A 56,215-nucleotide genomic window follows, 5' to 3' on the forward strand; every position below is an offset into this window, starting at 1 on the left:
ATAGGTGCTGCATGTGCTTCACTGGAAGACGGCACGGCGCTCGCTGCGCTTCCGTCTGTCTGCGATGAATCGTTCATCGATGGAAGCAGTGTAGTGTTTGCGGATTCCACAAAAAAGCCGAAATGGCACAATGGACTATTCCGGAACTGGCAACAATCATGGTCGCTTCTTGCCCGCACACGTGACAGGTCTCTCGTGGAAATTTGCTTGAGTAATGTCAAAGCAAAAGTAGTGGGCGCTGGTAGTGGCGGGCCTGTCTTTCAATACTGAGTAGGCTGGCTTTTGATATGCCGCACAAGCCTGCAAGGGGGCCGACACCCATTTCGCGGCGCAGGGTTGGGAAAGACCAATGCGTCACGTCGAAATGCGGTCCCGGCATCGGGATCAACAGCAAGTGCCGCCGTGCCCGTCGAACGTGACGCCTCCGGCGCGGGAGAACATCATGAACGTTTTCCGGTTTGGCAATCCGCTGCAAGCTTCATTCGCCGTGCTGTCCATGCTCGTCGCGCTCCCCGCGATTGGCGCCGATGCGGCCAATGAAACGGTCTTCGTGGATCCTGGCAGCATCAAGTGGCAGGACGCGCCGCCCAGCCTGCCCAAGGGCGCGAAGATCGCCGTGCTGTCCGGCGATCCCGGCAAGGAAGGACCGATGGTCATCCGCTTGCGGGCGCCAGCGGGATACCGCATTCCGCCGCACTGGCATACCCAATCCGAATACCTGACCATCATTTCCGGCGCATTGACCATCGGCGGCGGCGACAACGTGAAGAAGGACGGCGAGCATGTCATGAAGGCCGGCGCCTTCCACTACCTGCCCGGCAAGGCGCATCACTATGCCTACGCCAAGGAAGCGACGGTGGTGCAGGTCCAGGGTACCGGGCCATTCGACATCAACTACGTGAACGACGCCGACGATCCGCAAAAGGCGGCCAAGTCCAAGCAATAGGGGCAGCCCGGCAGCGAACGCGGTCCGCTCTGGGGTGGGGTGGTGCTTGAAGGAAAGGCAAGGCTTCTGCTATGGTGGAAGCATTTTCCTTTCCTCATCATTCATCCAGCGGAGGTCCCCATGACCGTCATCGTCATTGCCAATCCCAAGGGCGGCGTTGGCAAGAGCACCATCGCCACCAACCTGGCCGGCTACCTTGCGCGGCAAGGACACAAGGTCATGCTGGGCGACGCCGACGTGCAGCAATCCTCCCGCGCCTGGCTGGCGCTGCGCCCGGGCAGCCTGCCCGCTATCGCATCCTGGGAAATCAGCGATGGCCAGGTGGGCAAGCCGCCGAAGGGGACGACGCACATCGTGCTGGACACCCCGGCCGGGCTGTCGGGTGCGCGGCTGGAAGAGACGCTGCGCATCGCCGACCGGGTCATCGTTCCCTTGCAGCCCTCGATGTTCGACATCCTCGCCACCCAGGCCTTCCTTCAGGATCTCGCTTCACGGCGCGGCAAGGCGAAGGTGGGCGTGGTTGGCATGCGGGTCAACCAGCGGACGCGCTCCGCCGACCAGCTCGGACATTACATGGAGCAGCTCGGACTGCCTGTGCTGGGACACCTGCGCGATACGCAGAACTACGTCCAACTTGCCGCGCACGGGCTGACGCTGTGGGATGTGGCGCCGTCGCGGGTGGAGCGCGACCTGGAGCAATGGGCTTCCGTCGTGGCCTGGGCTACCGGCGCGGTCGTTGCTCCTGGAGTTGGTGTTGCCAAGGTTGCGCAAGGCATGCTCGCCGCGGTATAGAGGTTGGCATTGTCGTCTGACTTTGTCATTCCGATCGCGACCGTTTTTTTCACAACACTCGGTCATCTCCACAACGCTCTGTCTCTTCTACAACGCTCTGTCATCCCCGCGCAGGCGTGGATCCTATTTCGGTTGTCCGGAGAAGCGCACAATGGGATTCCCGCCTCCACGGCAATGACGGAGCGTTGTGTGGATGACGGAGGCAGGTGGGGACGGCGGAAATAAGTGGGGATGCCAGCGCTAAACGCGGACGACAAAGGCGGCGACCGCGCCCCTCGAGAAAAACCTGCGTCTATGCCTAGCGTTCGCCGCGCGCCGCATCCAGCTGGCGGCACAACACCTCGGCCCCATCCAGGATGCGCGGCCCGTCGCGGTTGAGCAGGTTGCCGTCGACATGCAGCAGGTGGCCGCGCGCCACCGCTTTCATCCGGGGGAAACGCTGCCACATCGCTAGCGGGTCATCGTGTTCCCCGGTGCTCGCGAGCAGCACGTCCGGGTCTTCCTGCAGCACCGCCTCGACGGTGACCGTCGGCGCGATCATGCGCAGGTTGCCGAAGACGTTGCGGGCGCCGCACAGCTTCAGCACGCTGGAAGGCGTGGCGGCGTCGTTGAGCGTCATGAGGGGAGAGCGCCAGACCTGGTAGAACACCCGCAGCACGCTGCGGCCGCGATAGGCGGCGGCGATCCGTTCGAGACGCGCGCGGAAGGCGTCGGCGGCGCGCTTTCCCACGGCATCGGTCCCCGCGAGATGGGCGAGGCGTTCCATGGACGAGGGAATGCTTTCCAGGTCGTGGGGTTCGCTTTTGAAGAGCGGAATGCCCAGGGCCTCGAAGCGCGCAAGCTGGGTGCCGGTATTGCCATTGTTCCAGCCGACGATGAGGTCCGGCTTGAGCGCCAGGATGCGTTCGAAATCGAGCGACACGCCGCTGCCGACCGAAGGCAGCTTGCGGGCTTCGGGCGGGTAGTCGCTGAATTCCGTGACGCCGACCACCTGCGCGCCCGCGCCGGCGGCGAACAGCATCTCGGTGGTGTGGGGTGCGAGGCTGACGATGCGCCGCGCCGGGCCCGGCAGGGTCACCTGGCGCTGGGCGTCGTCGGTGACGCTCACCGCCGCCCTCGACTCCGCCGCGCAGGCCAGCGCGGCAAGCAAGCCGAGCACGCCAAACGAAGGCAAGGCCATCCGGCGCAAGGCTCAGATTTCCAGGTTGTCGATCAGGCGCGTCGTGCCGAGCTTGGCGGCCGCGACCACCACGAGGGGCTCGTTGTTGGCGAGGTCGCCGCCGGTCGGCGGCTGCAGGTCGGAACGCTTGCGGATGGCGATGTAGTCCGGCTTCCAGCCGCGACCGGCGAGCCTGGCCATGGCTGTGCGCTCCAGCTCGAACATGTCGAGATGCCCGGAACGCACTTCGTCCGCCACTTCGTTGAGCAGCCTGTAGAGCTGGGGCGCTTCGGCGCGTTCCTCGGCCGACAGGTAGCCGTTGCGCGAGGACAGGGCGAGGCCGTCGTCGGCGCGCCAGGTTTCGGCGGCGATGATCTCGGTGGGCAGCGCGAACTGCTTGGACATGTTGCGCACGATCATGAGCTGCTGGTAGTCCTTCTTGCCGAAGACCGCCACGCGCGGCTGTACGCACGAGAACAGCTTGAGCACAATGGTGGTCACGCCGGTGAAGAAGCCGGGGCGGAACTCGCCTTCGAGGATGTTGCCGAGCGTGTTGGGCGGCTGTACGCGGTATTCCTGCGGCTCGGGGTACATATCCCGCTCGGTGGGCGCGAACAGCACATACACGCCTTCCTTCTCGAGCTTGTCGATGTCGGCCTGGAAGGTGCGCGGGTATTTGTCGAAGTCTTCGTTGGGACCGAACTGCAGGCGGTTGACGAAGATCGATGCCACCACCGGATCCCCATGCTTGCGCGCCAGGCGCATCAGCGACAGGTGGCCTTCATGCAGGTTGCCCATGGTCGGGACGAAGGCGGTGCGCAGCTGGCCGCGCAGTTGGTCGCGCAGCTCGTCGATGGAAGAGATGATTTTCATGGCAGAAGAAATGCGAAGGAAAAATGGGCCCCGGTCTATTGCTCGCTCGGCGCGTAGGCGAGGCGGACATAGATCGGCGCGAAGGCCTCGGCCTGCGTGATCTCGATCAGGGTCTCCTTGGCCAGCTCGAGCAGGGCGATGAAGTTGACGACCACCACCGGCACGCCGCGCGACGGGTCGAACAGGTCGGCGAATTCCACGAAGCGGGTCGATTGCAGGCGTCTCAGGATGCTCGTCATGTGCTCGCGCACCGACAGCTCCTCGCGGCTGATGGTGTGGTGCTGCGTCAGCTTGGCGCGCTTGAGGATGTCGCCCCACACGGCCTGCAGCTCGCTCAGGTTGACGTCCGGCCAGCGGGTCACCACGCTCTGCTCGATGTGGATCTGCGCGCGCACGTAGTCGCGGCCGAGCTGGGGCAGGGCGTCGATCTGCTGCGCCGCCAGCTTCATCTGTTCATACTCGAGCAGCCGGCGCACGAGTTCGGCGCGCGGATCCTCGGCTTCCTCGCCGGTGTCGGACTTCTTGACCGGCAGCAGCATGCGCGACTTGATCTCGATGAGCATGGCCGCCATCAGCAGGTATTCGGCGGCGAGTTCGAGGTTGCGCGAGCGGATCTGGTCGACGTATTCCAGGTACTGGTGCGTAACCTGGGCCATCGGGATGTCGAGGATGTTGAAGTTCTGCTTGCGGATGAGGTAGAGCAGCAGGTCGAGCGGTCCCTGGAAGGCTTCGAGGAAGATTTCCAGCGCGTCGGGCGGAATGTAGAGATCGTTCGGCAGCTTGAACAGCGGCTCGCCGTACAGCTTGGCGAAAGCCACGCCGTCGATCACGTCCGGCGTGGAATCGGGCTGTCCGTCGAGCAGCAGGTCCTGCGGCGTGTTCACGTCTTAATGCTTGGACTGGTAGACGTAGGGCAGCTGCTTGACGCGGGATTCGTCGGCGCGGCGGCGGGCATCGAGGTCGATCGGCGCCTTGTCCCACAAGATGGCGCGGCCGGCGCGCTGGCCTTCCTCGATCTTCGGATTCTTGTCCTTCATGTCGTTGAGGAAATTTTCGAATTCGGAGACGTAGGCGGTTTGTTTTTTGAACATGATGGCGAAAGTGGGTAACAAGCTGGCGCTATTTTACCTTGCCTTGACAGCTCTTCCAGCAAAGAAATCCGGCGGGGATGCTAAATGTGCCACAGGGGACGGCGTATGGTGAAATGGGACTCCCGCCTGCGCGGGAATGACAGCGGGTGCTTTGCCGGATGCAGACAAGACCGACTTCCGTCCTTTCATCCTTGTCATCCCCGCGCAGGCGGGGATCCCATTTCCGAATTTCAATACCCCAGCTTCCTGCGCATCACCATCGGCGCCGGCTCGGCGGGATTGGCGTGCGCGTACTCCAGTTCCGGCGCGAGCTCGAAGCCATAGGCGGCATACAGGTCGAGCAGGCGCGCCTGGTCCGACCTCACCGCCAGCCGGAGTTCGCTGACGTCGGCTGCCAGCGCATGGTGGATCACCGCCTCGAGCAGGTCCTTGGACAGGTGCTCCCCGCGGCAGCCCGGCAGCACGCCCATGCGCATGATGTCCCAGATGCTGGAATCGGTGTCGTGCGGCATCCAGCGTACCGATCCGACCGCTTCCTCGTCGCGCAGGAGCACGAAGCCGCCGCCATGCTGCAGGTGTTCAAGCACGCGTACCGCGGTTTCCCGGTGGCCGCTGGACGTCACCGCCACTTTCCCGGACCAGCACGCCCGCGTCAGGTCGGCGATCAGCTGGGCATCGTCCAGCGTCGCCTCCCGCACCCGGATGGCGTGGCCAGGCATGGTTAGCGCACCCTCATGCCCGGTTCGGCGCCGGGCCAGGGGGTGAGGATGTACAGGCCGGGGTTGGCCTTCTCGTCGGCGCCCGAGGCAGCCAGCACCATGCCCTCCGAGATGCCGAACTTCATCTTGCGCGGCGCGAGATTGGCCACCATGATCGTCAGCTTGCCGACCAGGTCTTCCGGCTTGTAGGCCGACTTGATGCCCGAGAACACGTTGCGCATGCGGCCTTCGCCGACGTCGAGGGTCAGGCGCAGCAGCTTGTCCGAGCCTTCGACGTGCTCGCAGTTGACGATCTTCGCGATGCGCAGGTCGACCTTGGAAAAGTCGTCGATCTTGATCTCGGCGTCGATGGGTTCGATGTTGGCGGCGGGCGCCGCTGCGGTTTCGGGTGCGGTTGCGGACACGGCCGGTGCCGGCGGCTCGAACAGCGCATCCAGCATCTTCGGATCGACGCGTTGCATGAGGTGCTCGAAGGTGCCGATGGACTCGGGCAGCGTCTTCAGGTCGGCCCAAACGAGGTCGCGTTCCAGCTTGAACAGCGCGGACACCTTGCGTGCCAGCGCCGGCAGGATGGGCGCGAGGTAGATGGTCAGGCAGTAGAAGGCGCGCAGCAGGTTGCTGCAGACGTCCTGCAGTTCCTGGTTGTTGTCGGGGTTCTTCGCCAGTTCCCAGGGCTTCTTCGTGTCGACGTACTGGTTGATCTCGTCGGCCAGCGCCATGATCTGCCGGATCGCCTTGCCGAATTCACGGGCCTCGAAGGCGTCGCGGATCGCGCCTTCGCTCTCGGCGAAACGCGCGCGCCAGCCGGCGTCGTTGCCGCCATCGCTCAGCTTGCCGTCGAAGCGCTTGGTGATGAAGCCGGCGGCGCGGCTGGCGATGTTGACGTACTTGCCGATCAGGTCGGCGTTGACGCGCGAGACGAAGTCGTCGGGGTTGAAGTCGACGTCTTCCACCTTGGCGTTGAGCTTGGCGGCGATGTAGTAGCGCAGCCATTCCGGATTCATGCCGATGTCGAGGTAGCGCAGCGGCGAGATGCCGGTACCGCGCGACTTGGACATCTTTTCACCGCTGACGGTGATGAAGCCGTGCACGAACACGTTGCTCGGCACCTTGAAGCCCGAGAACTTCAGCATCGCCGGCCAGAACAGCGTATGGAAGTAGATGATGTCCTTGCCGATGAAGTGGTACTGCTCGGTCGTCGGGTCGGCCATGAAGGCGTCGTAGTCGCGGCCGGTCTTGTCGAAGTAATTCTTCAGCGAGGCGAGGTAGCCCACCGGCGCGTCCAGCCAGACGTAGAAGTACTTGCCCGGCGCGTCGGGGATCTCGATGCCGAAGTAGGGCGCGTCGCGGCTTATGTCCCAGTCGCCGAGGCCCTCGTCGCCATGCAGCCATTCCGCCGCCTTGTTCATGACTTCCGGCTGCAGGCGGTCCGTCGCCTGCGTCCATTCCTTCAGGAAGGCCACGCACTTCGGATCGGACAGCTGGAAGAAATAATGGTCGGAGGTCTTGAGCACCGGCGTGGCGCCGCTCAGCGTGGAATAGGGGTTCTTCAGGTCGGTCGGCGCGTAGACCGCGCTGCAGACCTCGCAGGAATCGCCGTACTGGTCCTTGGCGCCGCACTTCGGACACTCGCCCTTGATGTAGCGGTCGGGCAGGAACATGGCCTTGACCGGATCGAAGAACTGTTCGATGGTCTTGGTCGTGATGAGCTTCGCCTCGTCGCGCAGGCGGCGGTAGATTTCCTGGGACAGCGTGTGGTTTTCCGGCGCGTCGGTGGAATGCCAATTGTCGAAGCTGATGTGGAAGCCGTCGAGGTACTGCTGGCGGCCGGCGGCGATCTTCGCCACGAAATCCTGGGGCGTGACGCCGGCCTTTTCGGCGGCGATCATGATGGGCGCGCCGTGGGCATCGTCCGCGCCGACGAAGTGCACCTCGTTGCCCTGCATGCGCTGGAAACGCACCCAGATGTCGGCCTGGATGTATTCCATGATGTGGCCGATATGGAAGGCGCCGTTGGCATAGGGCAGGGCCGTGGTGACGAACAGCTTGCGGGGCGTGGTGGTGCGCGTTGCGGTGCTCATGGGCGGTGCGTGTCTTTTCGGGAAAACTGCCATTCTAGCAGCCGGCGGGCCGGGAGTGCCGCGGGCGGCGGACTCATGCCGGGGAAAGCCGCGGTGCATGTAAAATAACGCTTTTCCTCCGCAAACGACGGCTTTGGCACCCCAAGGCCGTTTTTCTTTACCATGACCGTCCGCACCCGATTCGCCCCCAGCCCGACCGGCTACCTGCACCTCGGCGGCGCCCGCACCGCGCTGTTTTCCTGGGCCTTCGCCCGCCACCATGGCGGTACCTTCATCCTCCGCATCGAGGACACCGACCTTGAGCGCTCCACGCCCGAGGCTGTGGAAGCGATTCTGCAAGGCATGCAATGGCTGGGCCTGCAGCACGACGAGGGACCGTTCTACCAGATGAAGCGCATGGACCGCTATCGCGAGGTGGTGGCGCAGATGCTGGACGCCGGCACCGCCTATTACTGCTACTGCTCGCCGGAAGAAGTCGAGGCCATGCGCGAACGTTTCCGCGCCGCAGGCGAGAAGCCTCGCTACGACGGCACCTGGCGTCCCGAGCCGGGCAAGACCTTGCCGACGGTGCCGGAAGGCATCAAGCCGGTGGTGCGCTTCAAGAACCCGATCGACGGCGACGTCACCTGGAACGACATGGTCAAGGGCCCGATCACGATTTCCAACCGCGAACTCGACGACCTCGTGATCGCCCGTCCCGACGGCACGCCGACCTACAACTTCTGCGTCGCGGTCGACGACTGGGACATGCAGATGACCCACGTTATCCGCGGCGACGACCACGTCAACAACACGCCCCGCCAGATCAACATACTGCGCGCGCTCGGCGCCACGCTGCCCGAGTACGGGCATGTGCCGATGATCCTCGGCGCCGACGGCGAGAAGCTGTCCAAGCGCCACGGCGCGGTGAGCGTGATGGAATACCCCGCCCAGGGATTCCTGCCGGAAGCGATGCTCAATTATCTCGCGCGCCTCGGCTGGAGCCACGGCGACGACGAGATCTTTTCGATGGAGCAGTTCACCCAGTGGTTCGACGTCGACCACCTGTCGAAGTCGCCGGCGCAGTTCAATCCCGAAAAGCTCGCCTGGCTCAACAACCACTACATCAAGTTGGCCGACAATGCGCGGCTGGCAGATCTCGCACGCCCGGTGCTGGAGCGCGAGGGCGCGCAGTTCGGCGGAGCGCCCGATCTCGCGCCGGTGATCGGCCTGCTCAAGGAGCGCGCCAACACCATCAACGAACTCGCCGACGCGGCCATGCTGTTCTACCGCCAGCCCGCGCCCGATGCCGCCCTCGTCACCCAGCACGTGACCGACGCGGTCAAGCCCGCGCTGGCGCAGCTTGCCGGCGCGCTTCGCGACGTCGAGTGGAACAAAGCGGCGATTGCGGCGTCCATGAAGGAAGTGCTGGCGGCGCACAAGCTCAAGATGCCGCAGCTCGCCATGCCCTTGCGCCTCATCGTGACCGGCCAGCTGCAAACGCCGGCGATCGATGCAGTGCTGGAATTGTTCGGACGCGAGACCGTGCTGAGCCGCCTCGGAAAATTTATTCAGGAAAATTCCTGAGCAGGCTTTACATGGGAGAAAAGCGTTTGCTATACTCTCGTTTCTTCGCAAGGGGGTATAGCTCAGCTGGGAGAGCGCTTGCATGGCATGCAAGAGGTCAGCGGTTCGATCCCGCTTACCTCCACCAAGCGACCTGAGATGTAAGCAGGTAGCATTAGCGAAAAGCAAGAAGATACGGTATAATAGGTCGCAGTTCGACAGGTTTCTGTCCCCATCGTCTAGAGGCCTAGGACATCACCCTTTCACGGTGAGTACCGGGGTTCGAATCCCCGTGGGGACGCCAGATAAAAGCGCCGCGCAAGAAATTGCGTGGCGCTTTTGCTTTGTGGGTCGCTTTCGAAATGTCGTTCGTTCCCGGAAGAACCGCTTCACGTTTTGTCCAAGCTCAGATCCAGATTTCGATCCATCAACGCGCATGACGCCATGACCACACCGCGCACCATCGACCTGTTCTGCCGCGTCGTCGACAACTACGGCGACATCGGCGTGTGCTGGCGGCTTGCGCGCCAGTTCGCGCACGAACATGGCATCGCGGTCCGGCTCTGGGTCGATGAGCTGGCGAGCTTCGCACGCATCCAGCCCGGCCTCGATCCTCGCCTTGATCTCCAGCACGTTCAGGGCGTCGAGGTGAGGCGCTGGACCGATTCCTTCGCCACGCCCGAGCCGACGCAGGTCGCCGACCTCGTCATCGAGGCCTTCGCATGCGATCTTCCCCCGGCAATGATCGACGCAATGGCACGGCGCGCCGTGCCGCCGGCATGGATCAACCTCGAATACCTGAGCGCGGAAGCATGGGTGGAGGGCTGTCACAAGATGGTCTCGCGCCATCCCTCGCTGGGCCTGGTCAAGCACTTCTTTTTCCCTGGCTTCACCGCGGCCACCGGCGGCTTGCCCGTGGAACGCGATCTTGCGGCGCGGCGCGCGGCATTCCAGTCCCGGCCTGAAAACGGCAAGGCCTTTCTCGCCAGCCTCGGCGTGCAGGTGCCCGATGGCGCGCTCACGGTCTCTGTGTTCTGCTACCCGGGCGCACCGCTCGATGCCTTGTTGCAGAAGGTCGGCAGGGACAATAACGGCAAGGAGCCGCCCGTGCTCCTGCTGGTGCCGGAGGGTGTGGCGCGCGAGGCGGTGGAGCGCTTCCTCGGCCAGCCCGCGCATGCCGGCGCGTCGGGATGGCGCGGCGCCGCCGGCGTGCATGTGCTGCCCTTCGTCGAACAGGGCGACTATGACCGCCTGCTCTGGTCGTGTGACCTGAACCTCGTGCGGGGCGAGGATTCCTTCGTCCGCGCGCAATGGGCGGCGCGGCCGTTCGTGTGGCACATCTATCCCCAGGACGATGGCGCGCACTGGACCAAGCTCGACGCCTTCCTCTCGCGCTTCACCGCCGGCCTCGCGCCGGACGATGCGGCGATCCTGCGCGCCATGTGGTCCGCCTGGAACGGCGGGGGAGACCTCGAGCCCGCGTGGACATCCTTCCTGGCGGCACGGGAAAGATTGGCAATGCATGCCCTGCAATGGTCCGGAACGCTCGCAAAAAATGGCGATCTGGCGGCCAAGCTGATTCAGTTCGCGCAGGAAATCGGTTAAGATACAAGGCTTTACCAAGAAGACGCCGGTGTCGCGCGCGGCCAGGCGCTGAATCCAACCACGGGCTCTCTCCGAGCTTTACACTCTCAGTAGATTAGTAGATACCATATGAAAACCGCACAAGAAGTCCGCGTCGGCAACGTCGTCATGATCGGCACCGAGCCGATGGTCGTCCTCAAGGCTGAATACAACAAGTCCGGCCGCAACGCCGCCGTGGTCAAGATGAAGATGAAGAACCTGCTGACCAGCGCCGGCCAGGAAACCGTCTACAAGGCCGACGACAAGTTCGACGTCGTCATCCTTGAGAAGAAGGAAGTGACCTACTCCTACTTCGCCGATCCGCTGTATGTCTTCATGGACGCCGACTACAACCAGTACGAAGTCGAAGCCGAAAACATGGGCGACGCGCTGAATTACCTGCAGGACGCAATGGCTTGCGAAGTGGTGTTCTACAACGGCAAGGCCATCTCCGTCGAACTGCCCACCACCATCGTCCGCGAAATCACCTACACCGAGCCGGCCGTCAAGGGCGACACCTCGGGCAAGGTCCTGAAGCCCGCGAAGATTTCCACCGGCTATGAAATTCCGGTTCCGCTCTTCGTTGAAATCGGCGACAAGATCGAAATCGACACCCGCACCGGCGAATACCGCAGCCGCAGCAAGTAAGTACAAGGGTCGGGCCGGCTGGGCCGGCAAGCAGGAAGAAGGCGCCGCAGGAGCAATCCGCGGCGCTTTTTTGTTGGCCTTGCGCCGGATGACCGGCGCGCAATATTGCCCTGCGGTCACGACGCGTTATACACTGCCCGCTGTCATCCATCCTTTCAGTCAATCCAGGAATTCCCAGCCGATGAAGACCTTGTCACTGACCGCCGTCTCCCTCAGCATTGCCCTGCTGGCAGGTTGCGCCAATTTCAAGCTGCCCGGATTCGGCGACAGCGAACCGAAGGTCGAGGCGCCTGTACGCAAGGTGGCGCGCAACCCCGACCTGCCGCAGCAGACCATCGAGGTCGCGGACGCGGACGGCAAGGTAACGGTGCAAAAGGTGGAATTCCGTTCGGGCGTGTCGTCCGCCACGGTCGAGCGCCTTGCACAGCGCTTCGGCTGCACCGGCCGCGCCGGCGCCGGCCTCGTCACCGACAAGGGGCCGGTCGAGGTCTACCGGCTGCAGTGCGACAACGGCACGACCTTCATGGCGAAATGCGAATTGCGGCAGTGCCGCCCCCTGCGCTGACCGGCAGGGCAGGGCGGCACCTGGGGTGACTCAGGCTTCGTCGCCCACCTTCAGGATCAGCTTGCCGAAGTTTTTCCCTTCGAACAGCATAAGCAGGGCTTCCGGGAATTTCTCCAGGCCTTCGACGATGTCTTCGCGCGTCTTGAAGCTGCCTGCCTGCATCCACTTTGCCATTTCGGCCACCGCGACGGGATAGCGGTCGGCGTAGTCGAACACCACGATGCCTTCCATGCGGGCGCGGTTGACCAGCAGCGAGAGGTAGTTGGCGGGGCCCTTCACCGGCGTGGTGTTGTTGTACTGCGAGATCGCGCCGCAGATGATGATGCGCGCCTTCATGTTGATGCGGGTGAGCACATCGTCCAGGATCTCGCCGCCGACGTTGTCGAAGTACACATCCACGCCCTTCGGGCAATGCTGCTTCAAGCCCTCGCGCACCGAGCCGTTCTTGTAGTCGATGCAGGCGTCGAAGCCGAGTTCGTTGACCACGAAATCACATTTGTCCTTGCCGCCGGCGATGCCGACCACGCGGCAACCCTTCTGCCGCGCGACCTGGCCCACCGTCTGGCCCACCGCGCCGGCCGCGCCGGACACCACCACCGTCTCGCCGGCTTTGGGCTGGCCGACGTCGAGCAGGCCGAAATAGGCGGTCATGCCGGGCATGCCGAGCGCGTTCAGGTACTTGGGAAGGGGGGCCGCCTTCGGGTCGACCTTGTACAGGCCGGCCGTTTTGTCGTCCGCCGGGCCGACCCAGTAATTCTGCACGCCGATCGCGCCGGACACGTAGTCGCCCACCGCGAATTTCGGCGAACGCGAGGCGACGACCTTCCCGAGGCCACCCGCGCGCATCACTTCATCGATCATGACGGGGCGGATGTAGGACTTGCCTTCGTTCATCCAGCCGCGCATGGCCGGGTCCAGGGAGAGGTAGATTGCCTTGACGACGACTTCGCCTTCAGCAGGCTCGCGCAACGGCTCGGTGGTGAATTTCCAGTCGGTCGGTTTTGGCATGCCGACGGGGCGGGCGGCGAGGCGGAACTGCTGGTTCGTCAAGGTCGTTGTCATGTCGAGGTCTCCTGGTAGGCAAGGTGTTTCAGTGTGGTAGAGCGTGGGCTACTATACAATAAATTTGAACGGTCGTGCTTTTTTCAAAAAAGATGTAACCGAGTTGTTTTCCCTTGGAACTTTCCGTCGAGAACAAAGCCGAAGCAGGGCATGACGGCATTGCCGCGGTTCAAGAAGCGATTTTTGCGGCTTCAGCGTCAATGCCAGTCGATGGGCCCTCTTGAGAACACAAGATCAGGATGCATCGAGGGCTCATGCGGGATGCGGACGCGTCCCGGATTATCGCAATACCAGGTTGACCACTCACGTTACTCTCAGGAGATCACATGCTTCGTTCCGAAAACCTCTTTGGCAAAAAAGATTCCAACACCCCGAACTCCCCGCTCCAGACCAGCAGCGGCATCGTTCCGACTGGTTCCGCGACGGGCTTGCCGAAGTCGGTTGCGCCGATCACTGGCAACACCGGCGCCATGGGCGCCGCCGCTCCTGCCGCTGACACCAGCACGTCCAGCACCAACGAAGTCGGCAGCAAGCTGATCGTCGGCCCGAACATCAAGCTCAAGGGCGTCGAGATCACCGATTGCGACACGCTCGTGGTCGAAGGCCGTGTCGAAGCCACCATCGATTCCCGCGTGATCCAGATCGCCGACATCGGCGCCTTCAAGGGTTCCGCCGAAATCGACATCGCCGAGATCCGCGGCGAATTCGACGGCGACCTGACCGTCCGCCAAAAGCTGGTTATCTACTCCACCGGCAAGGTCACCGGCAAGGTCCGCTATGGCAAGCTCGTCATCGAAGAAGGCGGCCAGCTGTCCGGCGACATCCAGGTTGGCACCTCCGCCGCGGCCAACAAGGGCCTGACCGTCGCCAAGGTCGGCTGATCGGCCTGCGTTCGGTATCTGGCGGCGCCGCCCTTAAACCAGGCACGCCGCCCGCGATACGACACGAAACCCGGATGCGCCCGCATCCGGGTTTTTGTTTTCCCTTTCCCAGCCGTGCGACAATAGCGGTTTCTTCGCATTCGACATCGCAGCCCGGCGCCGGCAGACGGCACGGCATCGACCTTCCTCATCATGACGCACCCGGAATACATCCTGACCCTGTCTTGTCCCGATCACCGCGGCATCGTGCATCGCGTCTCGGGCTTCCTCGCCGAGAACGGCTGCAACATCATCGACTCCGCCCAGTTCGGCGATGCCCAGTCCCAGCTCTTTTTCATGCGCGTTCACTTCGCCTCGGAAGACGCGTCGATCAGCGACGAAACCCTCCGCGCACGCTTCGCCGAAGTCGCCCGCGAGCTGAAGATGAACGCCGAGCTGCATGATGCGCACAAGAAGCCGCGCATGATGATCATGGTGTCCAAGATCGGGCACTGCCTCAACGACCTGCTGTTCCGCTACCGCAGCGGCCTGCTGCACGTTGAAATTCCCGCGATCGTCTCCAACCACACCGAGTTCTACCAGCTCGCCGCCAGCTACAACATTCCCTTCCACCACCTGCCGCTCAAGGCCGGCGCCTCGCCGGAAGCCAAGCGCATCCAGGAGGAGCGGGTGCTGGAGATCGTGCGAGACAACGACATCGACCTCGTCGTCCTCGCACGCTACATGCAGATCCTCTCGCCCCAGCTCTGCGAAGCCTTGCGCGGCCGTGCGATCAACATCCACCATTCCTTCCTGCCCAGCTTCAAGGGCGCGAAGCCCTACTACCAGGCGCACGAACGCGGCGTGAAGCTCATCGGCGCCACCGCGCATTTCGTGACCAGCGACCTCGACGAGGGCCCGATCATCGAGCAGGACGTGGAACGGGTTGATCACGCGATGGAACCGGAAACCCTGACCGCCATCGGCCGCGACGTGGAATGCGTGGTGCTGGCGCGCGCGGTGAAGTGGTTCGTCGAGCAAAGGATTCTGCTCAACGGGCACAAGACGGTGGTGTTCAAGTAATAGAAGGCGGGAGTTCTTGAAGCCCGCGCTACGTGCTGTCATTCCCGCGAAGGCGGGAATCCCATTGCGGGTTTCTCCGGACGGCTGAAACGGGATTCCCGCCTTCGCGGGAATGACGGGGGCATTGGCAAATGAGCGCGACGAACGGAGCGTGTCCCTCCTAGTTCCCCAATACCCTCCGCAACCACCCGCTCACATCCCGCACTTCCTCCGCGCAAACCGAATGCGGCATCCCGTACGCATGCCACTCCACCTCATACCCCAACCCCACCAGCACATCCCGAGACTGTTCCGCCCGCGCGATCGGAATCACCGGATCATGCGTGCCATGGCAAAGAAAGATCGGCGTCCCCTGGTTGGCCGCATGCCGTTCCTGTGCCACGACGGCATGCAGCGGCAGATACCCTGACAGGCAGAGCAACCCTGCCAGTGCCTCCGGATGGCGCAAACCGGTCTGCAGTGTCATCGCGCAGCCTTGCGAGAAGCCGGCGAGCACGATGCGGTTCGCGGGAATGCCGCGCGCCTTTTCATGGGCGATGAATTCCTCGACCAGGGCCTGCGAGCTGCGCAGGCCGCCTTCGTCTTCCCGCCGCACCAGGTCCACGCCGAGAATGTCGTACCACGCCCGCATGACGTAGCCGTTGTTGACGGTGACCGGCATTGTGGGGGCGTGGGGGAAGATGAAGCGGATGTCCGGAAGACCGGTGCGATCGAGTTCATGCACGATGGGCACGAAGTCGCTGCCGTCCGCGCCCAGTCCGTGCAGCCAGATGACGGAGGCCGACGGAGCCGGGCCGGTGCTGAGTTCGATGAATTCGAGTTGGGGTGTGCTCATGCTGCTCCTTGAAAGTGTTGCCGGCCAACCGGAGCAGCGCGCGTGCGCCGGTTTATTTCTGCCGGATGGCGGACTTGGGCCGGAACGCCTTGCAGACGGCCTCGTGCGTCTCGATGTAGGGCCCGCCGATGAGGTCGATGCAGTAGGGTACGGCCGCGAAGATGCCGGGCACGAGTTGCTTTCCTTCCGCATCCTTCAGGCCTTCCAGCGTCTCCTTGATTGACTTCGGCTGGCCGGGAAGATTCATGATGAGCGCGGCGTGATCGGCGGTTTCGCGGATCACCGCCACCTGGCGGGAAAGGATGGCGGTCGGCACGAACCGCAGGCTGATCTGGCGCATCTGCTCGCCGAAGCCGGGCATTTCCTTGGTGGCCACCGCCAGCGTGGCTTCGGGCGTGACGTCGCGCCGCGCGGGGCCGGTGCCGCCGGTGGTCAGCACCAGGTCGCAGCCTGCCTCGTCGACGAGTTCGATCAGCGCCTGCTCGATGCGCGCGCGCTCGTCGGGAATGAGCCGGGTCGCCATCTGCCAGGGGCTGGCGAGGGCCGACGAGAACCAGTCGCGCAGCGCAGGGATGCCCTGGTCTTCATAGACGCCGCTGGAAGCGCGGTCGGAGATCGACACCAGGCCGATCAGCAACTCGTCGGGGTCATTCCTCGTCAGTCTGCTCATCGTCGTCCTGCGCATCGGTCGGGGTGGGATTGGCCTTGGCCGCGCCGGCGGCCAGGTCCTTGAGCACCTGGAAGATCTCGCGGTAAGCCTTGGGCGGCTTGCTCTCCGCCTGCTCCTTGCGGGCATTGCGGATGAGCGTGCGCAGCTTCTGCACGTCCACGTCGGGATATTGCTGCTTGAGGTCAGTCAGCGCGCCGTCGTCGGCCAGCAGCTTGTCGCGCCGGCGTTCAAGCGCATGCAGCGCGGCGGTTTCCGCCTTGGACGCGCCTTTCCAGCTGTCGATCACGCGCTGGATGGCGGCGATTTCTTCCTCTTCGAGCGTGCGCATCTTCTTGCCGACGTACTGCATCTGCCGGCGGCGCCCTTCGTGATCCTTGATCTTCTGGCATTCGAGGATGGCTTCGCGCACGTCCTCGGGCATCGGCACGCGCTTCACGCGGTCCTTGGGTTGCGAAACCAGTTCTTCGCCCAGCTCCTGGAGCGCGGTCATCTCGCGCTTGAGCTGGGACTTGGACGGGCGGTCGTACTTTTGCTCGAACTCGGCGGAGTTGAAGCCGACGGCGCCCCGGTTGGGATTGACCATGATAGAGAATAGAGTGAGAGAGCCGGGCGGCGCGGCAAGGCGCGTCGCGCATCAAGGGCTTTTTGGCAACGGCTGATATGATAACCGTTTTAAATCGAAACGAGAAAAACAAGCCCATGAGCAACTCCGTTTTTACCCAAACCCAGGACCAGTTGAGAGAGATTGCGCAGGACGTGCTTCGTTTCGCCCGGGAAATCGGAGCATCGGATGCCGGCGTGGAAATCAGCGAAGGCAACGGCCTCGCGGTCACGGTGCGCAAGGGCAGCATCGAGACGATAGAACAGAACAAGGACAAGGGCATCGGCGTGACGGTGTACCTGGGGGAGCAGGGGCACGTGCGGCGCGGCAATGCCAGCACCTCCGACTTCTCTCGGCGTTCGCTCAAGGACACGGTCGAGGCGGCCTACAACATCGCGCGCTTCACCGCCGAGGACGACTGCGCCGGCCTGCCCGACGCGGATACCCTCGAAATGTCGCCGCGCGACCTGGACCTCTTCTATCCCTGGACCATTTCCACGGAAGAAGCGGTGGAGATCGCCAAGCGCTGCGAAGGCGCGGCCTTCGCGGTGGACAAGCGTATCACCAACTCGGAGGGCGCCAGCGTCTATGCGCAGCAGTCGCATTTCGTGATGGCGAATTCGCGCGGCTTCATGGGCGGCTATCCCTTTTCCCGCCATACCGTCTCGGTGGCGCCGATCGCCGGCCGGGGCGGCAACATGCAGCGCGATGACTGGTATTCGTCGTCGCGCGACCCCGGCAAGCTTGCCAAGCCCGAAGACATCGGCCGCTACGCCGCGGAGCGCGCGCTGGCCCGCCTGCAGGCACGCAAGCTCGATACCCGCAAATGCCCGGTGCTGTTCGAGGCGCCGCTGGCGGCCGGCCTGCTCGGAGCCTTCGTGCAGGCCGTGTCGGGAGGCGCGTTGTACCGCAAGTCCACCTTCCTGCTCGATTCCCTTGGCAAGCCGGTGTTCGCGCCGCACATCCAGGTGGTGGAAGATCCGCACCTGCCGGGCGCGGTGGGTTCCTCGCCCTTCGACGAGGAAGGCGTGAAGACCGTGCAGCGCGAGGTGGTGAAGGACGGCGTCGTGCAGGGATATTTCCTGTCGAGCTATTCCGCGCGCAAGCTTGGCATGCGGACGACCGGCAATGCCGGCGGCTCGCACAACCTCAGGATCACGTCGGACCTTACCCGTCCCGAAGATGACTTCCGCGCCATGCTGCGCAAGCTCGGCACGGGCCTGCTGGTCACCGACCTGATGGGGCAGGGCGTGAACTACGTGACCGGCGACTATTCTCGCGGCGCATCGGGTTTCTGGGTGGAAAATGGCGAGATCCAGTACCCGGTGGAAGAGATCACGATCGCTGGCAACATGAAGGACATGTTCATGCAGATAGCGGGCATCGGCGCCGACACGCTGATCCGCGGTACGAAGGAGACCGGGTCGATTCTGATCGAGAGCATGACGGTGGCCGGAGGTTGAGGGCAGGGTGAGAGCCAGTTACAGGCTTGGCTCTGTCCATCCCCGCCAGCAGTTGTCATCCCCGCTTGCGCGGGAACGACAGCGTCAGGCGGGAATCCCAACGGAAGAACTCAACTCACCGGCACCGGCTCCAGGTCATCCGGCATGCTCGCCGGATTCGCATCCAGCGCCATCGGCTCCGCGCTGTCCGACGAGCTCGACACCAGCTGCGCCACGCTCTTCGTGTACACATCCATGGGCGCGTTCGCCGCGCCGCCGCTCGTTGCCGCGTCGGGCAGGCCCGTCGCCACGCTCGACGAACCGCCGCCGCATCCCGCCAGCGCCAGCCCCATGCCGGCGGCCATCACCGCCATCCACTGCTTGCTTGTCATGATCATCTCCTAGTCGATGGCGTTAGCTCAATGCTTGACCGAACCGGCCAGCGGTGCCTTCACGTACGGGAAGGCATTATCGAACATGCTGCTGTCGACGTAAGCGCCATCGGTGAAGTCGATGTCGCCGGCGGGCGCATCGGCCGGCGCGCAGCCGATGTTGAGCTTGCACAGGCGTCCCATGACCACGCGCAGCGCGATGTCCACCACGTCGTCGCCCGGACGGCGGCCGTTGGGGAAGCCCGCGGCATCGCCGCCGATCACGCCGAGCCGGTTCTGGGTGGCTGCCACCGGCGTCGAGGTGTTCAGGCGCAGCATCTCGGACGCGACCACGTTGGCCGGCTGGTTGACGCCCTTCACGCCGGTGAGGAAGGCTGCCACCAGGTCATTGCGCGGATAATTCGTCGGCGCCTTCACGCCGGCGCTGCTGAACAGCGTCTGCACCAGCAGCGGCAGGGTGGGGTTGGTGACATAGTCGGCGAACTGGCCGTCGCCGCTGGGCTTGCTGGCGTTGAACTGGTCCTTGTCCTTCAGGCCGATCACGACTTCATTCACCAGCGGCATGCCGAGGCGCGACACCTGGGTCCATGCGCCGCCTTCCTTCGAGGCGCCGCCGTTCGAGGGCGACGGATTCAGCAGCCGGCCCTGGCGCAGGCTGGCGGTGGTCCATCCGCCGATCACCGGCTCGGTGCTGGTCGCAAGGCAGCTGACAGGCACCTCCATCGCGATCGAGGTGACGTTGTACTTGGCCAGGGAATCGGTGGCGGCGCGTTCCGCGTTCGGATCGAAGGCGGTGGCGGGAGCCTTGATGTTGATCAAATCGAAGGTCTCGCCAAGGTTGACCACGAAGGGATCCTTGCGCTGTCCGACGAAGACGCGTCCGGTGCCCTGGCAGCCGGGAATATTGACCTCGTAGATGTGCTTGTTCGCATATGAGGCGTAGTCGGAAATCGACTTGTTGCCGATGTTGTCGAGCGGCTTGTCGAAGCTGGTGCCGCCGCCGCTGGCGTTGGTCACCGGCTGGCGGCTGCCGGCGCGGCGGTCGCCGCGCACGACGTTGATGCTGTAGGTTTCGCGCACGTTGGCCGCGGCGGAATTCACCGAATTGATGTCGGACGCGCCGTTGATGATGAGCGGAATCGAGACCTGCTTGCCGTTGACGTTGAGCTTGGTGTCCTTGTTCTGGTAATTGAAGCGGAACTGGAAGGTGAGGTCTTCCTTGGCGTCGCCGTTGTTGTCGATGTGGATCTCGTAGAGCGCATCCGGATCCATCGCATAGTAGTTGGGCCCGCCGCCCGGTTCCTGCAGCGGGATGTAGTTGGCAATGAGGGTGACGTAACCCGAGCGGCCGCTCTCGTAGCTGCGGAACATGTAGAAGTCCGTGGCGTCGGTCTTGGGCTGGCGCGTGACGTAGGGTGCTTCGCGGTGGCTGGATGCCTGCGCGGGAAGGGTGAACGCGCCTGCGATCGCGCCGGCGATGAGGCTCAGGCCGAGGGCATGCTTGCTGATTGTCTTGTTCAACATGTCTGTGTCTCCTGCAAAAGGTTGGGCATGGGCGGTGCTGCCAACCGATATACGCAGGCCGCGCGGACGCGGATTCAAGATTTTCAAGCGGCGTCGCGCCGGACACGAAAAGCGTCCGGCCATGAAAAAAGCCCTCGCTCGGCGAGGGCTTCCTGGAAGGGCAGGGAAGGGCGGTCAGGCGACCCGCTTGACCGAGTCCATGTGCGCCTCGTTCTGGTCGAGCACCGCTTCGGGATCTTCCGCTTCGAGCGGGGTTTCGTTGTTGAGATGCTGGTGCAGGCGCTCCATGTCGACTTCGCGGTTCCATTTGCCGACCACGATCGTCGCCACGCCGTTGCCGATCAAGTTGGTCAGCGCCCGGGCTTCCGACATGAAGCGGTCGATGCCGAGGATGAGCGCCAGGCCGGCGACCGGCACGCCGCCCACGGCGGACAGGGTGGCGGCCAGCACGATGAAGCCGCTGCCGGTGACGCCGGCGGCGCCCTTGGACGTCAGCAGCAGCACCGCGAGCAGGGTCAGCTGCTGGGTGATGGTCATGGGCGTGTCGGTCGCCTGGGCGATGAAGACCGCGGCCATGGTCAGGTAGATCGAGGTGCCGTCGAGGTTGAAGGAATAGCCGGTCGGAATCACGAGACCGACGACGTTCTTCTTCACGCCGAGGTTCTCCATCTTCGCCATCATGCGCGGCAGCACGGATTCGGAAGACGAGGTGCCGAGAACGATGAGCAGTTCTTCCTTGATGTACTTCACGAACTTCCAGATGCTGAAGCCATGCACGCGGGCGATGATGCCGAGCACGACGAAGATGAAGACCAGGCAGGTCAGGTAGAAGGTGCCCATCAGCTTGCCGAGGGACAGGAGGCTGCCAACGCCGTACTTGCCGATGGTGAAGGCCATCGCGCCGAAGGCGCCGATCGGCGCGGCTTTCATGATGATGCCGACGATGCCGAACAGCACGTGCGACATTTTCTCGATGAAGTCGAACACCAGCGTGCCGCGGCCGCCGAACTTTTGCAGCGCAAAGCCGAACAGCACCGAGAACAGCAGCACCTGCAGGATGTCGCCCTTCGCGAAGGCGTCGATCGCGCTGCTCGGGATGATGTTCAGGATGAAATCGGTGGTCGATGCCATCTTGCCGGGGCCGGTGTAGGCGGCGATGCCCTTGGTATCGAGGGATGCAGGGTTGACGTGCATGCCGGTGCCGGGTTGCACCACGTTGACGATGACCAGGCCGACGATCAGGGCGATGGTGCTCACCACTTCGAAGTAGAGAAGCGCGAGGCCGCCGGTCTTGCCCACCTTCTTCATGTCTTCCATGCCGGCAATGCCGATGACCACTGTGCAGAAGATGATCGGCGCGATGATCATCTTGATGAGCTTGACGAAGCCATCGCCCAGCGGCTTCATGTCGGCGCCCACGCTGGGATAGAAGTGGCCCAGCAATACGCCGATCACGATCGCGGTGATCACCTGGAAGTACAGCGACTTGTATAAGGGTTTGCGTTCCATGACGGTTCCCGAGGAGAATATGATGATTGGACAATCTAAGCCTGGGCGCATTCTGGCCTTGCCGGCCCCGTGCTGCAATTGTGGACATCCACACGCCACGTCCAGGTCCCTTGCGGGCATCCGCCATCACCCCTGCCACGATCCGCCCCTGCGCGATGCATGGGAAGCATCGTGCAGGGGCCGGCGGCCAGCCCGTCATTCCTACGTGTTTCTACCTAAGCACTGCCACGGGAGCCCGGGTTTTATGTTGCCACCGATGCCATATGCCACCTAGAATTTTCGCATTGCCGGCGTCGTGCCCCATCCCGCTAAAAACAACGATGTCGTCATGTTTTCACCACAAAGCCATCCAAAAGGAGACTACATGGAACGTCGTTCGTTCTTGAAGAAAGCGGCCGCAGGCGCATCCGCCGGCGCGATCGCCGCACCCGCGCTTGCGCAGACCCAACCCACCATCAACTGGCGCCTCGCCTCGAGCTTCCCGAAGTCGCTCGACACCATCTACGGCGCCGCGGAGACCTTCTCCAAGCGCGTGTCGCAATTGACGAGCGGCAAGTTCAATATCCGCGTGTTCGCCGGCGGCGAGATCGTCCCGGCATTGCAGGTGATGGATGCGGTGCAGGCAGGCACGGTGGAAATGGGGCACAGCGCTTCCTACTACTACTTCGGCAAGGATCCGACCTTCGCCTTCGACGGCGTCGTTCCCTTCGGCCTCAACTCCCGCCAGCAGACCGCGTGGTGGGACCAGGGCGGCGGCAAGGCACTGACCCGCGAATTCTTCAAGGACTACGGCATCATCAACTTCATGGGCGGCAATACCGGCGCGCAGATGGGTGGCTGGTTCCGCAAGGAAGTGAAGACGGTGCAGGACCTGAACGGCCTGAAGATGCGCATCGGCGGCTTCGCAGGACGCGTGATGCAGAAGCTGGGCCTGGTGCCGCAGCAGATTGCCGGCGGCGACATTTATCCCGCGCTGGAAAAGGGCACCATCGACGCGGCGGAGTGGATCGGTCCGTATGACGACGAGAAGCTCGGTTTCAACAAGGTCGCGCCGTTCTACTACACCCCGGGCTGGTGGGAAGCCGGCCTGCAAGTGTCCTTCTACATCGGCATCAAGGAATGGGAAAAGCTGCCCAAGGAATACCAGGCCGCGATCGAGGCTGCCTCGTATGAATCCCACGTGGTGATGCAGGCCGAGTACGATGCCCGCAACCCCGCGGCGCTGGCCCGCCTCTTGAAGAACGGCGTCAAGCTGCGTTCCTTCTCCAAGGAAATCATGGAAGCCTGCTACAAGGCGGCCAATGAAGTTATGGATGAGGAAGCGGCGAAGAACGCCAAGTTCAAGAAGATCTATGAACCCTGGAAGCGCTTCCGCCAGGACCAGAACCAGTGGTTCTCGGTTGCCGAGGTGCCGCTGCAAAACTTCATGGTCACCCACAAGTAATCTTTCGAAGCCCGCGGCCTTTCATCCGCGGGCTTTTTTTACGAGGGATCTGCGAATGTTGACGATGTTTACGATGCGGCGTGCACAAGTCGCCAGTTCTTGTCATAATTCTCGCGCATCAGTTTGCCTCTCGACAAAGCTTCCGCAGAGACGACTAGAACATCGGCACGGCAGGGCCTTTCCTTGCCGCGCAGGATAGACCGGATGCCCAAGTGGCTTGCCCCTCAACAACGACTGGAGACAACATGGAACGTCGTTCCTTCCTAAAGAAAGCCGCTGCCGGCGCAACCGTCGGCGCAGTGGCCGCGCCCGCGCTGGCGCAATCACAGCCCACCATCAACTGGCGCCTCGCCTCTAGCTTCCCCAAATCGCTCGACACCATCTTCGGCGCGGCTGAAACCTTCACCAAGCGCGTGTCGCAGCTGACCGGCGGCAAGTTCAACATCCGCGTTTTTGCCGGCGGCGAGATCGTTCCCGCGCTGCAGGTGATGGACGCGGTGCAGGCCGGCACCGTCGAGATGGGCCACAGCGCTGCCTACTACTACTTCGGCAAGGACCCGACCTTCGCCTTCGATTGCGCCGTTCCCTTCGGCCTCAATTCCCGCCAGCAGACGGCATGGTTCGACCAGGGCGGCGGCCGCGACCTGCTGCGTGCGTTCTACAAGGACTACGGCATCATCAACTTCCTCGGCGGGAACACCGGCACGCAGATGGGCGGCTGGTTCCGCAAGGAGATCAATACCGTCAAGGACCTGCAGGGCCTGAAGATGCGCATCAGCGCCTTCGCGGGCAAGGTCCTTCAGCCCCTGGGCGTGGTGCCTCAGCAGCTGGCCGGCGGCGACGTGTACCCCGCGCTGGAAAAGGGTACCATCGACGCGGCGGAGTGGGTCGGTCCGTATGACGACGAAAAGCTCGGCTTCTTCAAGGTTGCTCCCTACTATTATTCGCCGGGCTGGTGGGAAGCCGGTCCGCAGCTGTCGTTCTACGTCGGCATCAAGGAATGGGAAAAACTTCCCAAGGAATACCAGGCTGCGGTCGAGGCGGCTTCTTACGAGGCGCACGTCGTGATGCAGGCCGAGTACGATGCCCGCAATCCCGCCGCGCTGGCCCGCCTGATCAAGAACGGCGTCAAGCTGCGTTTCTTCTCCAAGGAAATTATGGAGGCGAGCCACAAGTCCGCCGTGACCACCATGGACGAAGAAGCGTCGAAGAACGCCAAGTTCAAGAAGATCTATGATCCCTGGAAGCGCTTCCTGCAAGACCAGAACCAGTGGTTCTCGGTGGCAGAGGCGCCGCTGCAGAACTTCATGGTGACGCACAAGTAAGACCTCTCGCGCCGTCCCGGGCCAACTCGCCCGGGACGGCGCGCTCGCTACGTCGTTTTTCTTACACCTTCCTTTCGCGCGACGAAATTCTTCCGGATTTCGCGTCGGGCTTCCTTTTCTGCAACGCATCATGTGAATGTGTTGCCTGTTTTCCATTTGCTCTCCTACAATCAGCGACACCTTGCGACGCCAGTATTCCGGCGCACAAGCCCGGGTCTATGAGCCGTATAACAGGGAGACAACATGGAACGCCGTTCCTTCATCAAGAAAGCAGCCGCGGGTGCTTCAGCGGGCGCAATCGCCGCACCCGCTTTCGCGCAATCCCAACCCACCATCAACTGGCGCCTTGCCTCGAGCTTCCCCAAGTCGCTCGACACCATCTTCGGCGCCGCGGAGACCTTCTCCAAGGCCGTGTCGCAGATGACAGGCGGCAAGTTCAACATCCGCGTTTTCGCCGGAGGCGAGATCGTCCCGGCATTGCAGGTGATGGATGCGGTGCAGGCAGGTACGGTGGAAATGGGCCATAGCGCTTCCTACTATTACTTCGGCAAGGACCCGACCTTTGCCTTCGATTGTGCCGTTCCTTTCGGCCTCAACTCCCGCCAGCAGACCGCGTGGTGGGACCAGGGCGGCGGCCGCGACCTGCTGCGTTCCTTTTTCAAGGACTACGGCATCGTCAACTTCCTCGGCGGGAATACCGGAACCCAGATGGGCGGCTGGTTCCGCAAGGAAGTGAAGACGGTGCAGGACCTGAACGGCCTGAAGATGCGCATCGGCGGCTTCGCAGGACGCGTGATGCAGAAGCTGGGCCTGGTGCCGCAGCAGATTGCCGGCGGCGACATTTATCCCGCGCTGGAAAAGGGCACCATCGATGCGGCGGAGTGGGTCGGTCCGTATGACGACGAGAAGCTCGGATTCTTCAAGGTTGCTCCTTACTACTACACCCCGGGCTGGTGGGAAGCCGGTCCGCAGTTGTCGTTCTATGTCGGCGTCAAGGAATGGGAAAAGCTGCCCAAGGAATACCAGGCCGCGGTGGAAGCGGCTTCCTACCAGGCGCATGTGGTGATGCAGGCCGAGTACGATGCCCGCAATCCCGCTGCGCTGGCGCGCCTCTTGAAGAACGGCGTCAAGCTGCAGTCCTTCTCTCGGGAGATCATGGAAGCCTGCTACAAGGCGGCTAACGAGGTCATGGACGAAGAAGCATCGAAGAACGCCAAGTTCAAGAAGATCTACGAGCCCTGGAAGCGTTTCCGCCAGGATGAGAACCAGTGGTTCTCGGTTGCCGAGGCGCCCCTGCAGAACTTCATGATCACGCATAAATGATCTGACGCGCCCAGCCACGAACGCTGTCCATCCAACCCCGCTCGCTCCGGCCAGCGGGGTTTTTTTCGTCCGTTCGCTTCAGACCGCCTTGATCACTGCAGACAAGAAAAAACCCCGCTGGCCGGAGCGAGCGGGGTTGGTGAACCTTGCCTTGCTTACTTCTTGTCCGTATCGGTCGAGAAGTTCAGTTGCGGTGCGGCGTTGTCTTCCTTCTTGTCGCCGTCGGTCGAGAAGTTGAGCTGCGGGGACTCGTTGCTGCTGCCCTGGTCCGTCGGCACGTCGATCTTCAGCTCGATCTGTTCCTTCATGTCCGTCTTTTCGGCAACCGTCACGATGCTTGGGAAGAGGATGATCATGGCGACCATGATTACCTGGATCAGCACGAAAGGCACTGCGCCCCAGTAGATGTCCGAGGTCTTGACTTCCTTCGGCGCCACCGAGCGCAGGTAAAACAGCGCGAAGCCGAAGGGTGGGTGCATGAAGGAGGTCTGCATGTTCACGCCGAGCAGCACGCCGAACCAGATCAGGTCAATGCCCAGCTTTTCCGCCACCGGGCCGACCAGCGGCACCAGGATGAAGGCCAGTTCGAAGAAGTCGAGGAAGAAGGCCAGGCCGAAGAACAGCAGGTTCACCACGATCAGGAAGCCGGTGGTGCCGCCGGGCAGCGAGGTCAGCAGGTGCTCGACCCACAGGTCGCCGTTCACGCCGCGGAACACCAGGCCGAACACGCTCGAGCCGATCAGGATGAACACCACGAAGCAGGAGAGGCGGGTGGTGGAATCCATCGCCTGCTTGAGCAGCGAGAACGACAGGCGGCGATTCATCAGGGCCAGCACCAGCGCGCCGAACGCGCCCATGCCGCCGCCTTCGGTCGGCGTGGCGATGCCGACGAAGATCGTGCCCAGCACCAGGAAGATCAGCGCCAGCGGCGGAATCAGCACGAACACCACTTTTTCTGCCATGCGGGAAAGCAGGCCGAGTTTCAGCTTGCGGTTGATCACTGCGGCGATGAACGCGCCCACGATGGCGACGCCAGCGGAGTAGATGCCGACTTCATCCTCGGCAGCCTTCGGATGCCCTGCGCTGTACCAGGATGCAAACGCAAAAGCGACGCCCGTTGCCGCAACGACCAGTGCGAGCAGCGAAACGACGCCGCTGCGACCATTCGGCTCACGCAGGTTACGTGCCTCGGGCGGCAGGGCGGGAACGTGGGCAGGGCGGAAAATCGAGATGGCCAGCACATAGGCCGCGTACATCGCGGTCAGCAGCAGGCCGGGAGTGAAGGCTGCCTTGTACATGTCGCCGACGGAGCGGCCGAGCTGGTCGGCCATCACGATCAGCACCAGCGACGGCGGGATGATCTGAGCCAGCGTTCCGGAAGCGGCGATTACGCCGGATGCCAGTTTCTTGTCATAGCCGTAGCGCAGCATGACGGGCAGGGAGATCAGGCCCATGGAAATCACCGAGGCCGCGACGACGCCGGTGGTGGCAGCCAGCAGCGCGCCGACGAAGATCACCGCGTAGGCGACGCCGCCCCGGACCGGGCCGAACAGCTGGCCGATGGTGTCGAGCAGGTCCTCCGCCATCCCCGACCTTTCCAGGATGAGACCCATGAAGGTGAAGAAGGGAATGGCCAGCAGCGTATCGTTGGCCATGATGCCGAACAGGCGGTTGGGCAGCGCCTGCAGCAGCTCGGGCTTCAGCAGGCCGAGCTCGATCCCGAGGAAGCCGAAGAACAGGCCGTTGGCGGCCAGGGCGAAGGCGACCGGAAAGCCCGATAGCAGGAACAGGATGAGGGCGCCGAACATGACTGGCGCCATGTTGGCAATGAGGAATTGGTCCATGTAAAGGTCTCCCGGCGATCAGTTGATCTTGTTGGCGGCTTTGATCGCCTCGATTTCTTCTTCTGGCGTGGTACTGTGCTTCTCGAAGGCGCTTGCGTCGACCACGCCCTTGAGGTAGCCGATGCGCTTGATGAATTCAGAGATTCCCTGCAGCGTCAGCAGGAAGAAGCCGACCGGAATCAGCAGTTTCGCGGGCCAGACGATCAGGCCGCCGGCGTTGCTCGACATTTCCTGGTTCTGGATCGACAGCAGGGCGTAGGGAACGGAGTAGTACAGGATGATCAGCGCCATCGGCAGCAGGAAGACGAGGAAGCCGAGGACGTCGATGATGACCTGGGTGCGCTTGGAGAAGCGGCCGGCGATCACGTCGATGCGGACGTGCTCGTTGCGCCGCAGGGTGTAGGAAGTCGCGAGAAGGAAAATTGCGGAGAAGAGGTACCACTGGATCTCGAGCCAGGCATTCGAGCTGGTGTTGAAGGTATAGCGGACAAGCGCGTTGCCGGTACAGATGAATACCGAGAGCAGCAGGGCCCAGCTGACGGCATTGCCGACTTTCTCATTGAGCAGGTCAATGAGCCTCGATAACGAGAGCAGAAAAGACATGGTGTGTCTCCATTAACAAAAATCCTCGAATCCGGCTGCACTGGTAGTGCAAGCGGTCCGGCGCGATACGTGGCCGCGCCTTGAATACCATTTTCTTGCGTGTTTCGACAAGCGTCTGCCCGGTTGGTCCACCGGTCCGGGGCAGTATATGTCATTTAATCTTGCCGACGAACAAATTGCCGTGCAATGTCGGCAATTTCCATCATGTGCGGCATCGTACGATTTTTTTCGGGCAGTGCGAAGAGGTAAGAGCGCGTACGTGAAACTACGCAAGAGGCATGGCGCCGGAGCGAACTCGCCGGGCGCTGGGATGAAATGAAGAATGCCCGGCGATCATAACCGATCGGCGGGCATTCGGCCGGCGTTGCGATGGCGGCCGCGCCAGATGCAGGCGCGGCAGGATGTGCTTCAGCCAAGCAGGGCGCGCACCCGGGCAATGGCGGCGCGGACCTGTTGCGGCGCCGTGCCGCCGACATGGTTGCGCGCCGCGACCGAGCCTTCCAGGGTCAGCACGTCGAACACGTCGGCGTCGATCAGCGCCGAGAAGACCTTCAGTTCCCCGAGCGACAGGTCGCTCAGGTCGCACTGGCGGTCGACGCAGGTGCGTACCGCATGCGCCACGGCTTCATGCGCATCGCGGAACGGCAGGCCCTTCTTGACGAGGTAGTCCGCCAGGTCGGTCGCGGTGGCATAGCCCTGCAGCGCGGCCGCCCGCATGGATTCCGGCTTGACCGAGATGCCGCGCGCCATGTCGGCGAAGATGCGCAGGGTGTCGGTCACGGTGTCGACGGTGTCGAACAGCGGTTCCTTGTCTTCCTGGTTGTCCTTGTTATAGGCCAGCGGCTGGCCTTTCATCAGGGTCAGCAGGCCGATCAGGTGGCCGTTCACGCGGCCCGTCTTGCCGCGCGCAAGCTCGGGCACGTCCGGATTCTTCTTCTGCGGCATGATCGACGAGCCGGTGCAGAAGCGGTCGGCGATGTCGATGAAGCCGACGCGCGGGCTCATCCAGATGACGAGTTCCTCGGACATGCGCGACACGTGCGTCATGACGAGGGCGGCGGCGGCGCAGAATTCGATGGCGAAGTCGCGGTCGGACACGGCGTCCAGGGAATTGTGGCAGACGTCCTCGAAGCCGAGCGTGCGCGCCACGCGCTCGCGGTCGATCGGGAAGGTGGTGCCGGCCAGCGCGGCGGCGCCCAGCGGCAGGCGGTTGACGCGGCGCCGGCAGTCCGCCATGCGCTCGGCGTCGCGACCGAACATTTCGACGTAGGCCAGCATGTGGTGGCCGAAGGTGATGGGCTGCGCCACCTGCATGTGGGTGAATCCGGGGAGGATGGTGTCGGCATGCTGTTCCGCCAGGTCCACCAGCGCCAGGCGGAGTTCGCGCAGCAGGCCGAGGATGTCGTCGATGGCGGCGCGCATGTAGAGGCGGATGTCGGTCGCCACCTGGTCGTTGCGCGAGCGGCCGGTATGCAGGCGCTTGCCGGCGTCGCCGACGAGCTCGGTGAGCCGCTTCTCGATGTTCAGGTGGACGTCTTCCAGGTCGAGCAGCCATTCGAACTTGCCGGCGGCGATCTCGGACTGGATCTGCGCCATGCCGCGCTGGATGTCGGCATGGTCCTGGGCGGGAATGATGCCCTGGTGGGCAAGCATCTCGGCGTGGGCGAGCGAGCCTTGTATGTCGGCGTCGGCGAGGCGCTTGTCGAAAAAGACCGATGCGGTGTAGCGCTTCACCAGATCGGAAACGGGTTCGGAGAAACGGGCCGACCAGGCCTCGCTTTTTTTGGAAAGTTGTGCTGTCATAATTGTGTTCCGGGAATTTTGTTCCGGCGAATCCCCGATTATAAAACAAGCCACTTCCCTCATGCCGCTTTCCAGCACGTCCCGCGTCGTTCCGGCTCCGCTCGTGATCCCCGACTGTTGCAATATCGGCGTGGTGCTGCGCACGGTGATCGCCTTGAATGCCGCGTCGCTCGTCGCCAGCCTCGTGCAGGCGCCGGACCTGCGGGCGGGCTGCCTGGCCTTCTTCGACTCCTCGCTGCTGATCGAACTGGCCTGCCTGTGGTCGCTGTTCCTGCTGTGCGCCCTGCGCCGCGGCCTGCAGCGGCGGCCGGTGCCGCCTGCCTTCCCGGTCCAGCGTGCCTTGTGCGTGATCGTTCCCGCCGCCGTGACCGCGGCGCTGGCCGCCGGCCTGGCCGGCACCTCGTGGCTGTACAGCAACGATCGCTGGCATACGGTCTTGGGCGCCACCCTGGCCGCCGCGCTTGCCGGCATGGCCGCCCAGCATTACTTCGAACTCCGCGCACGGGCCTATTCCCCGACCCTGGTTGAAGCCCGGCTCCAGGCGCTCCAGGCCCGCATCCGTCCGCATTTCCTGTTCAACAGCCTGAACGCGGTGCTGTCGCTGATCCGCAACGAACCGAGGCGGGCCGAAAGCGCCCTCGAGGATCTCGCCGAGCTGTTCCGCGTCCTGATGAGCGATCCGCGCTCGATGACCACGCTGGACGAAGAACTGCGCCTGTGCCGCCAGTATCTGTCGATCGAGCAGATCCGCCTCGGCGCCCGCATGCGCGTCGAATGGGACATGGGCGAGGCCGACGACGCATTCCTGAGCCAGGTCAGGGTGCCGGTGCTGCTGATCCAGCCCTTGCTCGAGAACGCGGTGCATTACGGCGTGGAGCCGGCGGTCGAGCCGGTCACGGTGCGCATCCAGGTCGGCCGCGCCGGCGACCGCTTGCAGGTGCTGGTGCTCAATCCCTATCATGGCGAGCATGCCGGTCCCGCCGGCAACCAGATCGCGCTGCGCAACATCCGCGAACGGCTGGAGCTGTTGTACGATCTGGAGGCGGAACTGAAAACCGCCGTGAACCAGGATTGCTTCGAAGCGCGCCTGCGACTTCCTTATGCAAAGGGCATGGCATGAACCCACGCTTGTTGATCGTTGATGACGAAACCCCGGCACGTGACCGGCTGCGCATGCTGCTGGCCGACATCGCCGAGGACTGCCCGCATACCATCGTCGGCGAAGCCGGCAGCGCCCGCGACGCGCTCGATACCATCATGGAGCATCGTCCCGACATCGTGCTGCTCGACGTGCAGATGCCCGGCATGACCGGCATCGAACTCGCGTCTCACCTGATGAAGCTGAAGGACTGGACGCCCTCCGTCATCTTCATCACCGCCTTCGAGGAATTCGCGCTGAAGGCCTTCGAGGTGCACGCGGTCGATTACCTGCTCAAGCCGGTGCGCGCCGCCCGCCTCGCCGACGCCATCCGGCGCGCAACCGCCGCGCGCCTGCAATCCAGCGACCCCCGTACCGCCCTGGCCGCGGCGATCGGTTCCCTGCACGCCAAGCGCCGGCATTTTTCGGTGCAGGAACGCGGCAAGGTCATCCTCGTGCCCATCATCGACGTCATCTACCTCAAGGCCGAACTCAAGTACGTCACGGTCCGCACCCGAGAGCGGGAATACCTCATCGAGGAATCGCTCACCTCCATCGAGGAGGAGTTCGAGGATATCTTCGTGCGCGTGCACCGGAGTACGCTGGTGGCGCGCAATGCCATCGTGGGAGTGGAACGCGCGGCCCAGCCTGCCGAGGGGGAGGAGGGGGAGAAGGCGCAGGAGTCGTGGCAGGTGGTGATGCGGGATGTGGGGGAGAGGTTGCCGATTTCGCGGCGGCAGTGGGGGGCGGTTAAGGCGTTGATCAAGCCTTGATCGGGGAGGTTTTTCCCGTGAACGCCGGGGGGCGTTTTTACTCTGGTGAAGCGGGTGGGGTTCCCGCTCCGTGGGGGCTTGCCGGGACTGGCTCCGGCACTACCATACCCGCGCCCTGACTACCAAGCTCCCTCCCTCTCAAGCGCACCCACCGTCGACTCCCTCCCTTTCAAGGGGAGGGTTGGGGTGGGGATGGGTTTCCAGTGCGAGCAAAGAACAGCATTGACCTCACCAGCGAAATAAATACTGTTCTCTGCATGCGACCGAACCCCATCCCCACCCTAGCCCTCCACCTCGGCGGCCCCCCTTGAAAGGGAGGGAACAATCCGGAGGGTGCTTGAAAGGCAGTAGGTATTGGCATGATCGCGGATTCTTGCTCCCCGACGTCGGGACAGACTCGAGCCATGCCGATGCGGCAGGAGGTCGAACCACCATCTGCCTCCCAGGTACTTACTCAGGCAGGGAACGGAATCACCCTGAACAATCGAACAAGGTCACCCGAAGTGACTCCCACATGGGTGTTGAAGCAGCTTTCTTTGGGTACTTTCGTAGGGCCCGCCTATGGTCTGCTGATAAAGAAAGTACCTGGGCCGCCGGGACCAGCCCCGGCAACTCCCCACGGAGTGGGAACCCCAACCGGTTCACCGGAGAGAAAACCAAAACCGCAATGGGATCGCCGCCTTCGCGGGGATGACAGCGCGTTGTGGGGATGACAGAGCCAGGCGCAGATACCAACGCGCGGCCCAAATGAAAACCGCGTTAATGAACACCGCAGCCATTCACCTCCCGCCCTCCAACTCCTCCCCCAGAAACCGAAACACCTCCCCATAAGCCGCCTCCCGAGCCTCGGGATTGCTCCCCACCGTCACCCCCGCCCCCGGATTCACGCCATTAGGCACATCCCGTCTCACCCGCAGCGCCTGGCCCGGCGCATCGAAATCATGATACGCATCCGCATACATCCTCAAGATAAACCGCCGTCCATCCGCGGCCGCCTGCTCGGCAAGCGCGGCGCAGGGCGCAGCCGGCGTCCAGTCATCCTTTTCCCCGATCAGCAGCAGCAAGGGGACGTCGTTGCGGAACCGGACCCTGGCCTTGGCGAAGGCGGCGCAACCGGGATAGAACGCCACCGCGACGCGCGGACGGAGCGCCTGGCCGGCAACGTCGCGATTGCTGGCATTGATGGAGGAGAGGACCGCCGAGCCGCCGTGGGACCAGCCGAGCAAGGCGATGCGCGTGGCATCGACGTCCGGCTGCGCGGCGAGCCAGGCGAGCGCGCCCTGGACGTCGCCGCGGCGATTGGCGTTGTTGATGGTGCGCTGGCCGTTCTTCTGCGTGCATATGCTGCGCACGCCGCGCGGGCTCAGGCTGTCGGGAAAGAGCACGTGGTAGCCAGCGTCGTGCAGCAGGCCGGCCATCGCGGCGTGGCGGGCGTTGAAATGGTTCGTCCTGCCGGCCTGGCCGCTGTACAGCCCGCCGCAGCCGTGCAGGGCGATGACGGCGGGCCGTTTTCCCGCCGGACCGCCGGCCGCGGGCAGCCACCATCCGAACAAGGGCACCGGCCCGGCGCCATCCATGCTGGCAAAATCCACGCGGGCGCTGCCGGGATAGGCGGCCAGCTGGTCCTGCGCGCCGGCCGCGGCCGCCATGCTCAACGCAAGCAGCGCCGCCAAGGCCTTGGTCGTTGCCGTCGCCATGGCGAGCTCAGCCGGTGTTGCGCAGGCCGGCAGCGATGCCGTTGATGGAGAGATGGATGCCGCGCCGGACCCGCTCGTCAAGGCTGCGTCCTTCGGCGGCGGCGGCGCGATGGCGCTTGATCAGTTCCACCTGGAGGTGGTTGAGAGGGTCGAGGTAGGCGAAGCGGTTCTTGATCGAGCGCGCCAGCAGCGGGTTGCCGGCCAGCCTTTCGCGGGCGCCGGTGATCAGGCCGACGCATTCCACCGCGCGCCCATGCTCGTCGACGATGCGCTTGAAGATGGCGTTGCGCAGCCGCTTGTCGGCGACCAGTTCGGCGTAGCGCGAGGCGACGGCGAGGTCGGTCTTGGCCAGCACCATGTCCATGTTCGACAGGAGCGTAGCGAAGAAGGGCCATTCCTTGTGCATCGCACGCAGCATGCCGAGGCGCTTCTTCTGTTCCTTGGCGTCGCCCGCTTCGTCGAGCCAGGACAGGACCGCGCTGCCGAAGCCGTACCAGCCGGGAAGCAGCAGGCGGCACTGGCCCCAGGAAAAGCCCCAGGGGATGGCGCGCAGGTCTTCGATGCGCCGGCTCGCCTTGCGCGAGGCGGGACGCGAGCCGATGTTGAGCTCGGCGATTTCCGCGATCGGCGTGGCGGCGAAGAAGTAGTCGGTGAAGCCGGGCGTGTCGTAGACGAGATGGCGGTAGGCGCGGTAGGCGCGCTCGGACAGCTCTTCCATGACCTTCTCGAAGCCGGCAATGCGCTTCGCCTGCCGGCCCTCGCCGCCGTGCGGCGCGAGGCTGGCCTCGAGCGTGGCGGCAACGAGCAGTTCGAGGTTGCGACGGCCGATTTCCGGGTTGGAGAATTTCGACGCGATGATCTCGCCCTGTTCGGTGAGGCGGATCTGGCCGTTCACCGTGCCCGCCGGCTGGGCGAGGATGGCTTCGTAGCTCGGGCCGCCGCCGCGGCCGACGGTGCCGCCCCGGCCATGGAACAGGCGCAGCTTGACCTGCATGCGGTCGAACAGGTCGACCAGCCTCAGTTCCGCCTTGTACAGTTCCCAGTTCGAAGTCAGGAAGCCGCCATCCTTGTTGGAATCGGAATAGCCGAGCATTACTTCCTGCAGGTCGCCCTGGCGCCGGATCAGCTCGCGCACGGCGGGCAGGGACATGAACCGTTCCATGATATCGGCCGCGCAGCGCAGGTCGGGGATGGTTTCGAACAGGGGGATGACCATCAGCTCCATGGTGGCAGCCATGCCATCGGCGCCATCATTGCCGTCGTTGCCGCGGTCGAGGCGCATGAGCCCGGTTTCCTTTTGCAGCAGCAGCACCTCGAGCAGGTCGGACACCGTCTCGGTGTGCGAGATGATGTAGTTGCGGATCGCGCGCGCGCCGTAGCGCTGGCGGATGTCATGCGCGGCGCGCAGGATGGCGAGTTCGGAATCGGTTTCCGCCGTATAGGAGATGTAGGGCGAGAACAGCAGGCGCGGGCGGGCAACCTCGGCCAGTAGCAGTTCCACCTTCGCCTCCTCGCTCAGGGCGGCGTAGTCGCGCTCGACGTCAGCGCGGCGGAAGAGTTCGGTGATCACCCGCTCGTGCACGTCGGAACTCTGGCGCATGTCGAGGGTGGCGAGGTGGAAGCCGAAGATCTCCGAGGCGCGCTTCAAGGCCGCGAGGCGCGGCTTGACCAGCGCGGCGGCGTGGTGCGCGGCGAGCGAATCGGCGATGGTCTGCAGGTCGCGGGTAAATTCCGCGGCATCCTCGTAGGGCGCGGCCGCGCCGACTTCCTGGCGCAAGACGTGGGCGGTGCCTAGCGTGCGCGCGGTGGCCGCCAGCCTCGCGTACAGGCCGATGAGGGCGCGCCGGTAGGGTTCGTCGGAACGATGTCCCGAGCGGTCGGGCGAGGCATCGGCCAGCGCCTGCACTTCGGGGTTCACGGCGACCAGCAGGGTGGAAATCGACAGCTCCGCGCCGAGGGTGTGCACCTCGTCGAGATAAAAGTCGAAGATCGCGGTGGAATGGCGCATCAGCGCGTGCTGCATGGTATCGGCATTGACGTTCGGATTGCCGTCGCGGTCCCCGCCGATCCAGCTTCCCATCTGCAGGAAAGTCGGCATCTCTGCTTCCGCCATGGCCTGGCGCGGATAATGGGCTGCGATTTCCGACTGGATGTCGTCGTAGAGCGCGGGCAGTTCGCGCAGGAAGGTGATGCGGTAGTAGGACAGGGCGTTCTCGATTTCATCCGCCACCGTCAACTTTGAATAGCGCAGCATGCGCGTCTGCCACAGCGTGGTGACGCAGGCGTGGAGCAGGGCGGTGTTGCGCGCCAGTTCGCGGTGGGTAAGGGGCAGGTCGCGTTCTGCCAGCAGGCGGGCGATCTCGCGCTCGGCGTCGAGGATGCTCTTGCGCTGCACTTCCGTCGGGTGGGCGGTGAGCACCGGGGAAATCAGGGCGTCCTTGAAGAACTGCCGTACCGCGCCGCCGGAGACGCCCGCTTCGTCGAGACGCGACAGGGCGAAGGCAATGCTGCCCCGCTGCGGCGCCGAGCCGGCCAAGAGGTGGGCGCGGCGGCGGCGGTTGTGATGCTGGTCCTCGGCGATGTTTGCCAGGTGCGAGAAATACGAGAAGGCGCGCACCACCGCGTTGGTCTGGTCGCGGGTCAGCTTCTTGAGCAGCTTGTTCAGTTCGGCGCCGGACTGGGCGTCCGATTCGCGCCGGAAGCGCACTGCGGTCTGGCGGATTGTTTCCACGACCTGGAACACTTCCTCGCCTTCCTGTTCCCGCAGGACATGGCCGAGCAGCCGGCCGAGCAGGCGGATGTCTTCCTTCAGAGGCGCGTCCTTGTCGCCGGTGCGGGCAACGGCGCGTTCGGAAACCGGCGTGGCGGCGGTTGATGCCGGGGCGGAGGAGGCAGGCTGCGTTTTCTTGGTTTGTGTGGCCATGTTGAAAGTGTGAAATCAGTCGTGTAACAGGCAGGAAATCGTTGGCGGCACGAGAGGTGGCATGAGCGGCGGCAAGAGCAGTGTCGCCGATCCGGGGCCATGGCGCATGATAGAATCGGCGTCCCGAATCTGCCGGCCCGGCGCCATCCGGCGCGACGTGGCCGGACATGCCGAACCACCCCGAACCATCCCGAATCCTGAAAGCCAGTCGTGAACGCTTCTCCCCCGTCCAAGCTCGTCATCGCCTCGCGCGAAAGCCGCCTTGCCATGTGGCAGGCGGAACATGTGCGCGCCCGGCTCGCCGCATTATATCCGCAGTGCAGCATCGAAATACTCGGAATGACTACGCAAGGCGACCGCATCCTCGACCGTGCCTTGTCCAAGGTCGGCGGCAAGGGCCTGTTCGTCAAGGAACTCGAGGTGGCGATGACCGAACGCCGCGCGGACCTGGCGGTGCATTCGCTTAAGGACGTGCCGATGGAACTGCCCGAGGGTTTCGCGCTGGCCGCGGTGCTGGAGCGCGAGGACCCGCGCGATGCCTTCGTCTCCAACGACTACGCCTCGCTCGATGACCTGCCCGAGGGCGCGGTGGTCGGCACCAGCAGCCTGCGCCGCCAGGCGCTGATCGCCGCCCGCTATCCCGGCCTGGTGATCCGCCCGCTGCGCGGCAATCTCGACACTCGCCTGGGCAAGCTGGACCGCGGCGAGTACGCCGCCATCATCCTGGCGGCCGCGGGATTGAAGCGGCTCGGCCTGCCGCAGCGCATCCGCGGCTTCATCGAACCCGAGCAGAGCCTGCCCGCGCCGGGACAGGGCGCGATGGCGATCGAGATCCTCGATGGCCGTGACGACCTGATGGCGCTGCTGGCCCCGCTCAACCACGCGGCGACCGAGCAGGCGGTCCGCGCCGAACGCACCGTGTCGCGCGTGTTCGGCGGCAGCTGCCAGATTCCGCTGGCGGCGTTCGCCAGCGTCGACGGCGACGCCATGCGCCTGCGCGCCATGGTGGCCACGCCCGACGGCAAGCGCATCGCCCAGGGCGAAGCCAGCGGTCCCGCGCTCGAGCCTGAAGCGCTCGGCACCCGGATCGCCGAGGCGCTCAAGTCGCAAGGCGCGGACGCGATCCTGGCCGCCTGCAAGGCGATGGACGCCGGCTGACCAACCCGCTTTCCCGCGCATGGCAAATTCCGGATCCCCGCCGGTCATCATCACCCGGCCGCTGGCCCAAGCCGAGGCGCTGGCCGGGCGCGTGCGCGCCTGCGGACGGATGCCGGTACTCTTTCCCCTGCTCGACATCCAGCCCTTGCCGGACCAGGCTGCCTTGCGCGCCCGCCTGGCGGCGCTGGACCAGTACGCGCTAGCGGTTTTCGTCAGTCCGAACGCCATCGACGCCGCCATCGCCGCCATGCCCGGGTGGCCCGGCGCCATGCCGCGCGGCGTGCCGCTCGCGGTGATGGGCGAGGGCAGCCGTGCCGCGCTCGCCGCCCATGGCATCACGGCGGACGGCTTCACCATCTTCAGCCCGACCGACCGCCAGCGCACCGATTCCGAGACCCTTCTGCCCGAACTCGACCTCCCCGCCTTGCGCGGACGCCGGGTCTTGCTGGTGCGAGGCGAAAGCGGCCGGGAACTGCTGGCCGACGCCTTGCGCGCCGAAGGCATCGAGGTCGAGCCGGTGGCCGCCTACCGCCGCGCGGCGCCGGTGCTGGACGATGCCGGCAAGGCGCTGCTGCGGCGCCTGCTCGACGAGGGCGGGGAATGGGTCATCACCAGCTCGGAAGCCCTGCGCAACCTGCGGGACAGCGTGGTCGACGTGCTGGGCGAAGGCGGCGTGGCGAAAATGCAACGCCAGGCGCTGATCGTGCCCCATGCCCGCATCGCTGACACCGCTCGGGCGCTGGGTTTCACCTCGATCCTCCAGACAGCTTCCGGCGACGAAGGCGTGGTCGCCGCGTTACAATCGCGAGCATGAACGAATTGCCTCCTTTCAACGAATCCGGCCAGCCGACATCTCCGGCGGAGCCGGTCACGACTGCCGCACCGGCCGCACCTCCCGCAGCTTCCCCACCGAAGCGGCGGTTCCCCTCCCTTCAGCCAGGAAGCGGCGGCTATCTTCCCGCCCTGACCGGCTATGCCGCCATCGGCGCCCTCGTGGTCCTGCTGCTGGCCCAGTGGTGGTCCTCCCAGCGCGAGATTGCCGGGTTGCGCGAGGAAATGGCCCAGCGCCTGCGCACCGGGGAATCCGTGAGCGCGGAAATGCGCGGCGTGGTGAAGTCGGTCCAGGACAGCTCCAAGGAATTGCAGGCCAAGGTCAACGTGCTGGAAAGCAAGCAAGCCGAGGCCCAGGGCCAGCAGCTGGCGCTCGAGCAGCTTTACCAGGAACTCGCCAAGAACCGCGACGACTGGGCGCTCGCCGAAATCGAGCAGGTTCTCTCGACCGCGAGCCAGCAGCTCCAGCTTGCCGGCAACGTGCAGGGCGCGTTGATCGCGCTGCAGAACGCCGACAACAAGCTCTCGCATTCCGACAAGCCGCAATTCATCATCATCCGCCGCGCCATCGCCCATGACCTCGACCGCCTGAAGGCCTTGCCCCTGGTCGACCTGACCGGCATCGCCCTGCGCCTCGACAGCGCCATCGGCCAGATCGACCGGATGCCGCTGATGTCCGACGAAAGGCCGGCCGAGGCCGCGACCCAGCCCAAGCCTTCCCGGCGCGGCACCCGCAATGGCGGCCAAGCCGACGCCGACAAGGGCGGCCGCGCATCGGCCGGCATGGAATGGATGGCGAACCTCGAAGACAAGTGGAACAGCTGGACCAGCGAAATGTGGACCGAGGTTCGCCAGCTCATCCGCGTGCGCAACGTCGAGACGCCCGACGCGCTGCTGGTCGCGCCTTCGCAGGCATACTACGCGCGCGAAAACCTCAAGCTGCGGCTGCTCAATGCCCGGCTGGCGCTGCTCACCCGCAACGAGTCCGCCTTCCGCAGCGACCTGATCGCCGCCCAGGACGCCATCGGCAAGTACTTCGATACCCGCGCCAAGCAGACCCAGACGGTGCAGGCGCTGCTGCGCCAGGTCCAGGGCAGCAACCTGTCCATCGAGATGCCGACGCTGTCCGAGAGCCTGAACGCGGTGCGCAACTACAAGGCGAAGCCGTAATGCGAGTCTTCCTGACGCTCGTCATCGTGTTCGCTGCGGCGATCGGCCTGGCGGTCGGCGCCCGCTTCAATCCCGGCAACGTGGTGCTGTTCTATCCGCCTTACCGCATCGACCTGTCGCTGAACCTGTTCCTGCTCTTGCTGCTGGTCCTGTTCGCGGTGATGTTCGCCTTGCTTAATACCGTCCGCAGCGCCCAGCAGATGCCGCAGCGCGTGGCCGCCTATCGCCGGGAACGGCGTGAACGGGAAGGCAACCGCGCCCTGCGCGAGGCCTTGAAGTCCTTGTTCGAGGGCCGTTTCGGCCAGGCCGAGAAGGCGGCCGGCCGCGCGTCGGAGCTGCCCGAGAACGTCGGCCTGGCGGCCCTGATCGGCGCCCGCGCCGCCCACCGCATGGGGCAGCCGGCGAGGCGCGACGTCTGGCTCGCCAAGGCGCAGGAAGAGCCGCCGCTGCGCACGGCGCGCCTGATGACCGCCATCGAGCTCGCGGTTGACGGCCACCAGCCCGAAAGCGCGCTCGATGCCTTGCGCGAACTGAATGCCAGCGGCATCCGCCACATCCACGCCTTGCGGCTGGCGCTCAAGGCCAACCAGCGCGCCAAGGACTGGCCGGAAGTGCTGCGCCTCGTGCGCCTGCTCGACAAGCGCAACGCGCTGCATCCTGCCTTGTCGCGGCGGCTGCGCGAACTCGCCTACGACGACCTGCTCGCGAGCCAGACCCATGATGCGGAATCGATCCGACGCGTCTGGGCGGCGGTGCCGGCGGAAGAGCGGGTCCAGCCCTTCGTGGCATCCCGTGCCGCCCGGGCATTCTCGAGCAGCGGCCTGGTCGACGAGTCGCGGGCGATCGTGGAAAAGGCCCTCGCCACCGAGTGGGACGAGCGCCTGGTGCGGGCATACCGCAATTCCGCTGCCGCGGAAGGCTCGGCGGCGCTGCTGGCGCAGATCGAGCGCTGCGAGGAATGGCTGCAGGCGCGTCCCGGCGATGCCGAGCTGGAACTAACCCTCGGCACCCTCTGCCTGCGGCAGAAGCTCTGGGGCAAGGCCCAGCGCCATCTCGAGCAGGCGCTCCTGGACGCCGACGATACCCAGACCGTCCGGGAAGCGCACCTGAAACTGGCGCAACTGCACGAAGCTTTGAACCAGCCCGAGCAGGCGTCGTCCCACTATCGCATGAGCGCGCTCGCCGAGCTGCTGTGAGCGGCGGCCTCGCAACTTGACTCCCCGCAAGATGGCGCCGTTCCCCCGGTTTCGCCTGGTGTTGCGGCGCACAAGGCGCGCTCAAAAGCCGATATAATCCGCCAAGACTTTTTTCCGATTTATTCATCCTGTCTGAGAGAGCATCATGAGTTTGAGCAATGTGCCCGCCGGCCGCGACGTGCCGAACGATTTCAATGTCATCATCGAGATCCCGATGAATGCCGACCCGATCAAGTATGAAGTGGACAAGGAGACCGGCGCGATCTTCGTCGACCGCTTCATGGGCACGGCGATGCATTACCCCTGCAACTACGGCTATGTTCCTCAGACCATCTCTGACGACGGCGATCCGGTCGACGTGCTGGTCATCACGCCTTTCCCGCTGATTCCCGGCGTGGTGGTGCGCTGCCGCCCGATCGGCGTGCTCAAGATGACCGACGAAGCCGGCGGCGACGCCAAGGTGCTGGCGGTGCCGGTGGACAAGGTGCTGCCCATCTATACGCACTGGCAGAAGCCGGAAGACCTCAACGACCTGCGCCTGCAGCAGATCCAGCATTTCTTCGAACACTACAAGGACCTGGAAAAGGGCAAGTGGGTGAAGATCGAAGGTTGGGGCGGCCCGGAAGACGCACGCCAGGAAATCCTCAACGGCGTCAGCGCCTACAACAAGGCGCACAGCAAGTAAGCCTTCGCGGCGAGGCCTGCAAGCCTGCGAAAAACGCACCCTCGGGTGCGTTTTTCATTTCAGCGCGTGGTTCCCGATGCGAGGCGCATCAGGCGTCCGCCGAACTGGTTCAGCGCCAGTCCCGCCAGGATTAGCGCGCCGGCCGCGAGTTTCCACCACTGCAGCGATTCGCCGAGCGCAAGCGCTGCGCTGATCATGCCGGCGACCGGCACCAGCAGGGTGAAGGGCGCGATGGTGGCGGTCGGGTATTTCCGCATGAGATGGGACCAGACGCCGAAGCCGATAATCGTGGTCGGATAGGCGTTGAAGGCGATTGCGGCCACCGACGTCCAGTCGAGATGGTGGAGCGACGCCACGATCGCATCGGTGCCTTCTATCGCGACGGAAACCGCGAGGATGGGCGGCGCGGCCAGCAGCGAGCCCCACGTTACCACGCCCAGCGCATCCGCCCGGCCCATCTTCTTGGTGAAGATGTTGCCGAGTCCCCAGGAAAAGCCGGCGGCGATCACCATCGCGAAGCCGATCCCCGGACCCTCCGCGCCGAGGAAGGCGGCCACCAGCGCGATGCCGGAAAAGGCGATCAGCGCGCCGGCGATCTGCGGCAGCCCCGGCCGCTCGCCGAGCATCAGGACCGCCAGTCCGATGGTGAAGAAGGCTTGCAGCTGGATGACAAGGGAGGCAAGGCCGGGCGGGAATCCCAGCTTGATGCCGCAGAAAAGCAGGGAGAACTGCACCACGAACTGGAACATCGCATAGCCTGCCAGCAGCCGCCATGGCACCGCGGGGCGCGCCACGAAGAACACGGCGGGCAGGGCGGCGAATACGAAGCGCAGGCTGGTGAAGAACAGGGGCGGCAGGCCTTTCAGGCCAATCTTGATGACCACGAAATTCACGCCCCAGATGATGACGACCGTGAGCGCGGCGAAGATGTCTGCTGGTTTCATGAAGGGGGCTGGGACGGTGGACACTGGCATCATTGTACCGGCTTGCCGTAAAGGCAACCTGGCGCCGCGCGCGAGGCAAAATCGCCGCGTCCGGCGCGGGCAGGCGTCAATATTTCATGGCGGCTGCCGATAACCGGACAGGACGGATCGACATTTGCATGGACATGGTTCATGATGGATCCGGGAAGCAATAAAGGAGCCCAGGTGGCCATGCATAACAATCCATCAGCCAAGGCCGACCTCGGCTTCTGGCTGCCGTCGGGGGACGAGCCGGTCCGCCACCCACCCGCCAGGGACGACAAGCCGAAGCAGGAAGCGCCCGCCGATCCGCGCGAAAGCGCGCGCGACAGGCTGATCAAGGGCATCGGCGCGCTCACCGACCTGCCGGCGCTCGGCAGCTCGGTCTCGCGGGTGGTGCAAATGACGTCGTCCGACGACGAGGCGGTGCGCAGCCTCGCGAACTTCATCCTCTCCGACGTCGCCCTCACGCAGCGCGTGCTGCGCATCGCCAATACCGTGAGCTACCGCACCGCGTCCGCCCAGCCGGTCACGACGGTATCCAAGGCCATCTTCATGCTCGGCTTCGACACCGTCAAGACCAGCGCACTGGCGATGATGCTCGTGGACCGCATGAACACCCGCCGCGCCCAGTGCGTGCGCACCGAGCTCAACCATGCGCTGTGCGCCAGCATCGTCGGCCGTGAAATGGCCAAGCGCACCAACTTCAAGGATGCCGAGGAAGCCGCGGTGGCGGCCCTGTTCAAGAACATCGGGCGCCTGCTGGTGGCCGCCTACGACCACGAGCTCTACACCCGCATCGCCAAGATGGTCGAGGCCGGCACGCATACCCCGGCGCAGGCCTCGGCGGAAGTGCTGGGCTGCAGCTTCGACTACATCGCCGAATCGGTGCTGCGCGACTGGAACATTCCCGACACCATCATCCATGCCCTGGCCAACCCGCCGGCGGGCGTGCTCAAGCAGCCCAAGGGACGTCAGGAATGGCTGCAACAGGTCGCCGCCTTCAGTTCCGCCGCCGCGCGCCTGATCCCCGGCATGAACGAGCCCGGCCAGGAAGCCGCCTGCAAGGCCATCCTGACCCGCTTCGGCGGCGCGCTCGGCCTCGACGCCCACAAGCTCGCGCAACTGTTCGGCTCGGTTGCCCAGGAAACCCGTGTCCTCGCCAGCAACACCAGCCTGCCGATACAGAACGAGGAGGTAGTGCAGGGCACGCAGCAAGGCAGCCCGTCGCCGGGCGCCGGCGCCAGGTCCGTGGCGCACGACGGCTCGGCCGATGGCGTCCTCAGCGAATTCCTGCTCGAACCCGCCAACCCCGGCCATCGCCTGCAGGTCGTGCAGCGGCATGCCAGCGGCAAGCCGACCAATGCCAGCGACCTGCTGATGGCAGGCGTGCAGGACATGACGCAGATGATGGCTTCGGGCCGGTCCAAGGTGAACGACCTGATGCTGCTGGTGCTCGAGACGCTCTACAACAGCATGGGCTTCCGCTTCGCCACGGTATGCCTGAAGGACTTGCAGAGCCAGCGTTACCGCGCCCGCATCTCGATGGGCGAGAACTTCGAGGCGCGCGAGGCGGGATTTTCCTTCCCGGCCGGCGCGGCGACGGACATCTTTCACCTCGCGCTGGAAAAGGATGCCGACATCATGGTGTCGGACGCGACGGTTCCGAAGATCCGCGACCTCCTGCCCGGCTGGCATCGCAGCCTGCTGGGCGACGCCCGCAGCTTCGTGATCCTGCCACTGGTGGTGCACAAGAAGCCGATCGGCCTGTTCTATGCCGACCGCGCGCTTGCGGCGCCGGAAGGCGTGCCGCCCAACGAGACCGCCCTGATCAAGATGCTCAAGGGCCAGGTGGTGGTGGCCTTGCAGACGCGCTGAGCCTGCCTTACTTCAGGATGGCGGTGGCGGCCATGGCCACCGCCAGCAGCGCCATCCCCAGCCCTATCGACAGCGCGGTCTTGCGGCCGAGCCGGGACGCCAGCCCCGGCGATCCGGAAGCGCCTTCCGTATCCAGCGCGCTCACCGGGATCTTCATGCGTCGGCGGGCGCGTCGCATGCGGATCAGGTAGCGCTTGAGGTCGAGCGCCATCGCGCCGGCATCCGGATAGCGCCGGTCCGGGCGCTTGTTCATCGCCGTCATCACGATGCGCGACAAGGCGGCCGGGATGGCCGGATCGAGCCGGTGCGGCGGCACGGGCGTCTTGCCGATCACCTGCTGCAGCAGGAGCTTGTCGTTCGGCGCATGGAAGGGCAGGACGCCCACCAGCATTTCATACATCACCACGCCCAGCGAATAGATGTCGCTGCGCGCATCCACGGCCTTGTTCTGCGCCTGTTCCGGCGACATGTAGTTAGGCGTTCCGAGCAGGCGGTCCGGCCGGGACAGGGTGTGCGCCCAGCGGTTCTTCGCGCCCCCGGCCGCCGCGTTTTCTTCGTTTCCGGATTGCTGCGCATCGGCCGGTTTCGGCGCGCGCGCGATGCCGAAGTCGACCAGCTTGGGCTGGTCGTCCTTGATCATGAAGATGTTGGCGGGCTTGATGTCGCGGTGGATCACGCCCCGCCCGTGCGCATGGCTGAGCGCGTCGGCGATCTTCCAGCAGATCGACGCGGCTTCGTCCGGCGTGAAGCGGCGGCCCTGTTCCAGCAGCCGGTTCAACTCCTGGCCGTCCAGCAGTTCCATCGCGACGTAGCTGTTGCCCTTGTCGATGGACGCCTCGTAGATCGTGACGATGTGCGGATGGGCCAGCGAGCCCATGGCGCGCGCTTCCTGGATGAAGTGGTCTTCGTAGCGCAGGCGGTTGATGTCGCCGACGTCCGCCCGGAAGGTCTTGATCGCGAGGTCGCGTCCGAGAACCGGGTCGTGTCCGAGGTAGACGCTGCCCAGGGATCCGCGTCCGAGTTCGCGGGAAATCTGGAAGCGTCCGATGCGCGTGGGATTTGTCATGGCCGCAAGGATGCCGTGAAGTGGCGATTCTTGCAAGATGCGGGAATTACGGGGGAGGGGGCGAATCGGCGCTCCTGAACGGCGACCGTTCGTTCAACTCATCGATATACGCCTCGATCCCTCCCGATTCCTGCCTGAGGTGCCGCTCGATCGCATCGGCGAACGCCGGATGCGCCAGCCAGTGCGCCGACCAGGTCTTCTCGGGCAGGAAGCCCCGCGCCATCTTGTGCTCGCCCTGCGCGCCGCCTTCGAAGCGCTCCAATCCCTCGGCGATGCAGAACTCCAGCGGCTGGTAGTAGGCGGTCTCGAAATGCAGGCAGGGGACGTGTTCCAGGGCGCCCCAGTAGCGGCCGTAGAGCGTGGTCTCGTCGTGAATGACGAGCGAGGAGGCGATGCGCCGGCCGTCGCGCTCGGCGATCACCAGCAACAGGTTCTGCGGCATGCCGCGGCCGATGCGCAGGAAGAAATCGAGATTGAGGTAGGGCGTGGAGTAGTGCTCGGCATAGGTGTTGTCGTAGCAGCGCTTGAAGAAGCGCCAGTCGGCTTCGGTGGCGTCGGGGCCGCGCACCTGGCGGAAGCGGATGCCGGCGTCCTGCACCTTGCGCCGTTCGGCGCGGATGTTCTTGCGTTTCTTGCGGTCGAGCGCGGACAGGAACTGCTCGAAGTCGGCGTAGCCGTCGTTGAGCCAGTGGAACTGGACGTTCGAGCGCAGCAGGAAGCCGGCCTTCGCCAGCAGCGCGGCTTCGTCCCCGGTAGGGAAGAGGATGTGCGTGGACGAGAGTTCATTGTCCTGCTGCAGGGCCCGGAGGGCGGACACCAGAGCTTGCCGGGTATCGGCGTCCCGCGCCAGCAGGCGGTTGCCGGACACCGGCGTGAAGGGGATGGCCGACAGCAGCTTGGGATAGTACTCTAGCCCGTTGCGCCGGTAGGCGTCGGCCCAGGCCCAGTCGAACACATATTCGCCGTACGAGTGATATTTCACGTAGAGCGGCATCGCGGCGCACAGCGTCTCGCCGCGCCAGAGCGTCAGGTATTGCGGCTGCCAGCCGCTGTCGGCCGACGCGCTGCCGGATTCGTGCATGGCATGCAGGAAGGCAAAGGACAGGAAGGGCGTGCGCTGGTCCTGGACCGCGAGCAAGGCGTCCCATTGCTCCTGGCCAGCTTCTAAAAGAGAAGAAAGGATTCGCGTGCGATAATTCACTATTGTCATCATTCAGGTTGCCGGTTGCGTCCGCGCAAGAACGACGGCCGCAACGCGTTCGATGGTCATTCTACGGAAAAATTTCCGGTCGGGCCGGAGACCGCGCCTGGCAGCAGGAACGCGTGCGCCCGCGCAACCGGGCACCGCCTGGCCTTGTCAATTAGGGCATGGGGCGCCGCTGCTTCCTGACACGAGGGCGGATGACGCCGGAGCCAACCCAGCCGACACACAACCATGACGAAACCCTTCTTCAACTTGTACAGCCACGATTTCGTGCGCATCGCTGTCGGCGTGCCGGCCTGCCGCGTGGCCGACCCGGCGGCGAATGCCGCGGAAACCATCCGGCTCGCCCGCGAGGCGGCAGACGGCGGCGCGGCCCTGGTCGCCTTCACCGAACTCGGACTGTCGGCCTACACCTGCGACGACCTGTTCCACCAGGAAGCCTTGCTGCGCGGCTGCATCGATGCTTTGGCGGCGGTGGTCGCGGCTTCCGAAACCCTCGCCCCGGTGCTGGTTGTCGGCATGCCGCTGCGGGTCGAGCAGCAATTGTTCAACTGCGCGGTGGTCGTCGCCAAGGGAAAGATCCTGGGCGTGGTGCCCAAGAGCTACCTGCCGAACTACGGCGAATTCTACGAGGCGCGCCAGTTCAGCCCGGCCTTCAATGCCACGGTCGATGAAATCGACCTCCTCGGCCAGCGCGTGCCTTTCGGCGCGGCGCTGCTGTTCCAGGCGGCCAACCTGCCGCTGTTCCGTTTTCACGTGGAAATCTGCGAAGACCTTTGGGTCACGGTGCCTCCGTCATCCTTCGCCGCGCTGGCCGGCGCGACGGTGCTGGTGAACCTGTCGGCCTCGAACATCGTGGTAGGCAAGTCCGGCTACCGGCACCAGCTGGTGTCGCAGCAGTCGGCGCGCTGCATCGCGGCCTATGTCTATTCCTCGGCCGGGAAAGGCGAGTCGACCACCGACATGGCGTGGGACGGCCAGGCGCTGGTCTGCGAGAACGGCTCTCTGCTGCGCGACTCGGCGCGGTTTTCCGATGAATCCCACGTCATCCAGGCCGACGTCGACCTCGGCCGGCTGGCGGCCGACCGCGCCCGGAATACCTCCTTCGGTCACTCGGTGCGCCGGCACGCCGAGGAAGTGCGGCGCTTCCGGGTGGTGTCCTTCGACCTCGAGCTGCCGCGCCACGAACGGCTGCCGCTGGACCGGGTGGTCGAGCGCTTCCCCTACGTTCCGGCCGACCAGCAGCGCCGCGACGAACGCTGCAACGAGGTCTACAACATCCAGGTGCAGGCGCTGGTGCAGCGCATGTCGGCCTCGAACATTTCCAGGCTGGTGATCGGCGTCTCGGGCGGACTCGATTCCACCCATGCCTTGCTGGTCTGCGCCAAGGCCATGGACAGGCTGGGCCTGCCGCGCACCAACATCATCGGCATCACCATGCCGGGCTTCGCCACCAGCGACCGCACCCTGAAGCAGGCGCGCCAGCTGATGGAAGTGATCGGCTGCGAATCGAGCGAGGTGGACATTCGTCCGAGCTGCCTGCAGATGCTCAAGGACATCGGCCATCCCTATGCCGGCGGCGAAGAGGTGTATGACATCACCTTCGAGAACGTGCAGGCCGGCGAGCGCACCAGCCACCTGTTCCGGCTGGCGAACTACCGCAACGGCATCGTGGTCGGGACCGGTGACCTGAGCGAGCTGGCGCTTGGCTGGTGCACCTACGGCGTGGGCGACCACATGTCGCACTACAACGTCAACGCCAGCGTCCCCAAGACCCTGATCAGCCACCTCGTGCGCTGGGTCGCCGAGACGAAGCAGATCGGCGAATCCGGCTCGGACGTGCTGCTCAACATCCTCGGCACCGACATCAGCCCCGAACTCGTGCCCGGCAAGGGCAGCGACCAGCCCGGCCAGAAGACCGAGAGCACCATCGGCCCCTACGAGCTGCAGGACTTCAACCTTTACTATACGGTGCGCTTCGGCTTCACGCCGTCGAAGGTTGCCTTCCTCTCGCACGCCGCCTGGCACGATCGCGACGCCGGGCCCTGGCCCGAAGGCGGGCACGTCGCGCGGAATGAATATTCCGTGGCCGACATCAAGCGCAACCTCGGCATCTTCCTCTATCGTTTCTTCAAGACCAGCCAGTTCAAGCGCAGCTGCGTGCCGAATTCTCCCAAGGTCGGCTCCGGCGGTTCGCTCTCGCCGCGCGGCGACTGGCGCGCGCCCAGCGATTCCGAGGCGACGGTATGGATGGAGGATCTCAAGAATATTCCCGGATGAGGACGCTGCCCCGGGCGCGCCGGCATTGCCTGGAACCGCGCGACGAGGTATTGTAGAAACAGAAACCATATTGCATTGACATAGGAGCAGACATGAAGCTGATTACGGCAATCATCAAACCGTTCAAGCTCGACGAGGTGCGCGAAGCCCTCGGCGAGATCGGCGTGACCGGCCTGACGGTGACGGAAGTGAAGGGATTCGGCCGCCAGAAGGGCCACACCGAGCTGTACCGCGGCGCCGAATACGTGGTGGATTTCCTGCCGAAGGTGAAGATCGAGGCGGTGGTCGACGAGAAGTCGGTCGATACCGCCGTCGATGCCATCATCAAGGCGGCACGCACCGGCAAGATCGGGGACGGCAAGATCTTCGTGCGCGACGTCGAGCAGGTCATCCGCATCCGCACCGGCGAAACCGGACCCGACGCGGTCTGACCGTCCGCCTGCCTCCAAAGGAGCGCTCATCCACTTGGTGGACCGGCGCTCCTTTTTCTTTCTTGCTCAATTGAGCTTCACGTCCTTGGCCCACGCGGCCAGCCGCAAAGCCGAGATCAGCATCGCGCTGAACCACAGCGAGAAATCCGCCGGGGTGTCGGCCCGCTGCAGCATCAGGTAGACCCAGCAGCCGACGAAGGAACAGATCGCATATGGCTTGCCGTCCCGCAGCACCATGGGCACCTCGTTGCACACGATGTCGCGCAGGATGCCGCCGAAGACGCCGGTGATCACGCCCATCATCGATGAGATGAACAGCGGCATGCCGGCGGCCAGCGCCTCGGACACGCCGGCAATGGAAAACAATCCGAGGCCGAGCGCGTCGGCCACCACGATCAGGCGTTCGGACACGATCTTGCGCAGGGTGCGGATGGCCGGCGCGGCGGTCAGGGCGAGGACGAAGATGAGGATGGCGTATTCATCATGCGTCACCCAGAAGAGGGGGCGCTTGTCGAGCAGGATGTCGCGCAGCGTGCCGCCGCCGAAGGCGGTGATGAAGGCCACGGTGAACACGCCGACCACATCCATCCGCTTGCTGCGGGCTTCGATGAAACCGGAAAACGCGCCGACCAGGATCGCCAGGATTTCGATGATCTTGATCAGGGACATGGTGATGGGGAAAGTGGCGTTGAGGAATCATACACCGGAGGGTGGGGTGCGGAGGAGACTTCGCTCCACCTTGGCATCGGCGTCGCCGCCGGCCTGGCCGGTCTGCCGCCACTGGCACGACGTCAGTCCCCCGCGGGCGGGGGAACCCCGTCCAACTCAGCCCTGGGCCTTCAGAAGCACGATCAGCGCCCCGGCGCCCCCATCCACCGCGCGCGCCTGGCAAAAGGCGATCACCTCGTCCTTCTGCACCAGCCAGTGCCTGACCTTGTTCTTGAGCACCGGCTCCTTGTTCACCGATCCCAGACCCTTGCCATGCACGATGCGCACGCAGCGCAATCCGCGCTTGGCGGCATTGCGCAGGAATTCGATCAGGGCATCGCGCGCTTCCTCGCGCCGCATGCCGTGCAGGTCGAGCTGGGCCTGGATGATCCAGTGGCCGCGGCGCAGCTTGCGCAGGGTATCGGTGCTGATACCCACCCGGGCATAGCTGAGCTGCTCGTCGGTGTCGAGCAGGGTATCGGAATTGAATTCGTCGGACAGCGACTCTTCGAGCGCGGCCTGCTCGTCCGCGAGATGCTGGCGGGCGATGGGCGGCGGCAGGGGCAGGGAGGTGGAAGCCTTGTTGGCGGGCGGCAGCGGCTTGACGTCGCCGATGCTGCGGCGAAACAGTTCGGCTTCGCGCCGGCTTTCCTGTTCGCGCCGCTTGCGTTCGGCTTCCTCCGCCTTGCGCGCCTCTTCCTGCGCCTTGAGCTGCGCACGCACTGACTTCAGGGCGGCGAAATCCTTGATCGGGCCGGACATGGTGCTTGCAAAAGGTAGGATGGTTGATGGAGGGAAGGCGGACCGCCGAGTTCCCTCCACGAGGCCTGGCCGCCGGCCAGGACCGCGGTCATTACAGCTTCACGCCCTCGACTTCCAGGCCTTCCAGGTACTTCTGCGCATCGAGCGCCGCCATGCAGCCGGTGCCCGAGCTGGTGATGGCCTGCCGGTAGACGTGGTCCTGCACGTCGCCGGCGGCGAACACACCTGGCACGCTGGTCGCGGTGGCGAAGCCGTCGGAGCCGCCCTTGGTCTTGATGTAGCCGTTCTCCATGTCGAGCTGTCCTTCGAAGATGCCGGTATTGGGCTTGTGGCCGATGGCGATGAACACGCCGTGCAGCGGCACCTGGGTGATGCGGCCGTCTTCCGTCGACTTGATGTTGATGCCGGTGACGCCGCTGTCGTCGCCCGTCACTTCGTCGAGCACATGGTTCCACTTGACCTCGATCTTGCCTTCCTTGACCTTGGCCATCAGGCGGTCGATCAGGATGGGCTCGGCGCGGAACTTGTTGCGGCGGTGGATGACGGTGACCTTCTTGGCGATGTTCGAGAGGTAGAGCGCTTCCTCGACCGCGGTATTGCCGCCGCCGACCACGGCCACGTCCTGGCCCTTGTAGAAGAAGCCGTCGCAGGTGGCGCAGGCGGATACGCCGCGGCCGCTGAAGGCTTCCTCGGAGGGCAGGCCGAGGTATTGCGCCGACGCGCCGGTGGCGATAACCAGGGAGTCGCAGGTGTACTCGCCGGAGTCGCCGACGAGGCGGATCGGCTTTTCGTTCAGGTAGGTCGTGTGGATGTGGTCGAACACGATCTCGGTATTGAAGCGCTCGGCATGCTGCAGCAGGCGCTGCATCAGTTCGGGGCCCTGCACGCCCAGGGGATCTCCCGGCCAGTTTTCCACGTCGGTGGTCGTCATCAGCTGGCCGCCCTGTTCCACGCCGGTGACCAGGACCGGCTTGAGGTTGGCGCGTGCGGCATAGACGGCGGCGCTGTAGCCGGCCGGTCCGGAACCGAGGATGAGTACTTGGGCGTGTCTGGTATTGGCCATGGCGGTGCGGATCGTGGGTTGGATGTCGGTGTTGCCGATCGGGATTGCCGGGAGAAGACGGGATTTTAGGCTGCTGTTCCGCGCTTCCATGCGAAGGATATGTCGCCAATCGGCAAATTTTCAATGCTGTCCGGGACAATTCGGTATTGCACCCGAAAAACTCGGTAAGATTATAGTCGAACCCGCCACCGGAAGGCGGCACTCATGCGGACCATGCGTTCAGGAAAAACCATGGCTGCGGCAAGGCCATTCCGGCACCCATGGCGGGGCGCAAGACTATCCAGACATGACCCGAACAACACAAGCGTACACACGCAACACCGCACCGCGCGACGAACACCCCATGCCGAACCGGCTGGTGCGCCTGCTTTCCGAGGCGCGCTGGTTCGGCTTCACAGTCATGGCCGTCTACATGCTGCTGATCTTCCTGACCTATTCCCCGACCGACCCGGGATGGTCGCAGTCCATCGAAGTCGCCCACCCGCACAACTGGGGCGGCCGGATCGGCGCCTATGCCGCCGACCTGATGCTCTACATCTTCGGCTTTTCCACCTGGTGGTGCTGCATCTTCGTGCTGCGCTCCGTCTGGAAGGGCTACCGGCGGCTGTCGCACCGCTTCCTGTTCCAGAAGGAGCTGGAGCCCGAGCATCATCACGAAGCCTGGATCCGCTCCGCCGGCTTCGGCCTGCTGCTGCTGAGCAGCGTGGCGCTCGAGTACTCCCGCATGCAATGGCTGCGCACCGCGGTCAAGCTGCCGCTCGGCCCGGGCGGCGTCTTGGGCAAGGAGATCGGCGGGCTGGCGCAGAGCGCCTTCGGCTTCAACGGCGCCACGCTCCTGCTGCTGCTCGTTTTCGGCGTCGGCTTCAGCCTGTTCTTCCAGATTTCCTGGCTCTCCGCCGCCGAGCGCGTGGGCGGCCTCATCGAGGATTCCTTCGTCCGCCTGCGCAACCTCTACGTCGCGCGCGAAGACCGCAAGGTGGGCCAGGTGGCGGCCGGGAAGCGCGAGGAAGTCGTTGTGCAGGAACGCGCCAAGATCGTCGAGGCGACGCCTATCCGCATCGAGCCGCAGGTGGTGACGGTGCCCAAGTCCGAACGCGTCGAGAAGGAACGCCAGGTGTCGCTCTTCGCCGACTTGCCGGACACCAACCTCCCGCCGCTGTCGCTGCTCGACGAGCCACCGCCGGCCCAGGAAACGGTCAGCATCGAAACGCTCGAGTTCACCAGCCGCCTGATCGAGAAGAAGCTGTCCGACTTCGGCGTGGAAGTGAAAGTGGTCGCGGCCTATCCCGGCCCGGTAATCACCCGCTACGAGATCGAGCCCGCCACCGGCGTCAAGGGCAGCCAGATCGTCAACCTTGGGCGCGACCTCGCGCGCTCGCTGTCGCTGACCTCGATCCGCGTGGTCGAAACCATCCCCGGCAAGAATTTCATGGGCCTGGAGCTGCCGAACCCCAAGCGCCAGATCGTGCGCCTGACCGAGATCCTCGGCTCCAAGATCTACAACGACAGCCACTCGCCGCTCACCGTCGCGCTCGGCAAGGACATCGCGGGCAATCCCGTCGTCGCCGACCTGGCGAAGATGCCCCACCTGCTGGTCGCCGGCACCACCGGCTCGGGCAAGTCGGTCGGCATCAACGCCACCATCCTGTCGCTGCTGTACAAAGCCGATCCCAACAACGTGCGCATGATCCTCATCGATCCGAAGATGCTGGAAATGTCGGTCTACGAAGGCATTCCCCACCTGCTCGCGCCGGTCGTCACCGACATGCGCCAGGCCGGCCATGCGCTGAACTGGGCGGTGGCCGAGATGGAGCGCCGCTACAAGCTCATGTCCAAGCTCGGCGTGCGCAATCTCGCCGGCTACAACAACAAGATCGCCGAGGCCGACAAGAAGGAAGAAAAGATCCCCAACCCGTTCAGCCTCACGCCCGACGCGCCGGAGCCGCTGGACAAGCTGCCTACCATCGTCATCATCATCGACGAGCTGGCCGACCTGATGATGGTGGTCGGCAAGAAGGTGGAAGAACTGATCGCCCGCATCGCGCAGAAGGCGCGCGCCGCCGGCATTCACCTCATCCTCGCCACGCAGCGCCCGTCGGTGGACGTGATCACCGGCCTCATCAAGGCCAACATCCCGACCCGCATCGCCTTCCAGGTCAGCAGCAAGATCGACTCGCGCACCATCCTCGACCAGATGGGCGCGGAAACCCTGCTCGGCATGGGCGACATGCTCTACATGCCGCCGGGCACCGGCCTGCCGGTGCGCGTGCACGGGGCCTTCGTCTCGGATGACGAGGTGCATCGCGTCGTCGAACACCTGAAGGCCCAGGGCGAGCCGAACTACATCGAGGGCATCCTCGAAGGCGGGGTCGCCGAGGAAGGCGAGGGCGGCGCGGCCGGCGGAGAAGGCGGCGAGGCAAGCGGCGAAGCGGATCCCATGTACGACCAGGCGGTGGCGGTCGTGCTCAAGAACCGCAAGGCTTCCATTTCGCTGGTGCAACGGCATCTGCGCATCGGCTACAACCGCGCGGCGAGGCTCCTGGAACAGATGGAGCAGAGCGGGCTGGTTTCCTCGATGCAGACCAATGGCAACCGGGAAATCATGGTGCCCGCCGGCAAGGAAACGGTGGAATAGATCTGGCTCGGGGTGCAGGATGTTGACAGGGGTTATACTTGGCTCAAGCCGCCCGCTCGGACCCCCTCCCCTTCAAGGGGAGGGCCGGGGTGGGGATGGGTTTCCGGCGTGAGCAAACAACAGCATTAACTTCGACATCGAACTAGATACTGTTCTTTGCAGTGCCACCGACCCCCATCCCCATCCCAACCTTCCCCTTGAAGGGGAAGGAGTGTCGACGGTGCGCGGGAAATCAATCTCAGCTACCACGCATGCCCAAGCTCATTCAGACCGCCATCTTCGCTGCCTGTGCCCTTGCCCTCAGCGGTACGGCTTTCGCCGGCGCGCTCGACCAGTTCCGCAGTTTCGCCACCACCACCAAGACCGCTCGCGGCCAATTCACCCAGCGCCAGGTGAAGGCGGTGCAAGGCAGCCCCAAGGTATCCAACGCCGCCACCGGCACCTTCGCCTTCGCTCGCCCCGGCCGTTTCGTCTGGACCTACCTGAAGCCTTACGAGCAGGTGATGATGGCCGACGGCGAAAAGCTCTACCTCTACGACAAGGACCTGAACCAGGTCACGGTGAAGAACTTGGATGCTTCCACGCTCGGCTCCTCGCCGGCGGCCATCCTGTTCGGCAGCAACGACCTGGAAAAGAACTTCGTCCTCAAGGACGCCGGCTCCAGGGATGGCATGGAATGGCTCGACGCCACGCCGCGCTCCAACGACTCCACCTTCGAGCGCCTCAGCATCGGCCTGAAGGATGGGGTGCCGCGCGCAATGGAATTGCGCGATTCCTTCGGCCAGCTGTCGCTCATCAGCTTCGACAAGTTCGACAAGAATCCGGCGCTGCCGGCCGACGAGTTCAAGTTCGTGCCGCCCAAGGGCGCGGATGTCTTCCAGCAGTAAGCCGGCCATGAGTTCCATGCCCCTCGCCGAACGCCTGCGGCCTCATGCCCTCGACGAGGTCATCGGCCAGCAGCACCTGCTCGGGCCGGGCAAGCCCCTGCGCGTGGCCTTCGAATCCGGCGAGCCGCACTCCATGATCCTGTGGGGCCCGCCGGGCGTCGGCAAGACCACGTTGGCGCGGCTGATGGCCGACAGCTTCGACGCGGAATTCATCGCGCTGTCCGCCGTGCTGTCGGGCGTGAAGGACATCCGCGAGGCGGTGGAGCGCGCCCAGCTCGTGCGGGCCACCTCCGGCAGGCGCACCATCCTCTTCGTCGACGAGGTCCACCGCTTCAACAAGAGCCAGCAGGACGCCTTCCTGCCCCACGTGGAAAGCGGCCTGTTCACCTTCATCGGCGCGACCACC

51 protein-coding genes and 2 tRNA genes (1 of these 53 cut by a window edge) are annotated in these 56,215 nt (G+C 64.5%); 28 read left to right on the forward strand and 25 right to left on the reverse strand.

What is annotated here, in order from left to right; all coding sequences use genetic code 11:
• From G3574_RS28085 to G3574_RS10545, 3 genes are all read left to right on the forward strand, one after another.
• Positions 1 to 270: hypothetical protein (locus G3574_RS28085; RefSeq protein ID WP_205609734.1), on the forward strand; the 270-nt coding region annotated here is incomplete at its 5' end.
• Positions 271 to 442: 172 nt separating this feature from the next.
• Entirely contained in the window at positions 443 to 946 is a 504-nt protein-coding gene (locus G3574_RS10540; RefSeq protein WP_163962806.1) for a cupin domain-containing protein, read from the forward strand.
• A 120-nt stretch (positions 947 to 1,066) separates the two neighbouring features.
• The gene (locus G3574_RS10545; RefSeq protein ID WP_163962807.1) at positions 1,067 to 1,738 is read left to right on the forward strand and encodes a ParA family protein; all 672 of its coding nucleotides are present in this window, start codon (positions 1,067 to 1,069) and stop codon (positions 1,736 to 1,738) included.
• A 298-nt stretch (positions 1,739 to 2,036) separates the two neighbouring features.
• On the opposite strand, the gene G3574_RS10550 is transcribed toward G3574_RS10545, so the two are convergent.
• From G3574_RS10550 to metG, 6 genes are all read right to left on the reverse strand, one after another.
• Positions 2,037 to 2,918 carry a cobalamin-binding protein gene (locus tag G3574_RS10550; protein WP_163963345.1) on the reverse strand — a complete coding sequence of 294 codons (882 nt, stop codon included), beginning with the start codon at positions 2,916 to 2,918 and terminating at the stop codon, positions 2,037 to 2,039.
• 12 nt (positions 2,919 to 2,930) lie between these two features.
• Positions 2,931 to 3,770, reverse strand: coding sequence for a pantoate--beta-alanine ligase (gene panC / locus G3574_RS10555; protein ID WP_163962809.1), 840 nt, complete (start codon positions 3,768 to 3,770; stop codon positions 2,931 to 2,933).
• 35 nt (positions 3,771 to 3,805) lie between these two features.
• Positions 3,806 to 4,654 carry a segregation and condensation protein A gene (locus G3574_RS10560; protein WP_163962811.1) on the reverse strand — a complete coding sequence of 283 codons (849 nt, stop codon included), beginning with the start codon at positions 4,652 to 4,654 and terminating at the stop codon, positions 3,806 to 3,808.
• A 3-nt stretch (positions 4,655 to 4,657) separates the two neighbouring features.
• Positions 4,658 to 4,861, reverse strand: a complete 204-nt coding sequence (locus tag G3574_RS10565) for a DUF3460 family protein (protein WP_163962813.1) — start codon at positions 4,859 to 4,861, stop codon at positions 4,658 to 4,660.
• Between the two features lie 230 nt (positions 4,862 to 5,091).
• Positions 5,092 to 5,580 (reverse strand): GNAT family N-acetyltransferase, encoded by a 489-nt coding sequence (locus tag G3574_RS10570; RefSeq protein WP_163962815.1) that lies wholly within the window; start codon positions 5,578 to 5,580, stop codon positions 5,092 to 5,094.
• Between the two features lie 2 nt (positions 5,581 to 5,582).
• Positions 5,583 to 7,661: a methionine--tRNA ligase gene (gene metG, locus G3574_RS10575; RefSeq protein ID WP_163962818.1), complete on the reverse strand. Its 2,079-nt coding sequence runs from the start codon at positions 7,659 to 7,661 to the stop codon at positions 5,583 to 5,585.
• A 162-nt stretch (positions 7,662 to 7,823) separates the two neighbouring features.
• On the opposite strand from metG, the gene gltX reads away from it, so the two are divergent.
• From gltX to G3574_RS10605, 6 genes are all read left to right on the forward strand, one after another.
• Positions 7,824 to 9,227, forward strand: a complete 1,404-nt coding sequence (gene gltX, locus G3574_RS10580; RefSeq protein WP_163962820.1) for a glutamate--tRNA ligase — start codon at positions 7,824 to 7,826, stop codon at positions 9,225 to 9,227.
• A gap of 51 nt (positions 9,228 to 9,278) precedes the next feature.
• Positions 9,279 to 9,354 (forward strand) — tRNA-Ala (locus tag G3574_RS10585).
• An 80-nt stretch (positions 9,355 to 9,434) separates the two neighbouring features.
• Positions 9,435 to 9,510: transfer RNA gene (locus G3574_RS10590), tRNA-Glu, on the forward strand.
• A gap of 140 nt (positions 9,511 to 9,650) precedes the next feature.
• Positions 9,651 to 10,811 (forward strand): elongation factor P maturation arginine rhamnosyltransferase EarP, encoded by a 1,161-nt coding sequence (gene earP, locus G3574_RS10595; protein ID WP_163962822.1) that lies wholly within the window; start codon positions 9,651 to 9,653, stop codon positions 10,809 to 10,811.
• Between the two features lie 108 nt (positions 10,812 to 10,919).
• Entirely contained in the window at positions 10,920 to 11,477 is a 558-nt protein-coding gene (gene efp, locus G3574_RS10600) for an elongation factor P (RefSeq protein WP_163962824.1), read from the forward strand.
• A gap of 181 nt (positions 11,478 to 11,658) precedes the next feature.
• The gene (locus tag G3574_RS10605; protein ID WP_163962826.1) at positions 11,659 to 12,042 is read left to right on the forward strand and encodes a hypothetical protein; all 384 of its coding nucleotides are present in this window, start codon (positions 11,659 to 11,661) and stop codon (positions 12,040 to 12,042) included.
• A gap of 30 nt (positions 12,043 to 12,072) precedes the next feature.
• Here G3574_RS10605 and G3574_RS10610 read toward each other — a convergent pair whose 3' ends face one another.
• Complete coding sequence (locus G3574_RS10610) at positions 12,073 to 13,104, reverse strand: NADP-dependent oxidoreductase (protein ID WP_163962828.1); 1,032 nt, start codon at positions 13,102 to 13,104, stop codon at positions 12,073 to 12,075.
• A gap of 326 nt (positions 13,105 to 13,430) precedes the next feature.
• Between G3574_RS10610 and G3574_RS10615 the strand changes: the two genes are divergently transcribed.
• On the forward strand, positions 13,431 to 13,985 hold the full coding sequence (locus G3574_RS10615) for a bactofilin family protein (protein ID WP_163962831.1): 555 nt from the start codon (positions 13,431 to 13,433) through the stop codon (positions 13,983 to 13,985).
• 192 nt (positions 13,986 to 14,177) lie between these two features.
• Positions 14,178 to 15,047 (forward strand): formyltetrahydrofolate deformylase, encoded by an 870-nt coding sequence (purU, locus tag G3574_RS10620; protein ID WP_163962849.1) that lies wholly within the window; start codon positions 14,178 to 14,180, stop codon positions 15,045 to 15,047.
• A gap of 160 nt (positions 15,048 to 15,207) precedes the next feature.
• Here the strand turns inward: purU and G3574_RS10625 are convergent, their stop codons facing one another.
• The 3 genes from G3574_RS10625 to yjgA are packed head-to-tail and all read right to left on the reverse strand — an operon-like array spanning position 15,208 to position 17,135.
• Positions 15,208 to 15,882 (reverse strand): alpha/beta hydrolase, encoded by a 675-nt coding sequence (locus tag G3574_RS10625; RefSeq protein WP_163962851.1) that lies wholly within the window; start codon positions 15,880 to 15,882, stop codon positions 15,208 to 15,210.
• Between the two features lie 52 nt (positions 15,883 to 15,934).
• Positions 15,935 to 16,552 carry a molybdopterin adenylyltransferase gene (gene mog / locus G3574_RS10630; RefSeq protein ID WP_163962853.1) on the reverse strand — a complete coding sequence of 206 codons (618 nt, stop codon included), beginning with the start codon at positions 16,550 to 16,552 and terminating at the stop codon, positions 15,935 to 15,937.
• On the reverse strand, positions 16,530 to 17,135 hold the full coding sequence (gene yjgA / locus G3574_RS10635; RefSeq protein WP_163962855.1) for a ribosome biogenesis factor YjgA: 606 nt from the start codon (positions 17,133 to 17,135) through the stop codon (positions 16,530 to 16,532). The genes mog and yjgA overlap by 23 nt, the downstream gene beginning before the upstream one ends.
• A gap of 116 nt (positions 17,136 to 17,251) precedes the next feature.
• Between yjgA and pmbA the strand changes: the two genes are divergently transcribed.
• A complete protein-coding gene (gene pmbA / locus G3574_RS10640; protein ID WP_163962858.1) occupies positions 17,252 to 18,616 on the forward strand; it encodes a metalloprotease PmbA in 1,365 nt (454 codons plus the stop codon).
• Positions 18,617 to 18,726: 110 nt separating this feature from the next.
• Here pmbA and G3574_RS10645 read toward each other — a convergent pair whose 3' ends face one another.
• The 3 genes from G3574_RS10645 to G3574_RS10655 form a co-directional block, all read right to left on the reverse strand.
• Entirely contained in the window at positions 18,727 to 18,987 is a 261-nt protein-coding gene (locus tag G3574_RS10645) for a hypothetical protein (protein ID WP_163962860.1), read from the reverse strand.
• A gap of 27 nt (positions 18,988 to 19,014) precedes the next feature.
• Positions 19,015 to 20,511 carry a DUF4331 domain-containing protein gene (locus tag G3574_RS10650; protein ID WP_163962862.1) on the reverse strand — a complete coding sequence of 499 codons (1,497 nt, stop codon included), beginning with the start codon at positions 20,509 to 20,511 and terminating at the stop codon, positions 19,015 to 19,017.
• Positions 20,512 to 20,685: 174 nt separating this feature from the next.
• Positions 20,686 to 22,020, reverse strand: coding sequence for a dicarboxylate/amino acid:cation symporter (locus G3574_RS10655; RefSeq protein WP_163962864.1), 1,335 nt, complete (start codon positions 22,018 to 22,020; stop codon positions 20,686 to 20,688).
• A 364-nt stretch (positions 22,021 to 22,384) separates the two neighbouring features.
• Here G3574_RS10655 and G3574_RS10660 point away from each other — a divergent pair, with 364 nt between their 5' ends.
• The 3 genes from G3574_RS10660 to G3574_RS10670 all read left to right on the forward strand — a co-directional run bounded on the left by G3574_RS10660 (position 22,385) and on the right by G3574_RS10670 (position 26,112).
• Positions 22,385 to 23,464 (forward strand): TRAP transporter substrate-binding protein, encoded by a 1,080-nt coding sequence (locus tag G3574_RS10660; protein ID WP_163962865.1) that lies wholly within the window; start codon positions 22,385 to 22,387, stop codon positions 23,462 to 23,464.
• Positions 23,465 to 23,709: 245 nt separating this feature from the next.
• Positions 23,710 to 24,789 (forward strand): TRAP transporter substrate-binding protein, encoded by a 1,080-nt coding sequence (locus G3574_RS10665; RefSeq protein ID WP_163962866.1) that lies wholly within the window; start codon positions 23,710 to 23,712, stop codon positions 24,787 to 24,789.
• A 243-nt stretch (positions 24,790 to 25,032) separates the two neighbouring features.
• Positions 25,033 to 26,112, forward strand: a complete 1,080-nt coding sequence (locus tag G3574_RS10670) for a TRAP transporter substrate-binding protein (RefSeq protein ID WP_163962867.1) — start codon at positions 25,033 to 25,035, stop codon at positions 26,110 to 26,112.
• A gap of 155 nt (positions 26,113 to 26,267) precedes the next feature.
• Here the strand turns inward: G3574_RS10670 and G3574_RS10675 are convergent, their stop codons facing one another.
• The 3 genes from G3574_RS10675 to argH form a co-directional block, all read right to left on the reverse strand.
• On the reverse strand, positions 26,268 to 27,956 hold the full coding sequence (locus tag G3574_RS10675; protein WP_163962868.1) for a TRAP transporter large permease: 1,689 nt from the start codon (positions 27,954 to 27,956) through the stop codon (positions 26,268 to 26,270).
• 18 nt (positions 27,957 to 27,974) lie between these two features.
• Positions 27,975 to 28,559: a TRAP transporter small permease subunit gene (locus G3574_RS10680; RefSeq protein WP_163962869.1), complete on the reverse strand. Its 585-nt coding sequence runs from the start codon at positions 28,557 to 28,559 to the stop codon at positions 27,975 to 27,977.
• A gap of 408 nt (positions 28,560 to 28,967) precedes the next feature.
• Positions 28,968 to 30,362 (reverse strand): argininosuccinate lyase, encoded by a 1,395-nt coding sequence (gene argH, locus G3574_RS10685; RefSeq protein ID WP_163962871.1) that lies wholly within the window; start codon positions 30,360 to 30,362, stop codon positions 28,968 to 28,970.
• 61 nt (positions 30,363 to 30,423) lie between these two features.
• On the opposite strand from argH, the gene G3574_RS10690 reads away from it, so the two are divergent.
• Together G3574_RS10690 and G3574_RS10695 are read left to right on the forward strand one after the other, a co-directional pair.
• The gene (locus G3574_RS10690) at positions 30,424 to 31,482 is read left to right on the forward strand and encodes a sensor histidine kinase (RefSeq protein WP_205609735.1); all 1,059 of its coding nucleotides are present in this window, start codon (positions 30,424 to 30,426) and stop codon (positions 31,480 to 31,482) included.
• On the forward strand, positions 31,479 to 32,273 hold the full coding sequence (locus tag G3574_RS10695; RefSeq protein ID WP_163962872.1) for a LytR/AlgR family response regulator transcription factor: 795 nt from the start codon (positions 31,479 to 31,481) through the stop codon (positions 32,271 to 32,273). The genes G3574_RS10690 and G3574_RS10695 overlap by 4 nt, the downstream gene beginning before the upstream one ends.
• Positions 32,274 to 33,052: 779 nt before the next feature.
• Here G3574_RS10695 and G3574_RS10700 read toward each other — a convergent pair.
• Together G3574_RS10700 and ppc are read right to left on the reverse strand one after the other, a co-directional pair.
• Positions 33,053 to 33,970, reverse strand: a complete 918-nt coding sequence (locus G3574_RS10700; RefSeq protein WP_163962873.1) for a dienelactone hydrolase family protein — start codon at positions 33,968 to 33,970, stop codon at positions 33,053 to 33,055.
• A gap of 7 nt (positions 33,971 to 33,977) precedes the next feature.
• The gene (ppc, locus tag G3574_RS10705) at positions 33,978 to 36,893 is read right to left on the reverse strand and encodes a phosphoenolpyruvate carboxylase (RefSeq protein ID WP_163962874.1); all 2,916 of its coding nucleotides are present in this window, start codon (positions 36,891 to 36,893) and stop codon (positions 33,978 to 33,980) included.
• A 210-nt stretch (positions 36,894 to 37,103) separates the two neighbouring features.
• Here ppc and hemC point away from each other — a divergent pair, with 210 nt between their 5' ends.
• The 5 genes from hemC (at position 37,104) to ppa (ending at position 41,933) form a co-directional block, all read left to right on the forward strand.
• Entirely contained in the window at positions 37,104 to 38,051 is a 948-nt protein-coding gene (gene hemC / locus G3574_RS10710; RefSeq protein WP_163962875.1) for a hydroxymethylbilane synthase, read from the forward strand.
• A gap of 19 nt (positions 38,052 to 38,070) precedes the next feature.
• On the forward strand, positions 38,071 to 38,865 hold the full coding sequence (locus G3574_RS10715; protein ID WP_163962876.1) for a uroporphyrinogen-III synthase: 795 nt from the start codon (positions 38,071 to 38,073) through the stop codon (positions 38,863 to 38,865).
• Positions 38,862 to 40,052, forward strand: a complete 1,191-nt coding sequence (locus tag G3574_RS10720) for a uroporphyrinogen-III C-methyltransferase (RefSeq protein ID WP_163962877.1) — start codon at positions 38,862 to 38,864, stop codon at positions 40,050 to 40,052. The genes G3574_RS10715 and G3574_RS10720 overlap by 4 nt, the downstream gene beginning before the upstream one ends.
• Entirely contained in the window at positions 40,052 to 41,248 is a 1,197-nt protein-coding gene (locus G3574_RS10725; protein ID WP_163962878.1) for a heme biosynthesis protein HemY, read from the forward strand. Before G3574_RS10720 ends, G3574_RS10725 begins: the two co-directional genes overlap by 1 nt.
• A gap of 145 nt (positions 41,249 to 41,393) precedes the next feature.
• The gene (gene ppa / locus G3574_RS10730) at positions 41,394 to 41,933 is read left to right on the forward strand and encodes an inorganic diphosphatase (RefSeq protein ID WP_163962879.1); all 540 of its coding nucleotides are present in this window, start codon (positions 41,394 to 41,396) and stop codon (positions 41,931 to 41,933) included.
• 59 nt (positions 41,934 to 41,992) lie between these two features.
• Here the strand turns inward: ppa and G3574_RS10735 are convergent, their stop codons facing one another.
• The gene (locus G3574_RS10735; RefSeq protein WP_163962880.1) at positions 41,993 to 42,877 is read right to left on the reverse strand and encodes an EamA family transporter; all 885 of its coding nucleotides are present in this window, start codon (positions 42,875 to 42,877) and stop codon (positions 41,993 to 41,995) included.
• 29 nt (positions 42,878 to 42,906) lie between these two features.
• Complete coding sequence (locus tag G3574_RS10740) at positions 42,907 to 43,089, reverse strand: nuclear hormone receptor family protein (RefSeq protein ID WP_163962883.1); 183 nt, start codon at positions 43,087 to 43,089, stop codon at positions 42,907 to 42,909.
• On the opposite strand from G3574_RS10740, the gene G3574_RS10745 reads away from it, so the two are divergent.
• Entirely contained in the window at positions 43,088 to 44,773 is a 1,686-nt protein-coding gene (locus G3574_RS10745) for an HDOD domain-containing protein (protein ID WP_163962885.1), read from the forward strand. The genes G3574_RS10740 and G3574_RS10745 overlap by 2 nt on opposite strands.
• 7 nt (positions 44,774 to 44,780) lie before the next feature.
• On the opposite strand, the gene G3574_RS10750 is transcribed toward G3574_RS10745, so the two are convergent.
• Positions 44,781 to 45,839 (reverse strand): serine/threonine-protein kinase, encoded by a 1,059-nt coding sequence (locus G3574_RS10750; protein WP_163962887.1) that lies wholly within the window; start codon positions 45,837 to 45,839, stop codon positions 44,781 to 44,783.
• A 46-nt stretch (positions 45,840 to 45,885) separates the two neighbouring features.
• Positions 45,886 to 47,052, reverse strand: coding sequence for a GNAT family N-acetyltransferase (locus G3574_RS10755; RefSeq protein ID WP_163962890.1), 1,167 nt, complete (start codon positions 47,050 to 47,052; stop codon positions 45,886 to 45,888).
• A 222-nt stretch (positions 47,053 to 47,274) separates the two neighbouring features.
• Between G3574_RS10755 and G3574_RS10760 the strand changes: the two genes are divergently transcribed.
• Both G3574_RS10760 and G3574_RS10765 read left to right on the forward strand, forming a co-directional pair.
• Complete coding sequence (locus G3574_RS10760) at positions 47,275 to 49,323, forward strand: NAD(+) synthase (RefSeq protein ID WP_163962892.1); 2,049 nt, start codon at positions 47,275 to 47,277, stop codon at positions 49,321 to 49,323.
• A 92-nt stretch (positions 49,324 to 49,415) separates the two neighbouring features.
• Complete coding sequence (locus G3574_RS10765) at positions 49,416 to 49,754, forward strand: P-II family nitrogen regulator (protein ID WP_163962894.1); 339 nt, start codon at positions 49,416 to 49,418, stop codon at positions 49,752 to 49,754.
• Between the two features lie 66 nt (positions 49,755 to 49,820).
• Here the strand turns inward: G3574_RS10765 and G3574_RS10770 are convergent, their stop codons facing one another.
• From G3574_RS10770 to trxB, 3 genes are all read right to left on the reverse strand, one after another.
• Positions 49,821 to 50,423 (reverse strand): trimeric intracellular cation channel family protein, encoded by a 603-nt coding sequence (locus G3574_RS10770; RefSeq protein WP_163962896.1) that lies wholly within the window; start codon positions 50,421 to 50,423, stop codon positions 49,821 to 49,823.
• 156 nt (positions 50,424 to 50,579) lie between these two features.
• On the reverse strand, positions 50,580 to 51,224 hold the full coding sequence (locus G3574_RS10775) for a Smr/MutS family protein (RefSeq protein WP_163962899.1): 645 nt from the start codon (positions 51,222 to 51,224) through the stop codon (positions 50,580 to 50,582).
• A gap of 91 nt (positions 51,225 to 51,315) precedes the next feature.
• Entirely contained in the window at positions 51,316 to 52,287 is a 972-nt protein-coding gene (trxB, locus tag G3574_RS10780; protein WP_163962901.1) for a thioredoxin-disulfide reductase, read from the reverse strand.
• A 286-nt stretch (positions 52,288 to 52,573) separates the two neighbouring features.
• Here trxB and G3574_RS10785 point away from each other — a divergent pair, with 286 nt between their 5' ends.
• From G3574_RS10785 to G3574_RS10795, 3 genes are all read left to right on the forward strand, one after another.
• Positions 52,574 to 54,922 (forward strand): DNA translocase FtsK, encoded by a 2,349-nt coding sequence (locus G3574_RS10785; RefSeq protein ID WP_163962903.1) that lies wholly within the window; start codon positions 52,574 to 52,576, stop codon positions 54,920 to 54,922.
• 251 nt (positions 54,923 to 55,173) lie between these two features.
• Complete coding sequence (lolA, locus tag G3574_RS10790; protein WP_163962906.1) at positions 55,174 to 55,809, forward strand: outer membrane lipoprotein chaperone LolA; 636 nt, start codon at positions 55,174 to 55,176, stop codon at positions 55,807 to 55,809.
• A 7-nt stretch (positions 55,810 to 55,816) separates the two neighbouring features.
• On the forward strand, positions 55,817 to 56,215 hold the 5' end (the start) of the coding sequence (locus G3574_RS10795) for a replication-associated recombination protein A (RefSeq protein ID WP_205609736.1). 897 nt of this gene lie beyond the right edge of the window; only the first 399 of its 1,296 coding nucleotides appear in the window; it begins with the start codon at positions 55,817 to 55,819; the stop codon falls past the right edge of the window.

The sequence above is a fragment of the Noviherbaspirillum galbum genome (assembly GCF_010974945.1).
Classification (GTDB): domain Bacteria; phylum Pseudomonadota; class Gammaproteobacteria; order Burkholderiales; family Burkholderiaceae_D; genus Noviherbaspirillum; species Noviherbaspirillum galbum.

Bases quoted from the DNA above. Each gene is read 5' to 3' on its own strand.
- mog (WP_163962853.1), bottom strand. From the start codon at position 16,552: ATGAGCAGACTGACGAGGAATGACCCCGACGAGTTGCTGATCGGCCTG.
- G3574_RS10700 (WP_163962873.1), bottom strand. From the start codon at position 33,970: ATGGCGACGGCAACGACCAAGGCCTTGGCGGCGCTGCTTGCGTTGAGC.
- G3574_RS10655 (WP_163962864.1), bottom strand. From the start codon at position 22,020: ATGGAACGCAAACCCTTATACAAGTCGCTGTACTTCCAGGTGATCACC.
- panC (WP_163962809.1), bottom strand. From the start codon at position 3,770: ATGAAAATCATCTCTTCCATCGACGAGCTGCGCGACCAACTGCGCGGC.
- G3574_RS10625 (WP_163962851.1), bottom strand. From the start codon at position 15,882: ATGAGCACACCCCAACTCGAATTCATCGAACTCAGCACCGGCCCGGCT.
- G3574_RS10570 (WP_163962815.1), bottom strand. From the start codon at position 5,580: ATGCCTGGCCACGCCATCCGGGTGCGGGAGGCGACGCTGGACGATGCC.
- yjgA (WP_163962855.1), bottom strand. From the start codon at position 17,135: ATGGTCAATCCCAACCGGGGCGCCGTCGGCTTCAACTCCGCCGAGTTC.
- G3574_RS10650 (WP_163962862.1), bottom strand. From the start codon at position 20,511: ATGTTGAACAAGACAATCAGCAAGCATGCCCTCGGCCTGAGCCTCATC.
- G3574_RS10785 (WP_163962903.1), top strand. From the start codon at position 52,574: ATGACCCGAACAACACAAGCGTACACACGCAACACCGCACCGCGCGAC.
- G3574_RS10675 (WP_163962868.1), bottom strand. From the start codon at position 27,956: ATGGACCAATTCCTCATTGCCAACATGGCGCCAGTCATGTTCGGCGCC.
- purU (WP_163962849.1), top strand. From the start codon at position 14,178: ATGACGCACCCGGAATACATCCTGACCCTGTCTTGTCCCGATCACCGC.
- argH (WP_163962871.1), bottom strand. From the start codon at position 30,362: ATGACAGCACAACTTTCCAAAAAAAGCGAGGCCTGGTCGGCCCGTTTC.
- G3574_RS10605 (WP_163962826.1), top strand. From the start codon at position 11,659: ATGAAGACCTTGTCACTGACCGCCGTCTCCCTCAGCATTGCCCTGCTG.
- G3574_RS10665 (WP_163962866.1), top strand. From the start codon at position 23,710: ATGGAACGTCGTTCCTTCCTAAAGAAAGCCGCTGCCGGCGCAACCGTC.
- ppc (WP_163962874.1), bottom strand. From the start codon at position 36,893: ATGGCCACACAAACCAAGAAAACGCAGCCTGCCTCCTCCGCCCCGGCA.
- G3574_RS10745 (WP_163962885.1), top strand. From the start codon at position 43,088: ATGCATAACAATCCATCAGCCAAGGCCGACCTCGGCTTCTGGCTGCCG.
- G3574_RS10615 (WP_163962831.1), top strand. From the start codon at position 13,431: ATGCTTCGTTCCGAAAACCTCTTTGGCAAAAAAGATTCCAACACCCCG.
- G3574_RS10740 (WP_163962883.1), bottom strand. From the start codon at position 43,089: ATGGCCACCTGGGCTCCTTTATTGCTTCCCGGATCCATCATGAACCAT.
- G3574_RS10725 (WP_163962878.1), top strand. From the start codon at position 40,052: ATGCGAGTCTTCCTGACGCTCGTCATCGTGTTCGCTGCGGCGATCGGC.
- gltX (WP_163962820.1), top strand. From the start codon at position 7,824: ATGACCGTCCGCACCCGATTCGCCCCCAGCCCGACCGGCTACCTGCAC.
- earP (WP_163962822.1), top strand. From the start codon at position 9,651: ATGACCACACCGCGCACCATCGACCTGTTCTGCCGCGTCGTCGACAAC.
- G3574_RS10735 (WP_163962880.1), bottom strand. From the start codon at position 42,877: ATGAAACCAGCAGACATCTTCGCCGCGCTCACGGTCGTCATCATCTGG.
- G3574_RS10755 (WP_163962890.1), bottom strand. From the start codon at position 47,052: ATGATGACAATAGTGAATTATCGCACGCGAATCCTTTCTTCTCTTTTA.
- G3574_RS10645 (WP_163962860.1), bottom strand. From the start codon at position 18,987: ATGACAAGCAAGCAGTGGATGGCGGTGATGGCCGCCGGCATGGGGCTG.
- G3574_RS10720 (WP_163962877.1), top strand. From the start codon at position 38,862: ATGAACGAATTGCCTCCTTTCAACGAATCCGGCCAGCCGACATCTCCG.
- G3574_RS10545 (WP_163962807.1), top strand. From the start codon at position 1,067: ATGACCGTCATCGTCATTGCCAATCCCAAGGGCGGCGTTGGCAAGAGC.
- G3574_RS10715 (WP_163962876.1), top strand. From the start codon at position 38,071: ATGGCAAATTCCGGATCCCCGCCGGTCATCATCACCCGGCCGCTGGCC.
- efp (WP_163962824.1), top strand. From the start codon at position 10,920: ATGAAAACCGCACAAGAAGTCCGCGTCGGCAACGTCGTCATGATCGGC.
- ppa (WP_163962879.1), top strand. From the start codon at position 41,394: ATGAGTTTGAGCAATGTGCCCGCCGGCCGCGACGTGCCGAACGATTTC.
- G3574_RS10760 (WP_163962892.1), top strand. From the start codon at position 47,275: ATGACGAAACCCTTCTTCAACTTGTACAGCCACGATTTCGTGCGCATC.
- G3574_RS10770 (WP_163962896.1), bottom strand. From the start codon at position 50,423: ATGTCCCTGATCAAGATCATCGAAATCCTGGCGATCCTGGTCGGCGCG.
- G3574_RS10775 (WP_163962899.1), bottom strand. From the start codon at position 51,224: ATGTCCGGCCCGATCAAGGATTTCGCCGCCCTGAAGTCAGTGCGTGCG.
- G3574_RS10690 (WP_205609735.1), top strand. From the start codon at position 30,424: ATGCCGCTTTCCAGCACGTCCCGCGTCGTTCCGGCTCCGCTCGTGATC.
- G3574_RS10680 (WP_163962869.1), bottom strand. From the start codon at position 28,559: ATGTCTTTTCTGCTCTCGTTATCGAGGCTCATTGACCTGCTCAATGAG.
- pmbA (WP_163962858.1), top strand. From the start codon at position 17,252: ATGAGCAACTCCGTTTTTACCCAAACCCAGGACCAGTTGAGAGAGATT.
- lolA (WP_163962906.1), top strand. From the start codon at position 55,174: ATGCCCAAGCTCATTCAGACCGCCATCTTCGCTGCCTGTGCCCTTGCC.
- G3574_RS10670 (WP_163962867.1), top strand. From the start codon at position 25,033: ATGGAACGCCGTTCCTTCATCAAGAAAGCAGCCGCGGGTGCTTCAGCG.
- metG (WP_163962818.1), bottom strand. From the start codon at position 7,661: ATGAGCACCGCAACGCGCACCACCACGCCCCGCAAGCTGTTCGTCACC.
- G3574_RS10610 (WP_163962828.1), bottom strand. From the start codon at position 13,104: ATGACAACGACCTTGACGAACCAGCAGTTCCGCCTCGCCGCCCGCCCC.
- G3574_RS10765 (WP_163962894.1), top strand. From the start codon at position 49,416: ATGAAGCTGATTACGGCAATCATCAAACCGTTCAAGCTCGACGAGGTG.
- G3574_RS10750 (WP_163962887.1), bottom strand. From the start codon at position 45,839: ATGACAAATCCCACGCGCATCGGACGCTTCCAGATTTCCCGCGAACTC.
- G3574_RS10660 (WP_163962865.1), top strand. From the start codon at position 22,385: ATGGAACGTCGTTCGTTCTTGAAGAAAGCGGCCGCAGGCGCATCCGCC.
- G3574_RS10695 (WP_163962872.1), top strand. From the start codon at position 31,479: ATGAACCCACGCTTGTTGATCGTTGATGACGAAACCCCGGCACGTGAC.
- G3574_RS10540 (WP_163962806.1), top strand. From the start codon at position 443: ATGAACGTTTTCCGGTTTGGCAATCCGCTGCAAGCTTCATTCGCCGTG.
- trxB (WP_163962901.1), bottom strand. From the start codon at position 52,287: ATGGCCAATACCAGACACGCCCAAGTACTCATCCTCGGTTCCGGACCG.
- G3574_RS10565 (WP_163962813.1), bottom strand. From the start codon at position 4,861: ATGTTCAAAAAACAAACCGCCTACGTCTCCGAATTCGAAAATTTCCTC.
- G3574_RS10550 (WP_163963345.1), bottom strand. From the start codon at position 2,918: ATGGCCTTGCCTTCGTTTGGCGTGCTCGGCTTGCTTGCCGCGCTGGCC.